Below are 57,671 nucleotides of genomic sequence, written 5' to 3' on the forward strand. Positions count from 1 at the left end.
TCACATGGCAGACGTCAAGCTTTCACGCCCGGCCCAAGGACAGCACATTGTTGTGCCCAGTACCCCTGATGCTCGCATGATTCTGGATTTTTCAGCGGATCAGGTGAATATTGACCGGCCCGAAGGTTCCAATAGCCTGTTTTTTCAGTTTGGCGACGGCGCATCAATAGAATTGCAGAATTTTTATACGGCATACAATAAAGAAGAAATGCCGGAGTTTCAGATCGACGGGCAGATAATCGCAGGTACGGATTTTTTTCAGGCATTCGGGCCTGATCTGCTCCCCGCTGCCGGCCCTGCGGCCAGTGCCGAGCGCGGCGCGCGCTATAGCGAGTATGCCAATATGAACCTTGCTGAAGGCACGTGGCATCTCAACGAGCTTGATTACCGTCTGGCTTTTGACGGTCGGCAGTCAACCGACGAGTGGCAGCATGGCGTTATTGACAACCTCGCCCCCACGTTCAGCACCGGCGGCGCGCCCATCACGCTCGGGCTTACAGAAACCGGCTGGGACGGCAAAAGCCCCGCCAGCCCCGCTCCTAGCGTCACGGGCAGCTTTACCGTGCAAGACCCCGATGGCGACAGCCTCACCGCGACCGTCGCCATTGGCGGCAAGACTGTGGTTGTCAGCCTTGCTGGTCCGACGACCGTTGAGAGCGACTACGGCTCCCTGGTCATCACGCCCAAGGGCGGCGGCTCCAACGTTACTTTTAATTTCGAGTATACGCTCAAGGAAGAGCCGTACAGCAAGACAGACCAGCTGGCGCAAGGCGAGCAGGTCACCGACGGCATCGTCATAACGGTCAACGACGGTATGGGGCATACGGTCACTCAGCCCATCAACGTGGTCATCACGGGCAGCAACGACGCGCCGGATATCACGGGCGTGAGCAACGTGCTGACCTTCAAGGAAGGCGGCGTGTACGCCGACGGCAAGCCCTTGAGCAATACGCCTCTCAATGCTGATGAAAATACGGCTGTTGCCGGAACCGCCACGCTGTCCGGCCTTATCACGGCCCATGACCCGGACCACGGCGCGCAACTCTACTTCGGCCTTACGGATGCCAACGGCAACCTGCTGGACATGACCAACGTCAATGCCAATGGCAGCCTCAAGGGCGTTTTTGTCATCGGTACGGTGAACAATCCCGACAACAGCACGTCTGCCGTCACGGTGACGGGCATCAGCGAGCACGACGGCAAGACGACCATCCATACCGATTACGGCGACCTTGTGTTGGAAAAGACCGGCGATGAGAGCGCCACCTATACTTTTAGCCTGACCAATACCACGGGCGAAGGCGCGACAAACAAGCTGGCCGAAGGCCAGACCGTGAAACTCAATTTTGAACCCTACGTGCGTGACGAACACGGCGTTGTGGACAGCAGCGTGAGCACCCTGCGCGACGGCACGGTTGTCGGCAATACCATCAATGTCGTCATTGAGGGTACCAACGACGCGCCCATCATCACTCAGAATTTCTGGTCCCCGTCCGATCCCGCCGATGCGGACAATACCACCCATTCCGTCACCGTGAGCGAAGCCGCTGACGACATTGCCCACAGCACCGTCAGCGGTACCTTTGTGGCCTCCGATGTGGACAACGGCGACCATCTGACCTACGGCCTGGTTCGCAACGACGGTTCCGGCGATCTTTTTATGCACAACACGGTCTATGTGGTGCTGAACAGTGACGGCAAGACCTTCACAACCACTGCCGAGGCTTCCACAGACGCCACGAAGAATAATTATGTGGGTGAATTTCACCTGATTTCTGCCGTGGCCCCGGCCAGTGGGGTGAACTACGAATTTACTCTGTATAACGAGTCGCCTGCCGTGCAGGGCATGCAGAAAGGCGACAGCCAGAACGTGTCCGTGGTGCTGACCGCGCGCGACAGTTTTGGGGCCTATGTGCAAGAGAGCATCAGTGTCACCGTCAAGGGAGCTAATGACACGCCTGTCATCACCAAGGCTCCTCTGCTGACCGACGTCGACCTGAATGTGGTGGAAGAGGGCGTCAAGGCTGTGGCCGGCAAAGAGCCCAATACCTACTTTGCCGGCACGTCCGAGGACGTTGACCCGAAGCACAGCTTCACCGTGACGGATGTGGACAATAACGACAAGCAAACCGTCAGCATCACCGTGACGGACCGTGACGGCAACCCCGTCTCCCTGCCTGTCACGGACGACGGCAAGGGCAACTATACCGTGACCACGCCCGAGGGCACATTTACCCTGGAGGCGGGCAAGCCCAATGTCGGCGATTCCGGCAGCAGCCAGACCTATACCTACTCCTACGTCATTGACAATGACGCTGCCGACAACCTCGATGAGGGTGAAAAGCGCAAATATATCTTCACGGTCACCATTGAGGACAGCAAGGGGGCATCTGACAGTCAGACCATCGGTCTGACTGTCACGGGCACCAACGACAAGCCTGTACTGACCATCACCCCCACCTCTGGCGACAAAGGCGAGTTGACGGAAGACGTGACCACCACATCCTCGGGCAAATGGGCCGTGACCGATCCCGACCAGGACGGCAACAAACAGACCATCTCCGTCTCCGGCATGGGCAAGGCCGCCAGCGGCGACATGGATACGAAGGCCCGTACAGGCGATCCGGTGGTGGTTACAACGGACTACGGCAAGCTCACCCTGAAGCCCGACGGAACCTATACCTACGAGCTGGACGAGAACAAGAACAACCTCGTCGTGCAGGGCTTGGGGGCCGGCCAGAGCCATACGGAAACCTTCAACGTTACCACAACAGACAAGCACGGAGCGCACGACAACCATACCATTACCGTGACCATCAATGGCAGCAACGATAAGCCTGTTATTGACAACAGTTCGATCACATCCGTCTCCGTTGTGGAGGCCGGCGTGCAGGGCAGCCGTAACCCTGCGTCTCCCAATGCGGACTATTGCGGTACGGAGATTGCCACGGGCCGGATTGTGGCCACAGACGTGGACGATAATGATAAGGGCAAGCTGAATTTCAGCGTGGCGGATGATGGCAAAGGCAAATACGGTACCCTGACCCTTGATGCGACGACGGGCGAGTACAAATATAAACTGGACAATGACAATGACAAGGCCAACAGCCTCAATGAAGGGCAGAAGGTTACGGAAACCTTCACCGTGACGGTCAATGACGCCCACGGCGGCTCGGCCTCGCAGGAAATCACCGTGAACATCACGGGCGCCAACGACAGGCCCGCGCTCTCCCTTTCACCGCCCAGCGCCATTCTTAAAGAGGGCAGCGACGCTACCTCTACCGGCAAGTTCGAAGTGGTGGACCCCGACCAAGACGGCGCATTCAAGGAGTTTACCAACGGAAAGGCCAACCAGATATACAGCATTGCTTCCGGCAGCGACGTTACGACGGGTACGGGCGTTGTCACCTACACCACCGAGTACGGCACCCTGACCGTCAACCCCAACGGCACCTATGAGTATGTGCTGAACAACGATTCCCACAAGGTGAAGAACCTCGGCGCCACCGAGAAGCATGTGGAGACCTTCAACGTCAAGGTCACAGACCTGCACGGTTCCTTTGACACGGAAACCGTCGAGTTCACCATCCAGGGCACCAACAATGCGCCCAGTATTAGTGGCAAGACCAGCGGCGCTCTGACGGTCAAGGAAGCGGGCGTGACTTCCGGCACGGAGACCACCATTCCCCACTACGCCAACCAGGTGGAAAACGGCACGACCACGGCCACGGGTTCCTTCACCGTGAAGGATATGGACACTCACGACACCCTTACGGCCACCCTGACCAGCAACTCCACCACCATCACGGTTCCGGACATGAGCGGTGCGGGCGTATGGACCGTCGACGATGCCTATGGCACCCTTACGATCACTGGCGTCCGCAGCGTCAGTGCCACCGATGGTTCGGAATCCATCACCTACACCTACACGTACGAAATTGACCAGACCAAGGCGAATGCTCTGGCTGAAGACAAACCCGAAACCCTGGATTACCACATCTCCGTCACGGATGGGAGGAGTGACCCCGTAACGCACGATATCAAGATCACCGTGCAGGGCACCAACGACGCCCCTACGGTCACCGCCGAGACCCTGACGCTGAAGGACGACGGATGCCAGGACGGCGGCAATACCGACATGCCTTCCGGCACAGGGGTTCCTGCGGCCCACGGCACCAGCTATGTGGCCTCGGTCGAGGGCGCGTTGAAGGGAGTGGATTCCGACCAAGGAGCCTCGTTGACGTACGGCCTTGTCAACACCACTTCCGGCACAGGTGCCTACAAGCACCTGGGTACGGATTCTGGCGAGCTTTCCAAGGGTACCGTGGCCGGCACCTTTGTTAAGGATGGTGCGACCCAGACCACGGCCATCAGCGCGGAAATGGACGCGAGTACCGGTGCATATCCCGGCACCGGGGTTGTTGCCACTGTTATCAGCGTCTATGCCGAGGGGAAGCCGCACACAGCCGACAATCTGTACGGCACGCTGTATCTCAACGAAGCTACTGGCAAATACACCTTTACCCTGGCTACGGGCAGCAGCGTGGTTAACGCCCTTGGTTCCGGTGAAACGCTCACCCTGAACTTCCAGGCCGTGGCTGTAGATGAACACAGCGCTTCTTCCAACGCAATCACCGTACCCATCGTCATTTACGGCACCAACGACAAACCGTCATTGGTGCTGCCGGATGAAGCATCGCGGACGGTGCAGGAAGACGTTACTACTTCGGTCAGCGGCAACGTGGGTAATGAAGATGCTGACGTTAACGACACCCATACCTATAGCATCCGCAATACCAATGCCGATGTTCTGACACTTAAGGGTGAGCACGGTACTCTTGTCATCACCAAGAGCGGTGCATACACATATTATTTGAACAATGATGACAAAAGCGTGCAGAGTCTGGATGCCGCTTCCACCCCTCTTCAGGACACATTCACCATCCGTGTCACGGATAATTACGGCGCTTGGGACGAAAAGCCGTTGACAATTTTCATCAAGGGCAGCAACGACGCGCCGGTGTTTTCCACTTCTTCCGTTGTGGATGAGGTGAAAGAGGCGGGCCAGGGCGATCCTTATGGCAATGTCAACAACAGCGGTAGCCCCACAACGACTGGAACGATAGCCGCCACGGATGTTGATGCTGGCGAGCACCTCACCTACTCTTTCAAAGTAGGCTCGGGGAATTCTGCGACCTATCCCACCACCATTACTACGCAATATGGGACAGTAGCGATTGATCCGACGACGGGCGTATATACCTATACGCTGAACGACAATGATGTGGTGAATATGCTCCAGGCTGGGCAAACCGTAGCTGATACGTTTACGGTTGTTGCCAAGGACCCCACGGGTCTTTCAGCAGAACAGAAATTGATTGTCAATGTGATCGGTACCAACGACAGGCCGATCATTAATGCTGTCGATAACCTGACCCTTAAGGAAGACAGTGGGGAATACACGAAAACGGGTTCGGTCTCCGCAACGGATATTGACCTGCCTGAGGGCAAGAGCCTCAGCTACAGCCTGGTGGAGCATGCATCAGGTCGGCTGGTTCAGACCGAGCAGCTTAGCGGCAAATACGGGTATCTGGAGCTTGATCAGAATACCGGCACCTACACGTATCATTTGGATAACACAAAAATTCAGAATCTCGGCGTGGGGGAGTCCATTGTTGAACGCTTTGACGTGCGAGTGACGGACAATCTTGGTGCATATTCCGATAGCGTCATAACCGTGACTATAAATGGGGCGGACGACAAGCCTTCCATCACTTCCGCCTCAAGCAATATGACGGAAGACACCACCAAGGTGACCGGTAGCGTTGAGTGGCGTGATACGGATACGTCCGATACGCTGCACAACGTAAGCCTTAATCAGGCCCCTAAAAATACCTACGTGGATGACGCTGGTCATGCACACGAGGTTATCAAGGGGACGTATGGCGATCTGGATCTTGATGCCAGTACGGGCAGCTATACTTACACCCTGACAACCAGCAAGGTGCAGTACCTGAATGAAGGGCAAAGCCTGCGGGAGAACTTCCCCATCACGTTGACCACCGGAAACAGTACCGGTTCCAGTTCCATTGTCGGGGGAATAGCCATAACCATCAACGGATCTGATGATGCGCCGTATTTTACCGACTCTGGTTTCAAGAGTTTTGACGGCACGTGGAATGGAGGCGACGTTGGCGGCAATGTTTTGGGGTTGTGGGGCAGCGCATCCACCTCCGGTCAAGTCTACGCCGCCGACGTAGACAACCATTATTATGGAGAGTCCGCAGGCCCCGGCCAAACGGAGACAAAACACAGCGAACTGACCTTTCATTTCGCGGGGAACACCCAGACCTACAAGGGCGAATATGGTTCTATCACCCTCGATCCCAATACTGGCAAATATGTCTATATGTTGGATGTCGGCTGCGAAAAATACGTTAATCTCCATATTTGGGATACGAAGTCCGAAACGTTCACTGTATTCGTGACGGATTCTCAGGGTAAGACCGATTCTATGGTCATAAAATTTAATGTGGTTGGTTCTTGGGAAGCTCCCGGAAGCGGTATCACCTCTCCCTATAAATTGGCAGCTGATCCTTTGGGAGTTGCGGAAGATAACGGCACGATAGACCCCGCCGGTTATCACGCCGATGGGGTCACGAGTAGCGGAACAGTATCCGCCAAACCTTCAGGTTTGACGGATTTTGGCACCTACTTCTTTTTCCGTAGTCGGGACGGCGGCGAAACCAATAGCGCCGATAACCAGTACCAGACCGCTTTCGGCAAGTATGGTTCCCTGATACTTGACCGTGAAACCGGCAAATATACCTACGTGTTGAATAACAACAGCGCCACGGTGCAAAGCCTGGGAGTCAGTGACCATCCGGTTGAAAGTTTTACTGTCTACGATGCCCGCGGCGATCTCACGGTCATCAAGGTTACCGTTAACGGAACCAATGACCAGCCGTTGATAACCGAGATCGACTCGTCCTTGTCGGTAACGCAAGGCAATGCCGGCAGCGAGGTTTCCACTGTGGGGCACGTGCTCGGCACTGACGTTGACACCGCCGACATGGAACATCTCAAATACTTCCTGGTCGACAAGGACGGCAAATCGGTTGCAAGCCTTGATACCACTTATGGCAAAATGATTATTAATCAGAATACTGGCAAATATACCTATACGCTGACGACAACAACGGACATCAACGCCGACCAAAGTCTGACCGATACGATAACCGTACGGGTTGACGACGGGCATGGCCTGTCCAACAGTACTGTGGAGCAAAAGGTTGCTGTGCTTATTACAGGCACAAACAATGCGCCCACATTGACGACCACAGGCCTTAGTGTGGTGGAAGACACAAAGGTTGTTGACGGAGCCGTCGCTTCTGTCGCCGACGATACTAAAGGATGGCATTTTGGCGTGGGCAATAGTAGTACCACCCCCAGCAGCGATATTCTGGCCTCGGGGAAGTACGGTACACTGACTATTGACGCAACAACAGGCAGCTATTCCTATCGGCTCGACAACGCTCTTGATGCCGTGCAAAAACTGAAAAGTGGGGAAGCGCTTACAGATGAACTTTTTATAACTGTGACGGATAAACATGGAGCTTCCACTGTAGAGAGCGTTTTGATAACCATCAATGGCACGAGCGATGACCCCAAACTGTCTGTGGACACACCGATCCTCAAGGTAACGGAAGCGGCGGACTCAAAACGCGCCAGCGGTACCGCTGCCGCCATTGATGTCGATCACGGCAGCACGTTCACATACAGCGCGAAGACCGAAGACGGCAGCTCTGTCAGCGAAATCAAAAACGACTATGGGTCGTTTACTGTTGACGCCTCGACTGGCGAATATTTCTTTATTCTCAATAATGACAGTGAGGCAGTGCGGCTCCTGAACGTTGGCAATGTGAAAGAATTGAGCTTTACTATCATGGTGAAGGCTGATACCGGCACCTTTGCCGAGCAGGTAGTAAAGGTGACCATTGCGGGAACCAATACCGCTCCTGAGGTGAAAACAACTGAAGGTTCAGTGACGGAAGACACAACCCTCACCGCTACCGGTTTTGTCAATATTGTTGATTCGGACGATGCTACTGGTTTTCGTTACAGCTTTGAGGACGGTTCACTGCGCAAGGTTACGGATTATGGCACTGTGACGCTGGATTCCAATTCAGGAAAATACACATATACCCTGAACAACAATTCTTTAGTTGTTCAACAGATGGGTGCGGCAACAGAACATAAAGAAGACTTTGCCATAAAGGTAACAGATCCTCACGGGGCTACTGGCACAGGTCAGTTGAGCATTGTTGTTCATGGGACCAACGACGCCCCGGTGATTACAGCCTCGTCCTATGATGCGGAGCATAAGGGCGGAACATTCGCGTTCAGTGATGCGGATAATGGGGATATCCATACCCTGTCGGTCAACATCGGCGGAGTTTCTGCAATCGCCGTGAAAGACAGCGCTAGCGATGCATACATTGCGCATACCCAGATCGGCGATTTCGCATTTACTCGCAACGGCACAGATACATCTGGTTCTGGTCAGCAGTGGAGTTATACCTTTGCGGCAGATGTAACCCTTGCCGCCAGCATGCGGGTGGGAACACACGAGGATTATAGCATCAGTTTTGGCGTCAACGACGGATATCTTCACGACCCTGTGCTGGGAACGAGCCTCAATGTATCAGTCAACGGCACCAACGCGGCCCCTGTGGCGGTGGATGTGGATAATGGGCTGCTGTTCGGACACGTGTCGGCCACAAACAAAGAGAGTTTCGATACGCTGACCTTCCAGGCGGATAAAAGTGGAAGCCACCATGGCGACATGCAGATGTCCACCGACGGCAACTATGAGTATGCGCTGGGTACGACAGAAAGCGATCTTGGCGCTTTCCAGAAAGCCTATGACGATTCTTTTGATGGACATGTGTATGACCACTTTGCTTTCTCGGTAACCGATGGGCATGAAATCTCCGGTGAGTCCAGTCACTTGGGTAGATTGAGCATTGATCTGCACAGCGGCGCGAAATTGGACGCATCCGGCGGGCTGTTGCTCTTCGCCCAGGAGAACTCCACCACGCATAACTATGAGGCCGCAGGCGGTGCTGGCAACGACATCCTGATTGGCGGCAGTCATGACGATTTTCTCTATGGCGGCGCAGGGGATGACATCCTCTACGGCGGTGCCTGCAATGATCACTTGTACGGCGGCGACGGCAATGATCATCTGTACGGCGGCGCAGGCAATGATTTTCTGGACGGCGGCGCTGGCGTTAATCACCTGTACGGCGGCGACGGCAACGATGTATTTGTCTTCCATCCCAACGACGTTATCGTTGGCGGTTCGATCGACAGCAACGGGAATTTGGTGGACAACAACATCGACATTCTGCTGGTCAGCAACGATGATCGCGGAGACCTGTCTATTGACGACCTCTTTACGCACACAAAAGGCATTGAAGTTGTTGTTACCGGTACTGGTGTGGACAGTCTGACGGATATGCATGCTCTGCTTGCTAAGGGAATGACAATCGAGAACAATCAGTTAGTTCTTGACCATGACGAGTGGCATGTGGGCAAATCTGCAAGCGACGGTGCCCCCTATGAGTGGACAAATACGGCTGGCGACCTTACCGTGACCGTGCATCACACCGACAACGAAGAAATGGTCAAAAACACCATGGTGACGCTCACCTCATAGTTCACAACTGAATGAAGCGTTTTGAGGCCCGCCCGCAGTATGGCATGCAGGCGGGCCTCATATCGTTTATACTGGCGGCCCTCCATCAAAGGCCTGTTGTCGCGGCAAGCTTTTGACTTTCCGATTCGTGCGGGCAGTGCCCGTGTGAAAAAAAACAAAAATACACAAAAGCCCGCGCCCTTTGACAGGGCGCGGGCTTTTGTCTGTTCAGCGTGGTGAGCTTGGCTGCCGAGCATGTATTATACGAGCCGCGCGACTCTATCTGCCAGACCTACAGCCCCAGATCGCGCAAAAGATTGTCCACGGCCATAAGGCCCATGCTTTCCGTGGCTCCGGCAGTGGAGGAGGAGCAGTGCGAGCCCATCACAAGGTTGTCCAGCGCATACCAGGCCGGATCAGCCGGGGGCTCCTGCTCGAACACGTCAAGCCCCGCGCCGTAAATGCTGCCAGCCTGAAGGGCCGCCAGCAGGGCGGCTTCGTCAATAAGCCCGCCGCGAGCGGTATTGATGATGACCGCCGTTTTCTTCATAGTGGCGATGCGTCCGGCATTGATGCAGTTGCGGGTTTCGTCCGTCAGCACCGTGTGCAGGGTGATGAAGTCCGCCTCGCGGCAGATGCGGTCCACATCCGCGCGCTCGACGCCCTCGCCCTTGGCCCAGGCTTCGTCCCAGGCAATGTCGTGGGCCAGAATCTTCATGCCGAAGCCCTGGGCGCGTTTGACCACGCAGCGGCCAATGGCTCCAAGGCCGATGATGCCCAGGGTTTTGCCGTAAAGGTCGATGCTGGTGATCTTGCCCCAATCTTTCTCACGGCAGCGGCGGTCAATAAGCCCGGCCTTGCGCGCCACCATCAGCATGAGGGTCAGGGCGTAGTCGGCCACGGCGTTGCTGTTGGCCCCAACCGTGCGCGACACCGCGATGCCGCGCTGCTTGCAGGCTTCAAGGTCAATATTGTCCAGCCCGACGCCATATTTGGCGATGGCCTTGAGTTCCGGCGCGGCGGCCAGCACAGAGGCGTCCATAGGGTCAACGCCCAAAATGACGCCCTGGCACGAGGCCAGTTTTTCACGCATCTGGTCGGCGGAAAGGATGCCGCCCGTGTCGTTGCGCACGACCTCAAGCCCGGCCTGCGCCAGACGGTCGAACAGTTCGGGATTGGTTTTGCCAAAAGAGCGGGGAGTAACAAGAATTTTCACTGTGATACCTCTTGGGGGCGGAGTGGGCCGCGCGGATAAACATCCGGAGCGGCTGGCGTACAGGCTTACCCCAAGAGCGGAAATTGTCAACGCGGCTCTGTGCCGCCAGAACAAATGCGGGTCACGGGCACGGGGCACAAAATTCTCCCCGTGGCTCCGTGGCCCGCATGCTGGCGCGTCAGCGGCGATCAGACTTCAATATTGATCTTGCCGCCAATGCCCTGAGCCGCCAAACCGGCATCCTTGCTCATGCGCATCTGCATTTCCTGCCCCTTGTTGATGCTGCCGTTGATCACAGCGGCAGACATGCTGGCCTGAAAATCCAGAGCTTCACGACTGATGGAAACACTCATGCCCATCTGTACGTCATTCATGGCATGCTCCTTTGCAGCGGGAACGTGCCCTGCCGCAACAGTCTTATCGGCTGGTCGGCGAAAAACTTAGCCCGGCGTCCGCCGCGCTGCGCAGTGTAGCCGCCGTGCCGCCACCGTGCCGCGCCGACTGCCGCCGCCGCCGCGCCGCATGGCAACGGTGTTGCTTGAGCATGCCGTTCAGTATACAAGGGAAGCACAGATTAAAGAGCCTCTTGGAAACGCGCTGGTATTTCGTCTGGCAAGGCGCGATCTTTTTTTGAAGCAGGAGTGGACTCTTTCGTCCTCGACTGTTTCAAAAAAAGTGAAGCAAGTCCGCCAAACGGAATACATCAGCGTTTCCCTAGGAAAGAAAAACACAGGATGCTACTATGAGTGAAATGCGTGACCTCAAGGCTACGACCATGCCTCTGCTGGATAGCGTGGTTGAGCGCCTTTGCCACCCCTCCTCACTGGACGCGGTGTGGCATCGTCCGGCTCAGGGCGCGGCCATGCCTTCGCTGAAGGACCTTACCGAAATTATGGAACGCCTGCGGGCGGCCATTTTTCCGGGGTATTTCGGTTCCGCGCGGGTATGGCGCGAGTCCATGCGCTACCACCTTTCGGCCAATCTCGATACCATTTACCGCATGCTGTGCGAACAGATAGTGCGCGGGTTCTGCTTTGGCTGTGCGGGCGAGAACAATCCCTGCACGTCCTGCGAGTCGGATGGCGAAAAAGCCGCCGGAGCCTTTATGGATCGCCTGCCGGAGATTCGCCGCCTGCTGGCCAGTGACGCCAAGGCCGCCTATGAGGGCGACCCCGCCGCCACAAGTCCCGGCGAGGCCATTTTCTGCTATCCGTCCATGCAGGCCATGCTGCACCACCGCATCGCCCACGAGCTGTATGCCCTCAAGGTTCCGGTGATTCCGCGCATCATTTCAGAAATGTCGCACTCGGCAACAGGCATTGATCTGCACCCCGGCGCGAGCATTGGCGAGGAATTTTTCATCGACCACGGCACGGGCGTGGTTATTGGCGAAACCTGCATTATCGGGCGCAACTGCCGTCTGTACCAGGGCGTTACCCTGGGGGCTTTGTCCTTTCCCAAAAACGCGGACGGCACCCTGACCAAGGGCATACCGAGGCATCCCATACTCTGCGATAACGTCACGGTGTATGCCGGGGCCACCATTCTTGGACGCGTGACCATAGGCAAGGGCGCTGTCATTGGCGGCAATGTGTGGATCACCCAGGATGTGCCCGACGGCGCGCGCATTCTGCAGGAACGCCCGCGTGTCTGATGCGGATTTGCGGCGGCCTGCCCGCCGGTTTTCGCTGCGCCCTTTGCCGGTGGCCCTGCTGCTGGCCCTGCTGGCGTCTCTGTTGTTTTCCGGCTGCGGGCAGGGCGTGCGCGTGCAGCCCAAGGGGCAGGTGCAAACGAGCATAGGCGTGGGCCGTTAGGGAAATACTGATTTATTCGCGTTTGGCGTTGTTGCTTCGCCTTTTTTGAGCGGGGGCAGGGCGGAAGAGTCCAGCTCCCGCTCAAAAAGGCTTGCGCCTGGCCAAACACGAAAACTCAGCATTTCCAGGTATTGCTTGCAAGATTATGGGAGCCATTTAAGCAGCGGTTCCTTAGGGCTCATTAATCAGTTTTTTCCAAAATACTTCCACAACTCCCCGGCAGCGCACGGCAGCCGGGGAGTCTTCATTTTTTCAGGCGCGGCGCAGATAAAAGGAAGCACAGATTAACGGACCTCCTGGAAACGCGCAGTTATTTCGTTTGGCAAGGCGCGAACTTTTTTTGAAGCAGGAGTGGACTCTTCCGTCCTCGACTGTTTCAAAAAAAGTGAGGCAACGCCGCCAAACGGAATAACTGCGCGTTTCCAAAAGTCTGTGGACATGACAGGCCATATGTGGCATGCTCCCGCCTTCATTACGCAGGCGGAAACATGCCTGCACATTCGTTTCATATCCATACAGTTTGTCTCGTCCATACGCCCCTGCCCCGTCCGGTGCTTGCTGCCTGAATCGCAAAGGCAGCATTCTGCCATTGAAAACGGCGCATTCTGCGGGCGGCATTTGTTTTTTTTGTTTTTTTCTGGGCGGGCTTTAGAGCAATCCAGGTGGTACACGCTCTTATGTCCGAACCCCGTCTGGCGTCGCACAGCAAGGAGGAAACGCCATGAGTGTGCTGGAAAAACTGTTCAATCCCGCCGCGCGAGGCAGCACGGTCAAAAGGGAAATGCTGGCCGGTCTCACCAGCTTCATGGCCATGTGCTACCTCATCTTTGTGGTGCCCGGCATGCTGGCCGACGCGGGCATGCCCAGGGATTCCGCCGTGGCGTCCACCATATGGGTGACCATTCTCGCGACCTTTGTCATGGGCGTATGGGCCAAGTTTCCCGTGGGCGTCGCTCCGGGGCTGGGCATCACGGCCTTTTTCGCCTACTACGTCTGCGGCCCTGCGGGCTATTCCTGGCAGACGGGCCTCGGAGCCGTGTTCATATCGGGCATTGTCTTTCTGCTGCTCACTGTCACGCGCATCCGCCAGCTCATCATCAATGCCGTGCCTATGGATCTCAAATTCGCCATCGTGGTGGGCATCGGGGCCTTCATCGCCTTTATCGGCATGAAAAGCTGCGGCATCATCGCGGCAGATCCGGCCACCTTTGTGACCCTGGGCAACCTTGGCAACCCCAAGACCCTGCTTTCCGTGGCGGGCATTTTTCTTATCGGCGGCCTGATGTCGCTGCGCGTGCGCGGGGCCATGATCATCGGCATTCTGGTCATCACCGTGGCGGGCATCGTCCTTGGCGTGTCGCCCCTGCCGCAGGGACCGATTTTTTCCGCCAGCCTGCCCATGCCCACCGAGACTTTCCTGCAGATGGATATCAAGGGCGCGCTGCACCACGGGCTTGTTTCCATCATCTTTACCCTGACCATGGTCGATCTTTTCGACAACATGGGCGTGCTCATCGGCCTCTCGCAGAAGGCGGGCTTCATTCGTGAGGACGGCCACATCGAGAATCTGGACAAAGCCCTTATCACCGACTCTATGGCCACCATGGCCAGCGCCGTCATGGGCGCGACCACCGCCACCAGCTACCTTGAAAGCGCGGCTGGCGTGGCCGAAGGCGGACGCACGGGCCTCACCGCCGTCACCATTGCCGCCCTGTTCTTTCTGGCGCTCTTTTTCTCCCCCCTGGTGGGCATGGTGCCCGCCTACGCCACAGCGCCCGTGCTCATCATCGTGGGCGCCATGATGATGCAGGAAGTGGGACGCATCTGCTTCAAGGACTTTACCGTGGCCCTGCCCGCCTTTTTGACCATCATCAGCATGCCCCTGACCTTCAACATCGCCACGGGCTTCGGCTTCGGCTTTGTGAGCTGGGTGGGCATCAAGGCCCTGGCCGGGCGCTTCAAGGATCTCAACCTGGTCATGGTCTGCATCGCCCTGTGCTTTGTGATCAACTTTGCCCTGCGCCTGCCATAGACAGTGTCGTCACGAGCGCCTTTTCAGGCATCTCTTCGTCGAACTTCGCCTTTTATTCCGGTCGAGTACCATCAGAGTACACTCCCTACATAAAAGGCTAGTTCTCCCTGATATGACTGAAAATTCATCTCGTGACTACACTGTCTAGGCTCGAGCGGCCCGCGCATATATCAGGAAACGCTGATGTATTCCGTTTGGCGGACTTGCTTCACTTTTTTTGAAACAGTCGAGGACGGAAGAGTCCACTCCTGCTTCAAAAAAAGCTCGCACCTTGCCAAACGAAATACCAGCGCGTTTCCAAAAGGCTCTTTGGAGCAGGTTAACTTTGAAATGCTTCACATTTCAAAGTTTTCATTCAGCCGAAAAATGCGATTTTCGGCTGAATCCACGCCACGTTGTGGCGCGCTGTACTTTCGTACAGCGTTAGAGCAGTTACACTTTTTCAAAGTTAAAATGCTCTAATCGGTGCTTCCTTAGCGTCCAGCGCATATGTTCAAGACCCCGGATACTCCGGGGTCTTGTTTTTTGAGCGGGTGGGCGTAATGAATAGATATTCCAGAGTAAGTTCAGTTTGACCCCGCCTTGCCTTTGGGCGCGCATAAGTGCATACTTTGCAGCCTGCATATAATTGGGCCCAAGAGCCAAAAAGAATAAGGAACAGCACCCTATGACCACGCTTTTGAGATCTGCGCCTCCCAAAAAGCCCCTGTGGCGCGAATATGGCGAAGCCCTTTTAGTGGCCTTGCTGCTTGCTCTCGTAATTCGTACATTTGTCGTGCAAGCATTTAAGATACCTTCTGAATCCATGCTGCAAACCCTGCTTGTGGGCGATCACCTGCTGGCCAGCAAATTTTCCTATGGCGTCAAGGTGCCCTTTACCAATTACTACGTCTACAAGGGCAGTGATCCGCAGCGCGGCGAAATCATCATTTTTGAATACCCCAACGACCCCAGCGTAGACTACATCAAGCGCATTGTGGGCGTGCCCGGCGATATTATCGAGGTGCGCAACAAGCAGTTGTACCGCAATGGCGAGGCCGTCAAGGAAAGCTATATCCGCTTTACCCAGCCCGACCGCATAGAGCCGGTGCGCGACAATTTCGGCCCGGTGACGGTGCCCGAAGGCAAGTATTTCGTCATGGGCGACAATCGCGACAATTCGCTGGATTCGCGCTTCTGGGGTTTTGTGGGCCGCAACGCCATCCGCGCCAAGGCCTGGCGCATCTACTGGTCGTGGGGCGGGCTTGGCGACATGCGCTGGGACCGTATGGGCAAAAAGGTGGAATAGATTTTTCAAGGTGTAGCCCCGGCGTTCGCGCGAGCGGACGCCCACCGCTACGGCGGTTGAAGCCTTGCAAGGAGGCCCGGTGGTTGTCCGGCTGAACAGCGGCGGCGTGGAAGGCGTGGACGCCTATCCCGTGGAACTGGAAGTGGACTTCGTGCGCCAGGGCCTGCCGGGCTTCACCATGGTGGGCCTGGCCGAAACGGCGGTGCGCGAGGCCAAGGACAGGGTGTTTGCGGCCCTGAGGGCTGCCGATTTCAAGCTGCCGCCTGCGCGGATCACCGTCAATCTGGCTCCGGCCTGGCGGCGCAAAAGCGGGGCCAGCTATGACCTTCCTCTTGCCGTTGGTCTGCTGGCCGCCTCTGGCGCCATTCCCGCCGGGAATCTGCAACAGTTCTTCATGGCCGGGGAGCTCTCCCTGAGCGGCGAGCTGCGCCCTGTGAGCGGCGTTCTGCCACTGGCCCTGCTGGCCCGCCAGCGCGGGGCCGCAGGCATTATCGTGCCACCGGGCAATGGGGCGGAAGCCGCCGTTGTACGCGGCCTTTGCGTCCATACTCCCCGCAATATCGCGCAGTGCGCGGCCTTTCTGGCCGGGAGGGAACCTCTTGAGCCTCTGCCCGAACCGGAAATGGACGAACTGCCGCCCTTGGGCCACGGCCTTGATTTTGCCGAAGTCAAAGGGCAGGAGGCCGCCAAGCGCGCGCTGGAAATAGCCGCGGCTGGCGGGCACAACGTCTTGCTGCTCGGCCCTCCCGGCAGCGGCAAGACCATGCTCGCGCAGCGCCTGCCCACCATTCTGCCGCCACTGGACTTTGAGGAGTCGCTTGAAGTCACCAAGATTTACAGCGTGGCCGGCAAGCTGATCGACCATGAGGGGCTGGTGCGCCAGAGGCCGTTTCGCGCGCCGCACCACACCATTTCGGACGTGGCCCTGGTGGGCGGGGGAACCTACCCGCGCCCCGGCGAGGTCAGCCTTGCCCACAGGGGCGTGCTTTTTCTCGATGAACTGCCGGAATTTCAGAAGAGCGCGCTGGAATCGCTGCGCCAGCCGCTGGAAGGCGGCGTTGTGCACATTGCCAGATCCGCGCACAGCGTGATTTTTCCCGCTGCCTGCATGCTGGTGGCGGCCATGAATCCCTGTCCCTGCGGCTATCACGGCGATCCCACGCATGAGTGCAGTTGCCGCCCCGACCAGCGTGCCCGCTATCAGGCGCGCGTGTCCGGCCCCATGCTGGATCGCATCGACGTGCATGTGGAAGTTCCTGCCGTGCCCTATGCGGATCTGCGCCAGGGCCGCGCCGGTGAAGGCTCGGCCGCCATGCGTGAAAGGGTGCTCGCGGCCCGCGCGGTGCAGAGGCAGCGTTATGGCGCTGACGGCCCGCACTGTAACGCGGAGCTTTCAGGCGCGCTGCTGGACGAGCATTGCGCGCTCGACGCCGCAGGCCATGATTTGATGGAAGCGGCCGTGAACCGCCTTGCCCTGTCGGCCCGCGCCTGCGCGCGGGTGCTGCGCATGGCCCGCACCATTGCGGATATGGAGGGGCGGCAGCGCATAGACACCGCCCATCTGGCCGAGGCTGTTTCCCTGCGGGTTCTGGACAGGGGATAGCCTGTTTTTTGCGCGCCATGCCAAACGGCCCTTTACATTCCGGCAGAATGAGTTTTGTTCTGCCGGAATGCAAAGGGCCGTTTTTCTGTTTTTACACAAAATTTCTTGTCGCAGCAGCCACCAGGAGATTAAAGGGCGGTAAAGATTTTAGGGGGAGGGGGCGTGGGGGAGGAGACCCTTTTGCAAAAGGGTCCCTCCCCCGCAAAGTATTTAACAAAACAACGCACGTTTCCAAGAGGCTCTTTAATCAGTGCTTCCTTAAATATGACCAGGCTGTGCGTCAGCTTGCGCTGTCCGCGGCGCGCCTTGCGGCCTGATCCGAGGTGCGTTTTTGTTTGACGCCAGCCTTGGCGGCTTCTTTCTTTTTAGGCTGAGTTTTGGTCTTGGCTGTCTGCTTGGCTTTGCTGACCTGGGCCTTTTTGCTCTTGCCGAGCTTTTTGACGGGGGCGTCGTCGGCGCTGGCATAGGTGAGCCAGGCTTCACGGGCTGTTTTGTGTATATCGGGTCTGTACTGGTTGGGTGGCAGGCAGTCCAGCGCCGCTACGACCGAAGCCGCGCGATTGTCGCAAACCTGGAACCCGGCGTCCAGCAGGCGAAAGGCCTCAACCCCGCGCGTGCGGGAGTCCGGCGCGCCCAGGATGACAGCCAGCAGGCGTCTGGAACCGTGGCTGGCAGTAAAGATGATGTTGTAGCCGGAAGCATTGACCCATCCGGTTTTGAGGCCGTCGGCGCCGGGGTACTGGCCGAGCAGAGGATTCTTGTTCCAGGTGACTCGGCCCTTGTGGTTTATGAAGTGGGTATTGTGAAAGCGCAGGGCCTCGGGGTAGGTCTGCAGGTAGGCGCGGGCCAGGGTCAGCATGTCGCGGGCGGTGGTGTACTGCCCGGCAATGGGCAGCCCGTGGGGATTGCGGAACTGGCTGTCGTGCATGCCGAGGGCCTGGGCCTTGGCGTTCATCATGGTCACGAATGCCGGGGTGGAGCCCCCCACAAATTCCGCCACGGCCGCGCTGGCGTCGTTGCCGGAAGACACGGCCATGCCCATGAGCAACTGCTCAAGGGTCACGTTGTCCTTTTCACTGAGGCCCATGCGTGAACCGCCCGTGCGCGCGGCAGCGCGGCTGACGATGACGGGGCTGTCAAGACTGACCGTCCCCTGGCGGATCTGGTCCATGGCCAGGAACATTGAAAGCACCTTTGTCAGCGAAGCCGGGGCAATGTGCTGATCGGCGTTCTGCTCAAAAAGTATGGCGTCGTGGTCCAGGTCGTACAGGATGGCCGAGCAGGTTTCAAGGGAGCCGTGCGGGGGGATGGCCGGGGCGCTGAGGGCCACGCCTGGGCGCAGCAGCGCCATGCACAGGACAATGAAAAAAAGCGGCAGGCTGGACGAAAGCGCGCTGTACTTCAGGCGACGGAAGAAGCAGATCATGGGCAATCCTTGGGCTGTGGCGCAGGCAACGGACTCTCAGGTAAGCGGGCAAGACGAAATCGGCCTTGTCCGCTGGCTAGAGCAATTTAACTTTTAAATTGCTCTGACGGCTGCGTGAGCAGACGTTCGCTACGGCGGCGTAAGCGCAGCTTGTCTGCGCGGTTAAACGCCGAAGTGAGCGTGCCTTAACCTTTGAGAATGTACATTCTCAAAGGTTACTCTGCTCTAGTACGTAAAGAACATGTGTGAAGTTTTGAAAATACCTCAGTCATTGGGCGCTGCAAAGCAATTTTTTTCGGCCAGGGCGGGGGAACCGGGTTGACGTTGCGGAGCTTGCCGCAGCGAGGCCCGGCTTTTTTCCGTTTTTGCCCATCCGGAAGATGCGGCTTTTCGCAGGCGTATCCGACGGGGCCGATTCTGGATTTTGTATAGATAATTGCTAAACAGTGTTGCTCCTGGTGATGTACTAAAGTTGGGCGTGCATGGCAATAGGGCGGAGCATATGGACAAATCCGCTTTTTGCGCGATGTGGTTTTGCGCAACGCGCGTGCTTGCGGCTGACCTGCGGTAGCGGGGCAAGGCGCGGGCCGTGATGGCGGGTGTGTGCAATGCCCGCGCAGGTACTTTGCCGGACTTATTTATGCTGTGTTTTTAGAGCTGGTTACTAATGAAAAGTGTTAACCGCTCTAGGTTGTTGCGCATCGCGTCGGGGCCTGGCATACCCTTTGAAATCAGGGGTTCCCCATGAGGATCTGTGCATAAAACGCGGAAGAGCGCGCCGTGTGGGCGCGCTCTTCGCGTATGGGCTAAAAGACGAAAATTTGCGGGTTTAAAGTATGCAACCTTTTTCAAAGGTACGCAGTAAATTTAGTAAAGGTTTTGGGGGGTGGGGGCGTGGGGGAGGGGACCCTTTTTTAGATCATGTAACCTTTTTTAAAGGTTACATGATCTAACGCTGCACGAGAGTGCAGCGCGCCACAACGTGGCGTGGATTCTGCCGAGCTTTAGCCGTTGCGACGAAGGAAGCTACGGATGCTTCAAGCGTTGTGACGCAGGAAACTACGCTTGCTTCAGCCGTTGTGACGCAGGAAACTACGGATAAAGACAGCATGAGTAACTATACATCTTGTTCTGCGTAATCGCTGTCGCCATTCGTAAGGCTCGCAGACTCGCCAACGACTGCCGCGAAGACAGCATACGTAACGACACGGCTTGTCCCATACAATCGCTGTCGCCATTCGTAAGGCTCGTAGACTCGCCAACGACTGCCGCAAAGACAGCAATTGGTTAATAGAGCGACCAGCCTGCTGATGGTTGTCGCAAATCGCATTTTCGGCAGAATGACTACTTTGAAATGTGAAGCATTTCAAAGTTAATCTGGTCCAAGGAGGGTCCCTCCCCCACAAAGCATTTCCCTCTTCCCACCCACAAAGCGCTTCATAGTGGCGTTGTGCTAGTCGCCGCCGTCCATGCGAAAGTCCACGCGGATCTTGAACAGCTTGGTGGCGGGCAGGTTGAGAATGGGTATGCCCGTGCATTGGGTTATGCCGTCCAGGGTGGCCTGCGCTTCTTCGCGCGAGGGGCTGATAAGCGTGAACCAGATGTTGTAGTCGTGTTCGCGCAGGTAGTTGTGGGTCACGCCGGGCTTGGCGTTAACGTCGGCCACAAAGGTTTCCATCTTGTCCTGCGGCACTTTGGCGGCGCACAGGGTGGACACGAAGCCGAGCTTGGCCGACTGGAAGTTGGCTCCGAGCCGCCGGATGATCTTGCTGGCCTTGAGGGCGCGTACCCTGTCGAAGGCCTCCTGCTCAGCAATGCCCAAGCGCTGGCCCAGTTCGGCGTAGGGCCGGGGGCACAGGGGAAAGTCCGTCTGGATGATGTCAAGCAGCTGTCTGTCCAGGCTGTCCATGTGGGCAGAATTCTTCAGGGCAGAATCCTTGTGCGTGGCCGAGGGCTTTGCGGTGTGGGCTTGGGTGGTCATGACTTTTCCTTTTTGCGCGTCCTGGCCGGAATATAGGTGCACAGCGGTTCTTCGCCCATGTGGTCGCCGTCCATGCTGTGCGCCCGCGCGCGGCAGCCGCCGCAGACCTTGTGGAACTCGCATTCGCCACATTTGCCCGTATAGCAGGACTGGTCGCGGAACTGCAAAAAGTACTTGCTCTCGCGCCATATCTGGGGAAAGGGCGTTTCGCGCACATTGCCGCAGTTGAGTTCAAGATAGCCGCAGGGCTGCACCTGACCCACATGGCTGATGAAGCAAAAGCCGATGCCGCCAAGACAGCCGCGCGTGACGGCGTCCATGCCGAAGTTGTCGGGCGTGACGCTGATGCCTTCTTCCTTGGCGCGCTGGCGCATGATGCGGTAGTAGTGCGGCGCGCAGGTGGCCTTGAGATGCATCTTGGTGGTCTTGCGGAAGTCGTACAGCCAGTGCAGCACGTCTTCATATTCCTCGGCGGTGATGACCTGATCGGCAAGGCCGGCAGCACGGCCCATGGGCACCAGCAAAAAGATATGCCAGGCAGCCGCGCCGATGCGCTCGCACAGTTCGAATATTTTTTTGAAGCTAGTGAGGTTGTTGCGCGTGACCGTGGTGTTGATCTGAAAGGGCACGCCCGCGGCCTTGAGGTACTCGATGCCGCGCATGGAGGCGTCGAACGCGCCGGGCACGCCACGGAACAGGTCATGACTGGCCGCGTCCGCGCCGTCAATGGAAATGGAGCAGCGGTTGACGCCAGCTTCCTTGATTTTTTGCGCGGTTTCCGGGGTGATCAGGGTGCCGTTGGGCGAAAAGGCGCAGGGCAGGCCCTTGCTGTGGGCATAGGCCACAAGCTCGTACACGTCGGGCCGCATCATGGGATCGCCGCCCGTAAAGATGATGATGGGATTGCCCACCTGCGGGAAGGTGTCGATAAGCGCCTTGGCCTCCGCCGTGGAAAGCTCGCCGGGGTAGGGTTCCGGGTGGGCTTCGGCGCGGCAGTGCTGACAGGCGAGATTACAGGAGCGCGTGACTTCCCAGGCGATGAGGCGGCAGGCCGGGCTGCCATCTTCAAGGGTGCGCAGGGGGGCGCTCATGCCCGCCTGGCCGCCCGGATGTCCCCCAGCCTGTGCCGGATGTCCGCCGGGATGTCCCCCAGGATGCCCGTTAGCCTGTGCCGGGTGGCCGCCGGGGTGGCCGGGATGCCCGCCAGCGTGCTCGCCAGCCTGGCCGGGATGGCCGCTGATGGGGTTGCCCGCGCTGCCGGGCATGCCGCCGGGATGGCCCCCGGCGTGGTGCGAGTGGTTGCTCATTATTTTTCAGCCTTACCGTGCCAGTTTTTGCGCCAGCAGGGTTTCGGTAAAGTAGGTGATGATGGTGTCCGCGCCCGCGCGTTTGAGGCCCATGAGGGATTCAAGCATGACGGCGCGTTCGTCCACCCAGCCGTTGATGCCAGCGGCGCGTATCATCGAGTATTCGCCGCTGACCTGATAGGCGCACAAGGGCACGTCCACATGATCGCGCACAAGGCGTATGATGTCGGCGTACGGCCCGGCAGGCTTGACGATGAGGGCGTCCGCGCCTTCATCGAGGTCGGCATAGGCTTCGCGCAGGGCTTCGCGGGCATTGGCCGGGTCCATCTGGTAGGACTTGCGGTCGCCGCTCGCGGGCGCGCTTTCGGCGGCCTCGCGGAAGGGCCCGTAATAGGCGGACGCGTATTTGACCGCGTAGGACATGAGGGGCGTTGCCGTGAAGCCCGCGTCGTCCAGGGCTTCGCGGATGGCGGCCACGCGGCCGTCCATCATGTCGGAGGGGGCCACCATGTCGGCCCCGGCCCGCACATGGCTCACCGCCGTCTGCGCCAGCAGGGGTAGGGTGGCGTCATTGCGCACCACGCCTTCGGGCGTCAGGATGCCGCAGTGCCCGTGACTCATGTATTCGCACAGGCACACGTCGGTAATGACAAAAAGCTTGGGCCAGCGTTTTTTGAGCAGGCGGATTGCTTCCTGCACAATGCCGTCGTCGGCGTAGGCTCCGCAGGCTTTTGCGTCCTTGACGGCGGGAATGCCGAAAAGAATGACGGAATGCAGGCCCGTATCCACGGCCCGCTCCACCTGTTTTTCCAACTCGCCGAGGCTCAGCTGGAACTGGCCGGGCATGGAGCCTATTTCTTTGCGGAAGTTGCGGTCTTCGGTCTCAACCACAAAATAGGGCTGGATAAGGTCTTCCACAAGCAGGGGCGCGGTTTCGCGCACCAGGGTGCGGAGTTCGGGAGTGGAACGTAAACGGCGGCCGCGATGGAATGCTGTCATGACTGTTGTCCTTTGTGCTGGCCTTTGTTGCGCCAGCCTGTAGGGATATGTGCTGCGGCGCGGCTTTTGGGCGTGGCGCGTCGTATCGTATTTTTTCGGAAAGTCCAGGTGCGGCCCCAAAGCCGCAGGCAGACCTCCTGCACGGAAAAACAAAGCAGGGGCCTGTTATGGGCTGCGTTGCCGTTGTCCTGAGCCAGCGTCGCACGCCGCAACTGGCGTAAGGGCATAAAAGCCATATCTGCAGAAAAACAGGCGGCGCGCCTGCACGGAGCGTAGGCGTCTACGTACCCGGGGCGCGCCGCCAAGTTCCCTACGGTCAGCAAAGTGCGTCGCGCAGGCTACTTGATGCCGATTTCTTCGTCAGTCAGGTAACAGGCCGGGTCCGGAGCCCAGATGTCGTCATAATAGGCTTCGGCGCGGGCGCGGAAGTTGCCGCCACAGATGTTCAGGAACTGGCACTTGGCGCAGCGCCCCGTGACGTGGGCCTTCTTGTCCTTGAGCTTGTGCAGAAGTTCGATGGAGGGGTCGTCCCAAATCTGCGAGAAGGGGCGCTCCAGCACGTTGCCAAACACATGGTTGCGCCAGAACTGGTCCGCGTGCACCTTGCCGTCCCAGGAAATACAGCCTATGCCCCGGCCGGAACTGTTGCCCTCGTTGTACTGAAGCAGTTCAAACACTTCTTCGGCGCGCTTGGGGTTCTCGCGCTTGAGGCGCATCCACACGTAGGGGCCGTCGGCGTGGTTGTCCACGGTGAGGATTTCCTTGCCCTTGCCCGCGTCGAACAGGGCGCGGGTTTCGTCCATGATGAGATCCAGCACCTGGCGGGTTTCCGCGTGATCCAGGTCTTCCTTGATCAGCTCCGAGCCACGGCCGGAGTAGACAAGGTGGTAAAAACAGGCGCGGGGAATTTCCATATCCTTGAGCAGGCGGAAGATGCCGGGGATTTCGCCGGCATTGCGCTTGTTGATGGTGAGGCGCAGCCCCACTTTGAGGCCCTCGGCCTGACAGTTGGTGATGCCCTCCAGCGCCTTGCGAAAAGCGCCGGGCACGGCGCGGAATTTGTCGTGTATTTCTTCCATGCCGTCCAGGGAGATGCCCACGTACGAAAGGCCCACGGCCTTGAGTTCGCGCGCTTTTTCCTTGGTGATGAGGGTGCCGTTGGTGGAAATGACCGCGCGCATGCCACGGGAGGTGGCATGGCTGGCCAGTTCCACGAGGTCCTTGCGCACCAGGGGTTCGCCGCCGGAAAAAAGCATGACGGGCGCGCCGTAGGCGGCCAGATCATCGATCATTGTCTTGGCCTGATCGGTGCTGATGTCGTCCGATCCGTCAACCTCGATGGCGTGGGCGTAGCAGTGCACGCACTTGAGGTTGCAACGCTGGGTCATGTTCCAGACCACCACGGGTTTTTTATCCTTGGAAAACTGCAACAGGTGCGAAGGCAGCTTGCCGGATTCACGGCCATAACGCAGCGCGTCCGAAGGCTCCACCTGGTCGCAGTACAACTTGGAAATGCCAATCATCACACGATCCTTATTGTTCTATGCATTTTTTCAGTATGGCAAAGGCCTCGTCCAGACCTTCGGGCTGAGTGCCGCCCGCCTGGGCCAGATCCGGCCTGCCGCCGCCAGCGCCGCCGCAGGGTGCGGCCACAGGCTTGATAAGGGCGGGCGCCGTAAATCTGCCGTGCAGATCCTTGGAGACATAAATAAGCATGCCCACCTTGCCTTCTTCCACCGTGGCGAGGCAGGCCACCGCATTTTCAGAAAGGCGCGAGCGTACGTCGTCCATAACTTCACGCAGGGCCTTGACGGGCACATTGTCCAGCCGGGCGGCCAACAGGCGCACGCCGTTGACGTCCTGGGCACGGGCGGCCAGTTCCGCGCCGGAAGCCGGAGCGGCCGAGGCTTTTTCCGAGGCTTTGCGCAGCTTTTTCACCTCGGCGTACAGGGCCTGCACGCGCTCGGCAAGCTGGCCGGGCCTGGCCTTGAGCAGGGCGGAAAGACCGTCCAGCTCGGCGCGCTGCTCCACGGCATGCCCGTAGGCGTTCCAGCCTGTGACGGCCTCAATGCGGCGGGTGCCGGCGGCAACGCCGCTTTCGCTCACAATGAGAAAGCCCCCGGCTTCGCCCGTGCGGGACAGATGCGTTCCGCCGCACAGTTCTACGGACTCAGGGTCGCACGTTTCAGCGCCTGAAACTGTGAGCACGCGCACAGTTTCACCATATTTTTCATTAAACAGCGCCATGGCTCCGGAGGCCACGGCATCGGCCATGGCCATTTCTTTGGCGGAAACTTCAAGATCGGCCATAATGGCGGCGTTGACCTGACGTTCAACAGCGGCAAGCTCTTCGGGGGTCAGGGCCGCGATATGGGAAAAGTCGAAGCGCAGGCGGCTGCCGTCCACCAGAGAACCGGCCTGCTTGACGTGCGTGCCCAGCACCCGGCGCAGGGCCGCGTGCAGCAGATGGGTGCAGGTATGGTTGCGGGCAGTGGCCTTGCGTTCATCGGGATCGACCGCCAGGCGCACTTCCTTGCCCTGCAGCAGTTCGCCCCTGGTGATCTCCACTTCATGCACCAGCAACTGGGGAGTGGGCTTGTGGGTGGTGACGACCCTGGCCTCGCCGGAGGTGGCGCTCATGAGGCCCGTGTCGCCCGCCTGACCGCCGCCCTCGCCATAGAAGGGCGTGGCCTCGGTAACGGCGTAGCCGCTCTCGCCCTCGCCAAGCACGTCCACGGGCTGGCCGGAGGCATTGAGCAGCACGGTGACGACGCTTTGGGCCGTCAAGCCGTCATAGCCCACAAAGCGGCTTTGCGCGCCGCCGTCCGCAAGGGCTTTAAAGGGATTGTCCCCATTGTCGCCCTGGCCGAGCAGCCCGCCTTTTTTCTGGTGTTCGCGGGCGCGCTGGCGCTGCTCCTGCATGTATTTTTCAAAGCCCTGGGCATCGGCGCTGAAGCCGCGCTTTTCGGCCACGTCGGTCACGATGTCCAGCGGGAAGCCGTACGTGTCGTACAGCTTGAAGCAGAAATCGCCGGGAATGAGGCTCTTGCCCTGCGCCTTGAGGGAGGCCAGTTCTTCGTCAAGCAGATCCAGGCCCTTCTTGAGCGTCAGGGAGAAGCGCTGTTCTTCCTCGAACACGGCGCGGTCGATGAAGTCGGCGCTTTCCACCAGTTCGGGATAGGCGTCGCCCATAACTTCGGTGACCTTGCGGGCCACCTTGTGCATAAAGGGTTCGTTGACGCCCATGAGGGTGGCGAAGCGCAGGGCGCGGCGGATGAGGCGGCGCAGCACGTAGCCCCTGTTTTCGTTGGAGGGCAGCACACCGCCCGCAATAAGGAAGGCGGCGGCGCGGCTGTGGTCGGCGATGACGCGCAGGGCCGTGTCCACATCGTTGGTGTCCGGGGCGCTGAAACTGTATTTCACGCCGGCAAGACCGGCCGCGAACTGGATGATGTCCTGGAACAGGTCGCAGTCAAAGTTGGAGCGTTTGCCCTGGGCAACGGCGGCCATGCGCTCAAGACCCATGCCCGTGTCGATGTTGGGATTGGCCAGAAGGGTGCGGGCGCCGTCGGCGCTCTGGTCGAACTGGGTGAACACGAGGTTCCAGATTTCAAGAAAGCGGTCGCAGTCGCACACGCCGATGCCGCAGTCGGGGCCGCAGGACATGTCTTCGCCCTGGTCCACGTAAATTTCGGAACAGGGGCCGCAGGGGCCGGTATCGCCCATGGTCCAGAAGTTGTCCTTCTCGCCCATGCGCACGATGCGTTCGGCGGGCAGCTGGGCAATCTCGGCCCAGAGATCTGCGGCGTCATCGTCTTCACGAAAGACCGTGACCCACAGTTTGTCCTTGGAGAGTCCCAGTTCCTTGGTCACGAACTCCCATGCCCAGGTGATGGCTTCGCGCTTGAAATAGTCGCCAAAGGAAAAGTTGCCGAGCATCTCGAAAAACGTGTGGTGGCGCGCGGTGCGGCCCACGTTTTCAAGGTCGTTGTGTTTGCCCGAAACGCGCAGGCATTTCTGGCAGGTGGTTGCGCGTGAGTAGGAGCGCTTTTCTTCGCCAAGAAAGAGTTTTTTGAACTGCACCATGCCGGAGTTGGCAAAAAGCAGCGAAGGATCGTTGGGCGGAATAATAGGCCCGGAAGCAACGATTTCATGCTGGTGACGGTGAAAAAACTCAAGGTAGCGGCGGCGTATTTCTTTAGCGGTGAGCATAGGGGCTCCTGGTGAAGGCTGCTCGGTGTGACCCCCGCCGTACAGTGGGGGGGCGTGTTCTTGCCGTAACGGGTCACGGTCACGGACGCTCAGCCCGCAGCGGCGCGGTCTGACATGCCGGACTGTAGAGCATTTTCTCTTTGAAATTGCTCTGGCGACTGTGTGAGCAGTCGCCCGCTGCGAAGGCGTAAACGCAATTGATTTGTGCGGTTAAGCGCCGAAGCGAGCGTGTATTCACTTTTGAAATGTGAAGCATTTCAAAAGTGTTCTGCTCTGGAAGAGCAGGGTAACATTGAAAATGTCTGTTGCTCTGCGCGGATTTCTGTAAAATTCGCGCCACGAAATACTTGTAGGGCGAACGTGCTTCGTCGATGCGACGAAGCACGTTGCGGACGAAGACATTGAAGCTTCGCCCATGCGACAAAAGCTGAACCGTGTGCCTGGGGAAACAGCGCCTGAAAACAGTGTGTGTCGCAACACAACGTCATCTCTGCGACCGTGGCCGCCGTGCGCAGGCCCCTTTGGCGACAATCGCCGCAAATTAGCGGATGAAGACTGGGACGCTTCGTCCGCCCGGTGAGCATTACAGCGTTAAATGTTCTAGGGAAGCACTGATTAAAGAGCCTCCCGGAAACGCGCAGGTATTTCCTTTGGCAAGGCGCGCTCCTTTTTTGAAGCAGGAGTGGACTCTTCCGTCCTCGACTGTTTCAAAAAAAGTGAAGCACGTCCGCCAAACGGAATACATCCGCGTTTCCTTAATCGTCAGCGGAGACGGGGTCCAGCCCCTCATCCTGATCTTCTACGGTGGGTGTGAATTCTTTGGGGTGCAAGCCCAAAAATTCCACAACCTTGGCTTCTATCTGGTTGCGCAGGTCGATGTTTTCGTCCAGCAGGGCGCGCACTTTTTCACGGCCCTGGCCCAGCTTTTCAGAGCCAAAGGCGAACCATGAACCGCTCTGGTCGATGATTTTGGCCTCAATGCCAAGATCAAGCAGTTCGCCAGAGCGCGAGATGCCCTGGCCGTAAAGAATGTCGAAAATCGCGCTGCGGAAGGGCGGCGCAACCTTGTTTTTGACCACCTTGACCCTGGTGCGGGAGCCGAAGGATTCTTCCTTGTCCTTGAGGGTCTGTATGCGGCGGATGTCCAGGCGCACGGACGAGTAGAACTTCAGCGCGTTGCCGCCCGTGGTGGTCTCGGGGCTGCCATAGCCCGTGACGCCGATCTTCATGCGTATCTGGTTGATGAAGATGACCGAGGTGCGCGACTTGTGGATGGTGCCCGTGAGGCGGCGCATGGCGTGCGACATGAGTCGGGCATGCCCGCCCACCTGGGTTTCGCCCATATCGCCTTCAAGCTCGGCCTGCGGGATGAGGGCGGCCACAGAGTCCACCACCACAAGGTCCACCGCGCCGGAGCGCACCAGCATGTCGGCAATATCCAGGGCCTGTTCGCCGTAGTCTGGCTGCGAGATGAGCAGTTCGTCAGTATTGACGCCAAGGCGCTTGGCATAGGTCACGTCCAGCGCGTGTTCGGCGTCAACAAAGGCGCAGGTGCCGCCCATGCGCTGGCACTCGGCAATGATATGCAGGGTAAGGGTGGTTTTGCCCGAAGATTCGGGGCCGAAAATTTCCGATATGCGCCCACGCGGTATGCCGCCCACGCCCAGGGCCAGGTCAAGGCCGATGGAACCAGTGGGGATAACAGGTATATTCACGTGAGCGTCGTCAGAAAGCTTCATGACAGCGCCCTTGCCGTATTTGCGTTCAATGGTGGCAAGGGCGGTGCCCAGGGCTTCCGCGCGCGCGTCTTCAGGGCTCAGGGCCGGTTTTTTGGCCATAGCTTTTATGCTCCGGGTAAAGATATCTTCAAGCACATCATTATAGCAAAGGCCCGGACGCAAGGCAAATGCCCTTGCGCCAGCGGCCCGGTATGCCGTCCCGCTGCGGCGCGCCATGGAAACATTTAACACCTGAAACGCTCATGTACGGCAGGCAAAAGCCGGCCTACTCGCATTTCGTGGCAAGGATTTTAGAAAAATCCTTGCAGAGCAGGTAACTTATTTCATTCGTAAACTGCTCTCGCGCGCGTGTCGCAAGCGTGGAGAAATGTATCCGCAACCGTGGCGTGCTCTGGTGGATGCGTATTGTTAACTATAATTCTTGATAATGCGTCTGGCAAGAAATTTCCCCTACCCGCCTCTTGCGCAGAGCGGCTTGTCTGGCATACAAGCGCGGTCATGAGCAATCAGCCAGACATCATCGTGCTTTTTTCCGGCGGCCTGGACAGCATCCTGGCGGCCAAGGTATTGGAACAACAGGGACTTGCCGTCCGCTGCATCCATTTTATCACGCCCTTTTTCGGCTCTGCCAAGGCCGTGCCCTACTGGCGCAAGATCTATGGACTGGACATCGTGAGCCAGGACGTGGGCGAAGAATTTGCGCAAATGCTGCGCCAGCGGCCGGAGCATGGCTTCGGCAAGGTCATGAACCCCTGCGTGGACTGCAAGATACTGCTGTTGCGCAAGGCGCGTCTCTATATGGAGTCAGTGGGGGCCAAGGGGCTCGCCACGGGCGAGGTGTTGGGGCAGCGGCCCATGTCGCAACGACGCGACACGCTGCACCTTATCATGCGCGATGCCGGAGTCAGCGGTATCTTGCTGCGGCCCCTCTGCGCCGCGCATTTGCCGGTGACGCAAATGGAAGAAAGCGGCCTTGTGGACCGCACCCGCCTGTTGAGCTTTTCTGGCCGGGGTCGCCGCGATCAGCTTGATCTGGCGGCGGAACTGGGCGTTACGGAGATCCCCACCCCCGGCGGCGGTTGCCGCCTGACGGAAAAAGAAAACGCCCGCCGGTACTGGACCGTCCTCACCTTGCTGCCCCAGGCTGGCGACAGGGACTTTACCCTGGCCAATCTTGGCCGCCAGTTCTGGCATCACGAAGGCGAGAACCATTACTGGCTCTGCATCGGCCGCAACAGCGCGGACAACGACAAGCTGGCCGCAGCCATGCAGCCTGACGACATGCTGCTGCGCCTGCGCGACCTGGCCGGGCCCATGGCTCTGGCCCGCAGCGGCGCGGACTGGCCCCGCCACGTGCTTGAGAGCGCTGCGGCCCACGCGGCCTCCTATGCGCCCAAGGCCGTGGCAGCTGGCGGCCCTGTGGCTGTGCGTGCGCGGCAGGGGCAGGCCGAGGGCGACGCGGCCTTTGAGATGGACGTGACGCCGCAACGAGTGGGAGAGGCCTGGGGCGAAGCGCTCTGGGACGATGTGAAGGCTGTTATCAGGGCCGAAGCCAGGGAACGCCTTGCCGCGACACTGCATGGCAAACACAAGCCCGGCCCGGAAGATGCGGAATAAGCTGCCGCCATACTGCGAAAGGCGTCAATAAAGGTATAGGGTCTGCTTTACAAAGATAGGGCTTGAAGATATATGTATCCATTGCGTTAATAGTTTGTGTTTACGCCCCCAGCGGCGTCCGCCGGAGGATTACATGGATCATAAGGACTTGGAATATTTTCGCAAACTTCTTTCAGAGATGCTTGAAGAAGCCCAGCAAAAGGGCGACAGCACCATTGAAGAACTTACCGACAGCAATGAAGTTTTTGCTGACCCTGCCGACAGGGCCACAGCAGAGTCTGATCGCGCCTTTACCCTGCGCATCCGTGACCGGGAGCGCCGCCTTATACGCAAAATCCAGGCAGCGCTGACGCGTATCGATGACGGAACGTATGGCATCTGCGAGGATTGCGGCGACGACATCAGTATTCCGCGACTCAAGGCCCGTCCTGTGACGCGGCTGTGCATCAACTGCAAAGCCAAGCAGGAAGAGGACGAACACCTGAGAGGCGACTGAGGCGCTGCCCGCAGCGGCCCGTGGTCGCCAGCGGATCATGTCGCCGCCCGTTTTGTGCCGGACGGCTCCCACCCAGCTTCGCAGCCGGGGCCGGGGCTCAGCCGGGCCAGCCGAGGCCAGAGATTCAGCCGGGAACCCCGGATGACCGATGGAACTGCCGCCGGGGTTCTTCAAAAAAACCTGGCAATGCGCGCGGCTGCACGTCTGGCAAAACCGGGTTTTACATACACGGCCACAGAAGCAGGAGCAATTTTTGCGCCTTCCTGATTCAGCCATGCCGTTTTCGCCCGGAGGGCCGCGCCTGTAACGAGGGCGCGGCCCGGGCTTATTATATGGGGCACTGCGCTGTTCTTGACGCCCCGCTCTTGCACCGCGCCCCGGCGACACGGGATGCGCGCAAATTGGTCTTCAGCACTGAAGGCATAAGCTTTCCCGCCCTCAGGCGGGTTTTTTCATACCTATGGACGCACATCTTTTTCGCCGCCTTTGTGAAGACCTGACGCCCCAGCTTACCGGGGCGCGGATTGAAAAATTGCAGGAACCGGCTCCGGGGCTACTGGCGCTCACCTGGTATGGCGGCGGTCGCAAGCGCCAGCTGTGCCTGCGGTACGCCCGCAAGGAGCCTTTCTGCTTTTTGAGCGCCAGCCGCATCACAGCGGGCAAAGCGCCTTCGGCCCAGATCATGCGCCTGAGAAAATACGCGTCCGGTCGGCGCATAGCGTCCTGTGTGGTCAGGTTTTGCGATCGGCAGCTCTGGCTGCTGCTGGCCGGAGGCGACAGCGCGCTGATGGCGGATTCGGGCGGCAAAGGTTCTGCCGCTGAAGCGTCGCGGCTCGCCTGGCTTTTGCTGGATCTGCGGGAAGGGCCGTCCCTGCATTTTTTGTCCGAAGACGAAGCGCCGGAAGAGGAAGCCCCCGACTGGCCCGGGCCGGACACTTTGGCCCAGGCCCTGCAGGACTGGCGCGCGTGGTCCGTACTCACTCCGGCCCTGCGGCGCACCCTGACCTGCCTGGAAGAGCCTGAGCAATGGGCCCTGGTGGAAGACTTGCGGGCTGGCGGCGGCGACGTGTTCTGTTACGGTCCGGCACTGCCGGAAGCGGCAGAGATTTCGGTGGATGGCGCAGACGGCCAGTTCACGGGTGGGCAGTTTCCGGGCTGGCAGCTTCCGGGCGGGCAGTTCCCCGACGCCCAGTTTTCGGGCATGGCCCCTGCCGTGGATGCGGCGGCTCCCGCCAGTTCCGGACTTTTCGCTGGCCGCGCCTCTAGCTCCATACGGGCCATCCATTCCATTCGGGCCGTCAGCGCATGGCCCTTGCCGCCGCAGCAGCGCGCGGCCCTGCTGACAGATGATGAACGGGCGTCCGGCCTTGTACTGCGTGAAGAGTGCGGCGCGGATGTGTTGGGCCTCACGGAAAAAGCCGGGCAGGACATGGTGCTGGCGCGGCTCGCTGGCGAGCAGGCAAGGGAGGCGGCCCTGCCGCTGGACAGGCGCGGGCGCAAGCTCGCAAAGCTGCTGGACAAGTTGCGTGAAGAAGAGCGCCGCCTCACGGGCATGACCGAAGCGCAGGCCGACGCGCTGGCGCTTCAGGAAAACCTGTGGCAATGGCCTGCGGAATACCGGGCGCTCAGCGTTACGGTGGCTGCGGGCGCGCACGGCCCTGCTCGCGAAATACGTCTGGACCCACGGCGCAACGTGCGCGAGGAAATGGCGCGGCTTTTTCATACGGCCCGTCGCGGCTGGCGCGGTCTGGAGCATCTGGTGCAGCGACGCGGGGCGCTGGAGCAGGAAATGGCGGCCATAGCCCGCGCCCGGCGCGACAGCCTACTTGGCGCAGGCAGTACCCAGACAGGTGGCGGCCAGACCCTTTCGGGCCAGGCAATCTCTGGCCAAACAACCTCTGGCAAGGCAGGCAGCGGCAAGGCGGGCGGGGCCGGACCCCTCGCTGGCGCAGCTGCGGGCATGCCCACGGCTTTGCCCAAGAATGTGCAGCTTTTCATCAGCTCGGACGGCTTTGCCCTGTTGCGCGGGCGTGACGCCAAGGGCAATCTTGCGGCCCGCAAACTGGCTGCCCCCCACGATATCTGGCTGCATGCCGAAAACGGGCCGGGCTCGCACGTCATCATACGGCGCACCCACGGCGGTCAGGACGTGCCTGTCAGCACGCTGGACGAGGCCGGATCCCTGGCGGCCAGCAAAAGCTGGCAAAAGGATGCGGCCCGCGCCCGCATCCAGTACGCCGAGGTGCGTCACGTCAAGCCCATGCGCAATGCCCTGGCGGGCACCGTGCGCATAGACAAGGTGCTGGCCTCGCGCGAAGTGCCTGTGGACGCCACCCTGGAGGAAAAACTGCTGCCGGAGTAGAGCGGGCGGCAGCAGCGTGAGCGTTATATCTCCTGCCCTGCTGGCATCAGGCCTGCTGGCGTCAAATTGGCTTCAACGCTCCGGCGTCACGCGCTGGGTATTATCGGTACAGCGTATTTTCGGTGAAAAGCCCATGGCAGGGTACTCCTCAAAGATATTGCCAGCATTGGCGGCAAGATGCAGAGCCAGGTTGCGCGCTTGATGGCAACGCTCCACTTCCATCAGCGTGGCGCTTCCCCCCGTTTTTTTCAAGGACGACCTTTGAGAACGAATTGAAGCTATCCCTGTTTATTCCATATAAAATTTCCTCCTGGCATTGGCGTTGCTGCTGCTTTATTGCGAGCTGCAAAGGCATTTTTTGGCACTTGAAGAACTTACTTTTTTGTTTTAGCTAGTTAATAACGTGAACCGATAAGTAATGCCTTTTGATACGCGTCTTTTCGATGAACTCCTTCCAACATCATTTCTATTCAATATAATCAGCTGGTTAAGTCGTTAAATATGCTTCTGTGAGAATCCACAAGGATTACGCCATTCACTTGTCATATGATCAGCCTGAAGAGCAGTTGCGCCGGTGTTTGCCACCGTGATATTCTAAAAAATGAAATGAAAACATTGGCCTAGAGATAACATTTTTGCACATCCTCAACAGGAGTGAATATCTGATGAAAAAATGCAGCATCCTTCTTCTTGCGGTAACCATGCTGGTTGCTTCGGCATTTTCAGCAATGGCGGCTGAAAAACTCATTGTCTATACTTCAATGAAGGAATCCATCATTGGGGCCCTCAAGGAAGGATTCACAAAAAAGCACCCTGACATCGCCATGGACTATCAGTCAGCGGGCGCTGGCAAACTTATGGCCAAGGTGGCCACTGAGCGTCAGTCCGGCAAGATTATGGCCGACGTTATCTGGACAAGCGAAGTGCCGGACTTTTTTAACATGCGCGCCGAAGGGATTCTTGAAAAATACGAATCCCCCGAACTGAAATTCCTCATCAATCCCTTTTCCGATTACGACGGCACCTTTACGGCCGTCAGGCTTGGAACCCTCGGTATCGCCTACAATACCCGCTATGTGAAACAGGCCCCCACACAGTGGAGCGACGTCATCAAGCCCGAATACAAAAAGGCTTTTGGCATTGCCAATCCCGCCCTGTCCGGCACAGCCTACATGAGCATTCAACTGCTCGTGGACAAGTTCGGCTGGGAGTATATTGAAAAAATCAGCAAAAATGGCGGCCGGATAGGCAAGGGTTCCGGCCAGGTTGTGGACGATACCGCTTCTGGCGACCTTCTTGCCTGCATAGGCGTCGATTACATCGTCAATGATAAAATCAAAAAAGGGGCAAGCCTTGCCCTGGCGTACCCCCCTGAAATGCTGGTAATTCCCAGCCCCGTGGCCATCTTCAAGGGCACGCCCAACTTTGAGGCCGCCAAGAAGTTTGTGGACTATCTTCTCTCCGAGGAAGGGCAGAAGATTTTGGCGGAGCAGGGCACATTGCCCGTGCGCAAGGGCATCACCCCGCCCAAGGAATATAACCTTCCCACCAGTGAAGAAGCCTTTGCGCGTGGCATCAAGATTGACTACCAGAAGGTGCTGACTGAAAAAGAAGCCAGCATTAAAAAATTCACCGATATAATGATGTCCAAATAGCGCCAACACCGCAAACTGCAGGAGCTGTATAGGCCGCGTCGGCGTTGTAAAACAACGTCGGCGCGGCGCAGGCCTGTTTTTCTTCAAAAAGTGATGGGGTTCAGCTTTTTTCAAAGTGTGGACACAAGCAGGGATCAGTATGGCAGAAATAGTTCTTGATAATATTGCCAAATCATATGGCGAACATGCGGTCTTGCAAAACCTTTCGCTCACCGTGAAGGATGGGGAGTGCTTTACTCTCATTGGCCCTTCCGGGTGCGGCAAAACGGTGCTTTTGCGCATTATCGCCGGATTCGAGTCGCTTGATCAGGGCAGCATGTCCATCGGTTCCGACGTTGTCGCCGATGCCGGCACGGGCGATTCTTTGCCTCCGGAGCGGCGCAGTCTTGGGGTTGTTTTTCAGGACTATGCCGTGTGGCCGCACATGACGGTACGCCAGAATGTCGGGTATCCCCTCAAGATTGCAAAACGTCCCCCGGCAGAAGCTGCCAGGCTGGTGCAAAAGAGCATTGATGACGTCAATCTTTCCGGCATGGAAGACCGCCTGCCCTCGCAACTGTCCGGTGGTCAGCAGCAGCGGGTGGCTTTGGCGCGCGCCCTGGTGGCGGAACCGACCCTGCTGCTTCTGGATGAGCCGCTCAACAACCTTGATGCGAATCTGCGCGAAGAAATGCGCTTTGAAATCAAGCGACTGCAAAAAAACCTTGGCGTTACCATCCTTTATGTCACGCACGATCAGGAGATTGCCCTCGCCATTTCAGACCGGATGGCTGTTATGGATGAACACGGCGTCATCCGGCAAATAGGAACGCCGACGCAGCTTTTTTCCGAACCGGCCGATGACTTTGTGTTCTCCTTTCTTGGCATGAGCAATTTTTTGCACGTTCAGGCGGCAAACGGCGTGGTGCGCTTTCAGGGGTACGGTTTTACGATGCCTTCGGGGGCCGACCATGCCGGCCAGGGCCGTATAGGCTTTCGGCCGTCTGACGTTGTGTTGCGCCGCAGTGGCGAGGGCATCAAGGCTACCGTACATCGAGCCAGTTTTCTTGGAGCCATCACGGACTATCAGCTTGAGGTGGATGGCCAGCACGTGCGCACGGCAGTGGATACGCATCAAGCCCTGGCCAATGATTTGTTGCTCAAAGAGGGTGAGGAGTGCGTTTTTACCCTGCGGAATTTCCATTGGTTCAAGTAGCACTTCTGACTTTGCTTTCCACGTATCCCAATGTAAAGGCGTCAGCCCTGCCTGGTTACAATCTCCGGTGGTTACGGCGTAAACTTTTCGGGCATGCTGCGCATCAAATCGGATAAAACTATGCAAGCAGTCAAACAACAGCGCACATTCGGCGTGGCGGAAATCATTCTGCTTTTGTCCATTGCCATCCTCCTGATCGTGGTTGTGGTGCCGGTAGCACTCATCTTTTTTAACGCCTTTTTTGTTGATGGCCAGTTCAACCTTGCTGACCTGGTCAAAACACTGAGCGAAGGCGAAACCTATCAGGCCTTGCTGAACTCGCTGTTCATCGCCAGTGGCGTGACCCTGTGCGCCACGGCTGTGGGCACCTTTTTCGCATGGCTCGTAACGCGAACGGACATTCCCTATAAAGGCTTTATGAAGGGCATGTTTCTTGTGCCCTTTATGCTGCCCTCATTTATCGGCGCTCTTGCCTGGAAGATGCTGCTTTCGCCCCGCGCTGGCTACATCAACCGCTTGTGGCGGGACGTCACCGGTGCAGAAGATGCCTTGTTCAATATCTTTTCTTTTGGCGGCATTATCGCCATTGAAACAATGTATCTTTTCCCCTTTGTCTTTATTCAGGTCTGTGGCGCACTGGAACGCATGGACCCCACGCTGGAAGAATCCGCACGGATTTCCGGGGCCGGGCTCTTTACCATTACCCGCAAAATAACGCTGCCCCTGGTGATGCCCAGCATCCTTTCCGGCGCATTGCTGATCATGCTGTATTCCATGGCGCATTTTGGCACGGTGGCTGTTCTTGGGATTGAAGTGGGCATCTACAATATCCCGACGCTGATCTATGAGCGCATTCACCAGAGCGCGGGCAGCTTTGATTCCATCCGCACAGGGACGGTGCTGGCATCGGTTCTTGTCGTCACGGCGGCGCTCATTATCTGGTTGCAGCGGAAAATTCTTGGCTCAGGCAAATACCAGATCATTGCAGGCAAGAGTTTTCGCCCCATGGAGCTTAAGCTGCGGGGCCTGCGCACGCCGCTGTTTGTTTTTTGCCTGCTCTATATCGGGCTGACCATCGTGCTGCCCACAGTGACCATCTTTCTGGTTGGCGGGCTCAAAACCTACGGAATCCCCATTACATGGGAGAATCTGTCGCTGGATAACTACAAGTACGTTCTTTTTGAATGGGACCAGACCCAGCAGGCCATCAAAAACAGTATCGGCCTTGGCCTTGGCGCGGCAACCATAACCATGTTTTCTGGCGTGATGATTTCTTATGTCATCGTCAAGATGAAGGTGCGGGGCAAGGGGATTCTGGAATTCCTCGGGATGCTGCCGTTTTCGGTGCCTGGCTCGGTTATCGCGCTTGGCGTTATCCTGGCCTGGAGCGGGCGTTTTGGCATCAACCTTTACAACACGATCTGGATTATCCTCATCGCCTACATCGCCAGATATATGGCCTTCTCGCTCAAGGCAAACTCCGCAGCCCTGGAGCAGGTGCACGATTCTCTGGTAGAGGCGGCGCGGGCTTGCGGGGCATCCATGTGGCAGGCATTGCGTGATATTGTGCTTCCTCTGGTTCGTCCCGGCATGGTGGCTGCGTTCTTTCTTATCTTTCTGCCAGCGCTGCGTGAACTGACGGTTTCCGTCATGCTGTACGGCACAACCAGCAGAACCATAGGCGTGGCCATCTACACGCTCAACGAAGATGGCGAAACCGTCACTTCCGCGGCGCTGGCTGGCATCGCCCTGATTTTGATAGTGACCGGGCAAACGATTATCAACCACTTTGCCAAAACCAAGCAGGCCTGATCATGTCAGTAACTCTTACAAACGTAACCAAGTATTTTGGCAAGGTTAAAGCTGTTTCATCTCTCAATTTCAAGATTGGCGATGGAGAATGCTTTTCTATGCTTGGGCCTTCGGGCTGCGGAAAAACAACCACATTGCGCATGGTCGCGGGCTTTGAAGACCTTGATGAGGGTGAGATCAGCGTCAATGACGTGCTGTTGTCCTCGAGCAAGAAGAAATATTATCTCCCGCCCGAAAAACGTAATTTCGGGATGGTTTTTCAGGCATTTGCCGTGTGGCCACATATGAGTGTCTTTGAAAACGTGGCCTTTCCCTTGCGCATCAAGAAGATCAGTTCGCACGAAATTGCCAAGCGAACCACGCAGGCCCTGGAGCACACAAGCCTGCTTGATGTTGCCTCCAAAAGCCCTGCGGATCTTTCTGGCGGCGGCAAGCAGCGTGTTGCCCTAGCGCGGGCTTTGGCCATCAATCCTTCGGTCATGCTGCTGGACGAGCCCCTTTCGAGTCTTGACCCCCACCTGCGCGAAGAGATGCGCTTTGAGATAAAGGAGCTGCAAAAAATTTACGGCTTCTCCATCATGTATGTGACGCATGACCAGTCGGAAGCCATGGCCCTTTCAGACCGTATCCTGATTATGAAAAATGGTGTGGTACAGCAGATAGCCTCGCCACTTGAAGTGTACACAAAACCGGCAAACCGCTTTGTGTTCAGCTTTATTGGTCTTTCAAATTTCACCAACATGAATGTGACTGAAAACGCCATGGTCTTGGACGGCATAGCTGTTCCCTTTGCTGAAGGGCACGCGCCGTCGAGTGAAATCATACGTGCAGGACAGGGTACAGTGGCCAGCCGCCCCAATGAAATAGACTTTACAGACCACGGCGGGATTCCCGGAACAGTGATTCGGCGCACCTTTTTGGGGGAAGTCATCGACTATCAGATTGTGGTCGGCGATCAGGAAGTGCGCGTGCAGAAGGGGCGTTACGCCAGCGGGCCGCAAGAGGGCGAGACCTGCCATCTACGCTTTCTTAACCCGCTGTGGTTCCCTTTGGAAAAATAGCCTGATTTGTCCGTCGGGATGGAAAAAACCGGGCAAAAGAGCCTGTCTGGCAAAAGAACCGTTTTGGCAATAGAAGAGCCAAAATGGAGACGCGGCCAGGCAAATCCTGTCAGACAAATTTAGCTGACACATTCTGGCAGACTCTGAATCACCACAGGTTGTTTGTGAACCTGTTCAAGGCCGCACTACGCGGCCTTTATTTTTTCAGGACAACATAGGCGAGGGCGCCGAAGGCCAGGCCCCAGAAGGGTGCGCCCAGGCCAAGAAATTCCATGCCGGACGCTGTCGCCAGAAAGGCGATGATTCCCGCGTCCATGTTGTCGCTGTCCTTGAAGACGCCGTAAAGCCCCGTTGCAAACGCGCTCATGAGGGCAAGGCCAGCCAGAACGGCGATGAACACGGCGGGCAGCGCCGCGAAAAGCGACGTCAGCGCCGTGCCGGACAAGCCCACAAGTATGTAGAGGCCGCCGCAGACCATGCCCGCAATATAGCGGCGCGCGGGGTCTTCGTGCGACTCTTTCCCCGTGCAGATGGCGGCGGTGAGGGACGAAAGGTTGATGGCGTGGGAGCCAAAGGGTGCCAGCAGCAGGGACGTGATGCCCGTCACGGTCATGATGCCGTTGGAAACCACCGGATAACCCGAGGCATGCAGCACGGCCATGCCCGATATATACTGGCCTGTCAGCGTTACCAGGGCCAGCGGCAGCCCTATGCTGACGATGACGGCAACTGACCACTCCGGCGCGGTGAACACGGGCTTTGCCAGGGCAAAGTGCACAGTGTCCACGTGCAGCATTCCTGTCAGGGCGGCGACGATTGTGCCGCACACCAGAACTGCGGCAATGGCATATCGGGGGCATACTCTGCGGAACAGCATGAAACAGAGCAGCATGGACAGGCCAAGCAGCGGCGACGCCGCAACCGACGTGAAGACCTTTGCCCCGAAGCTGAACAGGATTCCGGCGAACATGCCCGAACTGACGGCAATGGGTATGCGCCGCATGATGACGTCCAGGGAGCCTGTCAGGCCGATGACGGTGATGATGACGGCGCTGGCGATGTACGCGCCCACGGCCTGCGCAAAGGGCACGCCCGGCAGCATGGTGATGAGCAGGGCCGCGCCCGGGGTTGACCAGGCCGTGATGACGGGTATGCGCATCCTCCAGCTGAGCAGCAGACCTGAAAGGCCGCTGCCGATGGACACAGCCCATATCCATGATGTGGTCAGTTCGTCGGAAAGCCCCGCTAGCCTGGCCGCCTGAAAAATAAGCACAGCCGAACCCGCGTAGGACACGATAACCGCCAGCATGCCCGCCACGGCAGCAGTGGTGGAAAAGTCCCTGTATGATCGTCTCATCTCTGGTTCTCCCGGCGCGGGCTGATGCCTGCATGGTGAGCGCATTTTGGGTGTGTAAATCGGGTCTGTAAATATGCGCTTGTGGGGGCGCTGTCCAGAAAGCCTGATGGCAGATATTTTTTCAGGAATACTTTGCGGGGGAGTGGGAATGCTTGTGGAGGGAATGCTTGTGGAGGGGATGCATGTGGGAGGATGCATGTGGAGCATGCTTTGTGGGGGAGGGACCCTTTTGAAAAAGGGTCTCCTCCCCCACGCCCCCACCCCCTAAAACTTTTATTATAGTATCAGAAGAGGCACATGCGCCGCGCGTCGTTGCCTTCTGCGCGGTATCGGGGAGTGAACCGCTCCATGTTGGACAGATGCGGCGCGGCCCGCCCCTGGCGGCGTATCCGGCAAAAAAAGGCCGCCCTTTTCAGGGCGGCCTTCAATATATGGCGACCGGAGCGCTTCAGATGTCTGCTCCGGCACAGCGGGACGCTGCGGCGGCGTGGAAATTATTTTTCCAGCACTTCCACAGTGGCCATGGCGATTTGCAGTTCTTCGTTGGTGGGGATGATGAGCACGGGCACGGCGCTGTCCGGCGTGGAGATGGTGCGCGCGCCGGGTTTGCGGGTGTTGTTTTCCTTGGCGTCGATCTTGATGCCCATGTGTTCGAGACCGGCGCACACGTCGGCGCGCACGATGTTGTCATTTTCGCCGATGCCGGCGGTAAAGACCAGGGCGTCCACCTTGCCGTCGAGCAGGAAGTAGTAGGAACCAAGGATCTTCTTGATGCTGCGCGTCAGCATGTGCAGGGCCAGGGCGGCGCGCTCGTTGCCCTTGTCCACTTCGGCGTGCACGTCGCGCATGTCGGTGAAGCCGCACAGGCCCAGCAGGCCGGACTTCTTGTTCATGAGCGTGTCCATCTGCTCGGAGGTAAGGCCTTTCTTTTCCATCACAAAAGGCACAATGGCAGGGTCAATGCTGCCGCAGCGCGTGCCCATGATGAGGCCTTCCAGAGGGGTAAGACCCATGCTGGTGTCGAAGCACTTGCCGTTTTTCACGCAGCTCATGGACGAACCGTTGCCAAGATGCATGGTGATGGAGCGCAGTTCATTGAGGGGCTTGCCAAGATACTTGGCCGTCGCGCCAGCGATATACTTGTGCGACGTGCCGTGGAAGCCGTAGCGGCGGATGCGCAGGTCTTCATACAGCTCGTAGGGCAGAGCGTACATGAAGGCTTCCTTGGGCATGCCCATGCCGAACTCGGTGTCGAACACGCCCACATTGGGCACGCCGGGAAAGAGCTTTTCAGCGACTTCGATGCCCATGAGGTTGGCGGGGTTGTGCAGGGGGCCAAGCACCGCGCATTCGCGCACGATTTCTTTCACGCGCTCGTCCACAAGCACGGGGTCGCTGACGGCTTCGCCGCCGTGCAGCACACGGTGGCCGATGCCGGCGATCTCGCTCTTGTCCTTGATAACGCCTTTTTCAGCGTCGGTAAGGAGGGAGATGACCAGTTCCATGGCCTGCACGTGGGTGGGAAAATGCGCCGTGCGGACAATCTTTTCTTCCTTGTCCGTGTCAGGGGCGATCTTGTGGGTCAGGCGGCCTTCGTCCTGTCCGATGCGTTCGGCAAGACCGGAGCAGAGGACGGCGTGGGTATCCATTTCCAGCAGTTGGTACTTGCAGGACGAGGAGCCCGCGTTGATGACCAGAATTTTCATGTGTCTTCCTTTTCTTGTTGGCAGCGCCAGGGGCGGACGGCCCACCCCCGGCAGTAACACGGTTGGCGGCTACTGGCCCGTCGCCTTTTTTTCGGCGGCGGCCTGAACAGCCGTTATGGCCACAGTATTTACAATGTCGGGCACGGTGCAACCGCGCGACAGGTCATTCACAGGCTTGTTGAGGCCCTGAAGCACGGGGCCGATGGCCACCGCGCCAGCCGCGCGCTGTACGGCCTTGTAGGTATTGTTGCCCGTGTTGAGATCCGGGAAGATGAAAACGGTCGCCTTGCCGGCCACCTTGCTGTCGGGCATCTTGGTCTTGGCCACGCTGGGATCGATGGCGGCGTCGTACTGCAGGGGCCCTTCCAGCGCGAGCTCGGGGGCTATTTCCTTGGCGATGCGGGTGGCTTCCACCACTATGTCCACATCCGCGCCCTTGCCGGACGTGCCGGTGGAGTACGAAAGCATGGCCACGCGGGGCTCTATGCCGAAAACCGCAGCCGTGTGGGCCGAAGCAATGGCGATTTCAGCCAGTTGCTGCGCCGTGGGATTGGGGTTGACGGCGCAGTCGCCAAAGACCAGCACGCGGTCCTTGAGGCACATGAGAAAGACCGAGGACACAACGGAGAAGTTGGGCTTGGTCTTCACAAACTCGAAGGCCGGGCGGATGGTGTGGGCCGTGGTGTTGATCGCGCCGGACACCATGCCGTCGGCATCGTCGAGCTTGACCATCATGGTGGCGTAATAGGTGGCGTCCGCCATGGTGTCGCGGGCCTGTTCGGGCGTGATGCCCTTTTTCTTGCGCAGTTCGTAGTAGGTGTTGACGTATTCTTCAAACTTTTCGGATTTGACGGGATCGATAAGGGTGGCCTTGTCGATGTCCAGACCAAGAATTTTGGCCCTGGCGCGTATTTCGTCCACATCGCCCAGCAGGGTGATGTGGGCCACGTCGCGGCGCAGCAGGATGTCGGTGGCTTGGAGGATGCGTTCTTCAGTGCCTTCGGCCAGGACGATGCGCATCCTGTTGGCCTTGGCGCGTTCGATAAGTTCGAACTCGAACATCATCGGGGTGATGCGCGCGCTGCGTTTGCTCACAATGCGGCTGGCGATTTCCTTGCCATTGACGTGCTGCTCAAAGAGGCCCAGCACGGTGTTGATCTTGCGCACATTGCCGGGCTCGATGGGAGCGATAAGCTCCTGCAGAGCCAGCATGGTATTGTAGGTGTGGCCCTTGGTCAGCAGAATGGGCAGGGGTGAGGCCGTCCAGCCTTCAATAAATTTGCAGACTTCCTCGGCCGGGCGGATGCCGCCGGTGAGCAGCACGCCCGCGATGTCCGGCGTGGAGGAGGTGAGGCGCGAGGCAATGGCGGCAAGCAGCACGTCGGCGCGGTCGCCGGGGGTCACGATAAGCTGATCCTTGGCGATGTAGGGCAGCACGTTGTTCACGTGCATGGCCGCGATGAGGTAGTCGTCCACCAGAGCGTCCAGGCGGTTTTCGCCAAACAGCACTTCAGCGTCCAGGCCCTTTCTCACGTCGCCCATGGTGGGCTGGCCGATGGTGGGCTCGTTGGGCACGGCGTAGATGAGGGCCTTGCGCTCGTCAGTGCTGAAATGGCCGCGCAGTTCGTCAAGCTCGGTCTGGGTGAGGTTGCGGCGGTTGATGATGGTGGCCACCACATCCAGTGAAAAAGGCGCAAGGCTGTCCATGGTGATCTGGAGAGACTCGCGGATGTCTTCTGCCGTGGCTTTTTGCCCGCTGGTCACAAGCATGACGGGCGTGCCCAGGTTGGCGGCTATTTCGGCATTGAGGTCGAACTCGAAAACCGGGTCCTTGGCCAGAAAGTCCGTTCCCACGCAAAGAACAAAATCAAAAGTTTCCAGCAGTTTTTTATACTTCTGGATAATGTTCTCGATGAGCAGGTTGCGCGAACCCTGGTTGATGATCTGGCGCGCTTCACGCTGGGTGTAGGCGAAGGTGTCGGCATAATCCATCTTGAGTTTGAAGTACTCTAGCATCAGATGGATGTCCGGGTCACGATCGTCCCATACCGGTTCATTGATGATGGGGCGGAAGAACGCCACGTTGCGCATGCTGCGGCTGAGCAGCTGCATGGCTCCCAGGGCAATGGCGCTCTTGCCCGTCATGGGCCCGGTGGCTGTGATATAGAGTCCGTTATACATATGCTTCCCCTGATTGTGCCGGGCAGGCTGGCAGGATGACGCGAAAAGGGGCGCAGGCCATAACCTGCGCCCCGGCCTATTGTTCTATGTCATGACCGCGTCCGCTGCCTGGAATCCATAGCGGAGCCTGGTGGCGGACGCGGTAGTCATTCGTCAGATCCCTACTTGCTTTCGCTGGCGATTTCGCTGGCGTCGGGGTAGGGCAGATCAGCCAGCTGCTTCAGCATGGCGTAGCGTTCGGCGTAGGCGGCAGCCAGATCCGCGCGCAGGGCCTTTGAAGCTTCCGGATCGGTCTTTTCCAGCGAGGCAAAGCGGGTTTCGCCGCCCAGGAATTCCTGGATGTCCGCGCTGGGGGCCTTGCAGTCGAGCTGGAAGGGATTTTTCTTTTCCTTGGCCAGTTCGGGGTTGTAGCGGTACAGGGGCCAGTAGCCGGTCTGCACGGCCATCTTGGCTTCTTCCTGGCTCTTGCCCATGCCCTTGCGCAGGCCCTGGTTGATGCAGGGAGCGTAAGCGATGATGAGCGAGGGGCCCTTGTAGGCTTCTGCTTCGCGGAAGGCCTTGAGGGTCTGCTGCTTGTCCGCGCCCATAGAGATGGAAGCCACGTACACATAGCCATAGGTCATGGCCATGCGGCCAAGGTCCTTTTTGCCGGTGCGCTTGCCGGCGGCGGCGAACTGCGCCACAGCGCCAAGCGGGGTGGCCTTGGAGGACTGACCGCCGGTGTTGGAGTACACTTCGGTATCCATCAGCAGGACGTTGATGTCGTCGCCGGTGGCCAGCACGTGGTCCAGGCCGCCGTAACCGATGTCATAGCCCCAGCCGTCGCCGCCGAAGACCCACACGCTCTTCTTGGTGAAGAGGTCGTCCATGTGCCAGATCTCGTGGGCAAGGTGGCTTTCGAAGGAATCAAGGTTGGCAATGACCATGTCGCCGTACTTGCGGGAGCCTTCGGCGTCGTCCTTGTTGGCCAGCCAGCCTTCCATGGCTTCCTTGAGTTCGGGGCTGATGCCTTCTTCCTTCAGGGCTTCTTCAATCTTCATGGCCAGCAGGTTGCGGCGCTGTTCGTAGGCAAGGCCCATGCCGCAGCCGTATTCGGCGGCGTCTTCAAACAGGGAGTTGCCCCAGGCCGGGCCAAAGCCTTCCTTGTTGGTGCAGTAAGGCGTGGTGGGCGAAGAAGCACCCCAGATGGAGGAGCAGCCCGTGGCGTTGGCGACGATCATGCGTTCGCCGAAGAGCTGGGTGAGCACCTTGACATAGGGGGTTTCGCCGCAACCGGCGCACGCGCCGGAGAACTCGTGCAGGGGCTGCTGCAGCTGCGAACCCTTGACGGTGTCGCGAGCCAGCAGTTTGTCCTTGAGGGTCACGTGGGTTTCGGCAAACTCGAGGTTGACCTTCTGGTCGTCCATCTGGGTTTCCAGCGGCTTCATGACCAGGGCCTTGTTTTTGGCGGGGCACACGTCGGCGCAGGAGCCGCAGCCCAGGCAGTCTTCAGGATAGACCTGAATGCGGAACTGCATGCCCTTGAGTTCCTTGCCCATGGCGTCCTTGGTCGCAAAGCTGGCCGGGGCGCCTTCCAGTTCTTCAGGGGTGGCAAGCACGGGGCGGATGGCCGCGTGGGGGCACACAAAGGAACACTGGCAGCACTGGATGCAGTTTTCGACCTGCCATTCGGGAATGGCAATGGCCACGCCGCGCTTTTCGCAGGCGGCGGTGCCGAGGGGCATGAAACCGGCCGGGTCCATGGCGGACACGGGCAGCTTGTCGCCCTGCTGGGCAAGAATGGGACGCACAACGCCGCGGATGTAGTCATCGTCGTTGCAGTGGCATACTTCAGCGCCTTCGGTGGCGGTGGCCCAGCTGGCGGGGTACTTGATTTCTTCCAGGGCGTCCATGCCCTTGTCCACGGCGGCGATGTTCATGTTGACGATCTTGTCGCCCTTGCTGCCGTAGGTTTTCTTGATGGATTCCTTAAGCAGGGCCACGGCCTTTTCGAAGTCGAGCACGTTGGCCAGCTTGAAGAAGGCGGTCTGCATGATCATGTTGATGCGGCCGCCAAGGCCCACTTCCTGGGCGACCTTCACGGCGTCCACGTTGTAGAACTTGAGCTTCTTGCGGGCGATGGTGCGCTTCATTTCGGCGGGCAGGTGCTTTTCGAGGTCAGCCAGCGACCAGTTGGAGTTCAGCACAAAGGTGCCGCCTTCCTTGATGCCTTCAAGAATGTCGTACTGGGTCACATAGGCCGCCTTGTGACAGGCAACGTAGTCGGCCTTGGTGATGAGGTAGGACGACGTGATGGGGGCGGAGCCGAAGCGCAAATGCGACACGGTGAAGCCGCCGGACTTCTTGGAGTCATAGGCAAAGTAGGCCTGGGCGTAGAGGTCGGTGTTGTCGCCGATGATCTTGATGGCCTGCTTGTTGGCGCCCACGGTGCCGTCGGCGCCGAGGCCGAAGAACTTGCACTGCACGGTACCGGCGGGCACGGTGTCGATTTCCTCGTCCACGTCAAGGGAGAGATTGGTGACGTCGTCGGTGATGCCCACGGTGAAGTGATTTTTGGGCTGCAGGGCCAGCATGTTGTCATACACGGCCTTGGCCATGCCGGGGGTGAAGTCCTTGGAACCCAGGCCGTAGCGGCCGCCCACGATGGTGGGGGCTTCGCCCTTTTCGAGGAAGGCGGTGCAGATGTCCTGGTACAGGGGATCGCCCAAAGCGCCGCTTTCCTTGGTGCGGTCAAGCACGGTGATGCAGGCGGTGGTGGCGGGCAGGGCGCGCAGCAAGTGCTCGGTGGAGAAGGGACGGAACAGGCGCACCTTCACAAGACCGACGCGCTGGCCCTGGTTGTTCAGGTAGTTGACCGTTTCTTCCGCCACTTCACAGGACGAGCCCATGGAGACGATGATGCGGTCGGCTTCGGGGTGGCCCACGTAGTCGAACAGGCGGTATTTGCGGCCCGTGATGGATTCAACCTTCTTCATGTTTTCAATGACGATGCCGGGCACGGCGTCGTAGAAGAGGTTGGCAGCTTCACGGTTCTGGAAGTAAATGTCGGGGTTCTGGGCAGTGCCGCGAATGTGGGGGTGCTCGGGGTTCATGGCTGTGGAGCGGAACTCGGCCACCTTGTCCCAGTTCACCAGGCTACGGATGTCTTCGTAGTCGATGGTTTCAATCTTCTGCACTTCGTGCGAGGTGCGGAAGCCGTCAAAGAAGTGGCAGAAGGGCAGGCTCGAGTCGATGGCCGACAGGTGGGCCACCAGAGCCAGGTCCATACATTCCTGCACGGAAGCGGAGGCGAGAAAGCAGAAGCCCGTCTGACGGGCGGCCATGACGTCCTGATGGTCGCCAAAGATGGACAGGGCGTGGGAGGCCAGGGCGCGGGCCGACACGTGAAAAACGCCGGGGAGCAGTTCGCCGGCGAGTTTGTACATGTTGGGGATCATGAGCAGCAGGCCCTGAGAAGCCGTGTAGGTAGAGGTCAGCGCGCCAGCGGAAAGCATGCCGTGCACAGCGCCGGCGGCCCCTGCTTCGGACTGCATTTCACGGACGATCACTTTCTGGCCGAAGAGGTTCTTCATGCCCTTGGCGGCCATCTGGTCCATGACTTCGCCCATGACGGACGAGGGCGTGATGGGATAGATCGCCGCCGTTTCCGACAGAGCGTAGGCAATATGCGTTGTCGCGTTATTGCCATCCATGGTTTTCATATGAGCCATCTGTTCCTCCTTGGCGCCCTGGGGCGCGCAATATTTTTTCCAATTTCTGCGTGGCCGGTGCGGCCCGGGGTAAAGCCCGCAATGCATAGACCTGTGCGGGGTGAGATTTGCTTTGGGAACATTCGGGGGTTTCTGAAATCACGCGTTTGTTCAAATTTATCGCATCAAATCATGGTCGTCCATAAAAGATTATGGACGTCAAGAAAGCGGCGAAAAAGGCACAGTTGTCGTTGCAATGTGTCCATACCACAGAGTTGGTTGTTTGAACAGTTAAATAGGGTGTCAGGGAAATTTTTTTTGGGTTCCTCTGGAGGGATTTTTTGTCTGATATTCCCGGTATATCCCGTAATCCTGGCAGCCAGGCCCTTTTTTTTGACGAAAAAAAATCAAAAAAATGCCGCCGCCGTTGGCACGTCCGGCAGGGTGAAGGCCCGACGAAGCCGTCCGTCTGGTTTGTCATTGAACCGTAACATAAATTTTTGCCCTTTGCAGCCCCCCGCTCTCATCATTTTACGACTGCTGCCGATACAAGGAGTAATACCCAAAAATAGTGGGGTTATTCTGCCATTCGGGCTTTGGCCGCATCGCATGACGGAGCGCCCGCGAGTCCCGCGAAGCGCGCAATTAGCCGAGATCCGGGAGTTTGAGAGCTTGACAACCAAAAGTCCTCCCATTAGGTATCATTTCACAAAGTACAAATAATAACTGATGCGCTTTGTGATAGGGCTGAAGGCAGGTTCACTGCGGTGATTTCAAACTTGCCATACGACTTTTGCGTCCGGAATTTCGGGAGACAGCATAGTGCTGTCCAGATTTTTGGCAATGTGTGCAAAGTTGAATTGATTGCCCATGATTATACATAGTTACTATATAGAGAGGCACCATGTTTTGGAAAAACCTTTCAATAGGAAAAAAATTGTGTTTTGGCTTTGGCATCAGCCTGGTGGGCATAATCTGCTTTGCCGTGGTTGCATGGAATGCCTCCAATGAAGTCATGACCATGGCCGACAGCGCGCTGCAAAAGCAGGGCAATGCCCTGGTTTTCGCCATGCGCGAGGCCGATCATCTGCACTGGAAGGAGCGGGTCGGCAATTTTGTGGCCATGCCGCCTGCGGACGGCAAGCTCAATGTGCAGAAAGACGGCCATAAATGCCTTTTCGGCCAGTGGTTTTACAATGGCGGGCGGGAAGAGGTGGAGGCCATTTTGCCGAGCACGTCCACCTATTTCAAGCAGATGGAAGCCGCCCACCTGGATCTGCACAAGAGCGCCGCAGAAATTGAGCGCATGGTGCAGGAAGGTGACCTTGAAAGGGCCCGGCAGTATTTCAATACCATTACACTGGGCAAATCGGCGGCGGTCGTGGAGACGCTCGCGCAGTTGCGCACCATGATGCTGCACGCCGCCGATGAGGACAAGGAAAGCTACAAGCATATCATGGCCCGTGAAAGATACGTGGTTGCCGTCCTGCTGCTGGCCGTGCTGGGTTGTATGGTGATTTCCGGCGTGGCCATTACGCGCTCCATCCGCAATCCTTTGCGCGGGCTTGTGGACAAGTCCGCCGAGGTGGTGGCGGGCAATATGGACGTGGATCTGCGCCTGCCGCGCAGGGATGAAATAGGCGCGCTGTCGAGCGCGCTGGGCTCCTTGCTGGACAGTCTGAAGCTCAAGCTGACCGAAAACCAGAAAAAGTCTGAAGAGGCTCAGGCCAGTGCCGACCATGCCCAGAGCTCCCTCAAGGATGCGGAGGAAAAAGAGACCCGCATTGCCGCCCTGCTGGAAAATATGAACACCATAGCCGCTCAGGCCGACACCATTGCCGGGGACCTGGCCGAGCATTCCATCATCCTGGCCGATCGGGTGGAGACTGTCTACAAGGGCAGCGAAGACCAGCACAACCTCATGCGCGGCAGCCTTGACGATCTGGAGCAGCTTGCCGCGGCGGCCACTGAAATTGCCGTCAATGCGGAGCATTCGGCCCACGGAGCGCGCAGTTCAAAGGAGTATGCCGGAAGCGGCGTGGATGTGGTGACCCGTTGCGCCCAGGCCATCAGTCGGGTCAACGACCTCGCGTCCAAACAGAACGGGCAGATAACCGAACTGGGCGAGATGGCTCAGGGCATTACCGGCATCATGAGCGTTATTACCGACATTGCCGACCAGACCAACCTGCTGGCGCTGAACGCCGCCATTGAGGCGGCCCGTGCGGGTGAGGCCGGGCGGGGCTTTTCGGTTGTTGCTGATGAAGTGCGGAAGCTGGCGGAAAAAACGGTTGCCGCCACGCAGGCCGTGGGGGCCAAGATCACCGGCATTCAGGAATCCATCCATGCCAGCGTGGCCTTTATGGGGCAGACCAGCGAGGCCGTGCACGAGTCCAATGACCTTGCGCAGCAGTCGGGTGAGGCGCTTACGCAGATTCTGGATCTGGCCGCCTCCAATGTGGACAGCGCCGCAGGCATGGCCGTGGCCGCGCAGCAGCAGAACGACACTGTGGCGCATGTGACGCAGGGCATGAAGAACGTGCAGGACATTGCCGAGGCCACCCGCACGTCCATGGGCGAAGCCGACCACCAGGTGCGGGCCGTAGCCAAGATGGCCACCGAGTTGCGGGAGCTTATCGACAGGTTGAAAAACCGGAATTAGGGAAGCGCGCCGTTATTCCGTTTGGCGGCGTTGCGTGACTTTTCTTGAAACAGTCGAGGACGGAAGGGTCCCCACCTGCTTCAAAAAAAGATAGCGCCTTGCCAAACAAAATAACGGCGCGTTTCCAGAAGGTTCTTTGCTCAGTGCTTCCTTGGAGCAATTTCACTAGCGATGCTGTCGCCATCCGGCTGCCGCTTGAAATTGATCCGGCGGCAGCGTGAGCGGACGGCCGCCAAAAAGACGTAAGCGCAGCTTCATCCTTCAGCCCTTCGGAGCAATGGATGAAGCTGCGCTTGTTTGCGCTGTCGGGCGCGGTGGTCGCGCCTTGCCGTTTTGCGCTGCCGGGCGCTGATGCAACTCTGGAAGACGCGTCCCCTGCCCCCGCGTGTACAGCAATAAAGGTTTTAGGGGGTGGGGGCGTGGGGGAGGAGACCTTTTTGCAAAAGGGTCCCTCCCCCACAAAGTATTTCAAGTTGCCATTTCATTCGCAACCGGCTCTATTGTTGCGGTTTTGCGGCTCCAGCGGCCTTGCTGGTGGCGTGAATGGCGGTTCCGATTTCACGGGCCAGCGTTTCCGTAAACAGGGTAGGCGCTCCGGCGTCCATGCGTATCTGTCCCGGCAACAGCAGGGCTATGCGCATCTGGCTGTTGGAAAGGGCGTTGCGGCTGGATATGTTCTTGAGCTTGGCCTTGCTTTCCCTCTGCGCGCTGGGAACGCGCCGCTGCACCAGCAATACGTCGGCCATTACCGTTGTGGCTCCAGTGCCCTTGAGGGTGGATGGCGTGTCGTAGCCTGCGGCTACAGTCTGCCGCAGGTGGGCGGGGTCCGTGTTTCCGGCGGACAGCACCGTGATCTGCACGATGTTTCCGGCCTCGCTGGGATTGCCCACAATGGTGAATCCGCTGCGTTGCAGCCAGGATTCTGCCTGGGCGCGCAGCCCGAAAACGCGGTCGGTGTTGTCGCGCACGTTTACGTAGACAGTGTCCGCAATTGTATCATCGTCCAGTGCTTCTTCCAGCTTGCCGGAACGCAGCACTTCCAGTTTGTCCGGGTCAGCGGCCTGACGCACGCAGGCTGCAAGCGGCACAAGGCTCACGCAAAGCAGCAGCGCAATAAAACTCATTTTTTTCAGAGTCATAAAGAAAACCTCGATCCTTGCCGCCACAAACGCGGCTGGTATTGAAGGCGAAAGCGTGGGGCCTTCGCCATGCATGTCCCCAAACATGCATTTTTTGGGCCTGTGAACACGTCCGCAACGACATTTCTTTGTGGCCAGGCCGACATCCGTTGGGCGGGTCTGCTGCAAATCCATGAAGTACGGTATGTTTTATGACGAAAGATCCTGTGCCCGTGGGCAAAGATGTCTCGCTGTGTTAGGGGTTGGGCAATTTTCGGAATGTCCGTACTTTCGCCATTGGTTTTTCAGGGCTGCAACGCGCGGGTTTTACCCTACGGCAGCGTGAATATTTCGGAGTGTTCTTCGTCCGGCAGGGGGGTGGCCGGTATCGGCGTGCGCAAAATAGTGGCGCGCCGGTTGCGGCATTCCGACAGGCTGGCCTGTCATGTCGTTACTATCTTGTCAGGGCTTCACAGCCTTGACGATTTCGTTGCTCAGCTTGTCTTCCAGGGCAGGGAGGATGGCGTCGCGCCCCATATTTTCACCCTCGGCGCTCACAGCCACCGTATGCATGGCGTCCGGCTGCTTGCCCTTTTTGCCCACGCCCACCTGGGCGCGCATGCCCCACATATTGCTTGTGCCGCCGTCAAGCATGCTGACTCCAAGGCCCAGCAGCAGGCCGCCGCCCACGCCCCAGGCCGCGCCGCGCCCCCCGCCTGCGGAGCCGCCCACAAGCGCGCCAAGCATGGCCCCCGTGCCTGCGTGGCCCAGGGTTCGTCCCGGGCTGGCGGGTGTGCTGCGGGAGCCCAGCGGGGTCACGTCTTCCACCACCACGCGCAGGTTCAGGTCAGCCTCCTTGGCCGTCTCGGCGGGCACAAGCTCACGCTCGCTCTGAAGGTAGGCCGTGAGCATGGATTGAAGGTCGGCATTGAAACTGGCGCTGCCGCCGCTCACGTCCACAAAGACGCTTTGCCCCGGTTTGGCCTTGATTGTGGGCAGAGGATCGGGGCTGGCCTGGGCCTGGCTGGCGCGCGGGTCAGCAGGCGAGCCGGGCGGAAAACCCGAGTCTTCGGTATTGCCGCTGTTCTGGTGGGAGGCACAGCCCGCCGCCATGAACAGCATGGTAAGACACAGTGCCGCCGTGAGGCGGTAGAGTATTGGACTTATATGCATATAGCCCTCATTTTGGCTGAAATCTTCTACAAGATTACCGCAAGTTGCACATGCCTGTCCAGTTGGGCGTATGTTTGTCATACGAATGGCAGGTATGTGGCATCTCCCCAATAAGTAAAAGTTTTTACTGCCGTGCGGCGGCGCCGGTCACGCTTTGCGCTCTGCACGCGGCCGGGCCGCAGCCGGGGCGCGGGAACAGGCCGGTCAGCACTGTTCCGATGATGCGCACTTGACGCCTGTGGGTTTTATCGTATCTTGCCGTTACATAAAAGGCGCGTCAGACACTACCGGCGCAGCCGGAAAGCAGTCGAGGACAGCATGGGCAAACAGTTGATAATAGTGGAATCTCCGGCCAAAGTTAAGACCATCAAAAAGTTTCTAGGGCCGTCATACATGGTGCAGGCCAGTGTGGGCCATGTACGCGATTTGCCCGCCAAGGCCCTCGGAGTAAACGAAGAGGACAACTTCGCGCCCCAGTATGAAGTCATAGACAACAAAAAAAATGTGGTCAGCGAACTGCGCGCCGCCGCCGCCAAGGCCGACACTGTTTACCTTGCCCCTGACCCCGACCGCGAGGGCGAGGCCATTGCGTGGCATGTGGCCGAGCTCATCCGCGACAAGGCCAAGGACATCAAGCGCATCCAGTTCAACGAAATTACAGCCAAGGCCGTCAAAGAAGCGTTAGCGCACCCGCGCGACCTCAATGAAGACCTTTTTGACGCCCAGCAGGCCAGGCGCATTCTGGACAGGCTGGTGGGCTACAAGATTTCTCCCCTGCTGTGGAAGACCATCAAGCGGGGCATATCCGCCGGGCGGGTGCAGTCGGTGGCGCTGCGCCTCATCGCCGAACGCGAGGAAGAGCGCGAGGTGTTCAAGCCGGAGGAATACTGGCTGTTCAAGGTGCTGCTTTCGGGCGACACGCCGCCGCCCTTCAAGGCCGATCTCGCCAAGATCAAGGGCAAAAAAGCGGTCATCGCCAACGCCGAAGAGGCGCAGGCGCTGGAAGACGCCCTCAAGGGTCAGCCCTTTGTGGTTGAGAGCGTGGAACAGAAGGAGCGCGAGCGCGCGCCGCAGCCGCCCTTCATAACCTCCACCTTGCAGCAGGCGGCCAACCAGAGGCTTTCCTACACGGCCAAGCGCACCATGAATATCGCCCAGCGCCTCTATGAAGGCGTGGAGCTTGGCGACCGTGGCCTGACGGCCCTCATTACCTATATGCGTACGGACTCGACGCGCATCGCCGACGAAGCGCGCGACGCGGCCAAGGATTTTATCGCCGCGCACTTCGGCAAGGACTATCTGCCCAAGCGCGCCCGCGTGTACAAGGCCAAGGGCAGCGCCCAGGACGCCCACGAAGCCGTCCGCCCCGTGGACGTGACCATCACTCCCGACGAGGTGAAGCAGCATTTGCCGCCGGATCAGTACAATCTGTACCGGCTCATCTGGTCGCGGTTTGTGGCTTCGCAGATGGCCGGGGCGCGCTTTCACGACACCACAGCCACCATTGCCTGCGCCCACAGCCAGTGGCGCGCCAAGGGCGAGCGCATGCTTTTCCCCGGTTTTCTGGCGGCCCTGCCGCGCGCCGGAGAAGACGCCGACGCCGAACTGCCCCCTCTTGAGGCCGGGCAGACGCTCAAGCTGGACAAGCTGGACAAGGAGCAGAAGTTCACCCAGCCCCCGCCGCGTTACAGCGAAGCAAGCCTTGTGCGCGAGCTGGAAGAACGGGGCATCGGGCGACCCTCCACCTACGCGGCCATCATTTCCACCCTTCAGGACAGAGAGTACGTCAGCCTGGTGGAAAGGCACTTTGTGCCCACGGATCTTGGCCGGGTGGTCTGCAGTCAATTGACCGAACACTTTGGCAGGCTCATGGATGTGGGCTTTACCGCCCAGATGGAAGAGGGCCTCGACAAGGTGGCCGAGGGCAAGGCCCACTGGGTGGATCTTTTGCGCGCCTTTTCCGATGATTTTAATCCCACGCTGGCGGCGGCCGCCAAAAACATGCAGAGCGTCAAGGGCGGCATCCCCGCTGATCTGCCCTGTCCGGAATGCGGCAAGCCGCTGATGATCAAATTCGGCAAGGCAGGAGCTTTTCTTGCCTGTTCCGGCTATCCCGGCTGCAGCTACACCAGCAATTTTTCCCGTAACGAAGATGGCCGGGTCGAGGCCGTGGCCGCCGAAAAACCGCAGTATGAAAAAGTGGGGCAGTGCCCCCAGTGCGGGCGCGATCTTGTCATCAAAAAATCCCGCACGGGCAGCAGTTTTATCGCCTGTACCGGCTACCCCGAATGCAAGTATGCGGCCCCGCTGTCCACGGGCGTGCCCTGCCCGCGCTGCCAGAAAGGCCAGCTGGTGGAAAAAAGCACCAAGCGCGGAAAGCTGTTTTACTCGTGCGACCAGTATCCCCAGTGTGATTTCGCCTTGTGGGACAGGCCCGTGCCAGGCCCCTGCCCGCGCTGTAACTCGCCATACCTTGTTGAAAAAAAGGGCCGGGCCGGCACCAAGATCATGTGCCCGGTCAAGGGGTGCGGCTACGTCAAGGAGGACGGAGATGAGCAAAGCTGATGCATCAGATACGGTGAGCGCTTCCGCGTCTTCAGCGACCTCCGCTCCTTCAGGCGGCATGGCCGCGCCCTGGCCGGAAACTCTGGAGGCCCGCGTGGCCCAACTGCTTGCCGCTGGGGAAAGCGTGACACTGCTGACGGTCATCAGCCGCACAGGCTCGGCCCCGCGCGACGCGGGCACCCGCGCGCTGTATACGCAAAACGGCCCCGAAGGCACCGTGGGCGGCGGCCTGCTGGAGGCCCGCGCCATGGAGGCTGCGGCCCAGAGCCTGTTTATGGGCACGTCCAGCCAGGTCTCCTGCGACATGAGCGGCTTCACCCCTGACAGCGACATGATCTGCGGCGGCGGCATGGACGTGCTGTGCGAAGTTCTGACGCCAAACAAGGCCCCCCTGTTTGCGCTTGCCGCCCAGGCCCTGCGCGCCGGGGTAGGGGGCGTGTGGGTTGTGGACGTGAACCGCGAGCCGCCCCTGCGCCGTCTGTATCTCGACTGCCTGCCCGAAAACGTTGGCCCTGCCACGGATTCGGCCCTGCCGCTGGACGCCAGCCTGGACATAGCCCCGGTGCGCGCCCTGCTGGCGCAGCGCAAGGGCAGGCCCGGCCTGGTCACGTCGGACGCGTGCCGCATCTATGTTGAACCGCTGGCAGCGCCGCCGGTGCTGCTCCTCTGCGGCGGGGGGCATGTGTCCCTTGAGGTGGCGCGTCTGGCCCATGTCTGCGGCTTTATTGTGGACGTGGTGGATGACAGGCCCGAGTTTTCCAATCCGCAACGTTTCCCCATGGCGCGGCATTGCCATGTGCTGCCAGACTATGAAAATCTGGTGGAAGCCTGCGGCATCGGGCGGCACCATTATGTGGCCGTCATCACGCGCGGGCACGGATTTGACCGCGAAACCCTGACTCAGGCCCTGACCAGCCATGCCCAGTATATCGGCATGATAGGCAGCAAAACCAAGCGCGACCAGATCTATGCCATCCTGCGAGGCCAGGGCGTGCCCGACTCTGAACTTGCCGCTGTGTGCTGCCCCATAGGGCTGACCATTGAAGCTGAAACCCCACAGCAGATAGCCGTGTCCATTGTGGCCGAACTGTTGGCCGTGCAGGCCGGGACGCTGAAACGCCTGCGGTTTGAAGAATAGGGCGTGACCGGTACGCCGCAACACTTCGGCCGGCAGGCTGGAACGCCTGCGGGTTGAAGCCTGGGCGCGGGCGGCGTGCTGAAACCTTTGCGGTTTGAGCAGAGGCGCGCGCCGTGTCGCCGTTCTGCTGGCTTCTTGTTGCTGCCAGGGGTTGTTGTCACGCGGCGGGCTGTCCGCACGTCCCCCGCACTCGCGCTGGCCTCTTTCTTGACATTTGCGGCGGCTCACGACACTGTGACCGGACGGCGCATGGCGCATGAACGTATCAATCCGCCATGTCTATTGTTCCTTAGAGCATTTTGCTTTTGAAACACTCCTTGTTTCAACGCGCCATTCTGGTGAAGAACGTGGTTTTCGCCAGAATCCACGCCACGTTGTGGCGCGTGGTACTTTCGTACAGCGTTCGAGCAGTTACACTTTTTCAAAGGTAAAATGCTCTAGTGAAATTGCGCTAAGAACAACGAACCGTGCATAGCCTGCGCGCGCACCATGGCCAAAACCTCGACAGCGCGGCCATGCAGGCGCTTTTTCAGGATTCCCGGAACAGCAATCAAGCACAACCCTCCG

Annotated in this window: 32 protein-coding genes; 16 read left to right on the forward strand and 16 right to left on the reverse strand. The window is 58.7% G+C overall.

Annotation, left to right across the window (positions count from 1 at the left end; translation table 11 throughout):
* Positions 1-4 precede the first annotated feature (4 nt).
* Positions 5-9,721 (forward strand): VCBS domain-containing protein, encoded by a 9,717-nt coding sequence (locus DESU86_RS08030; RefSeq protein ID WP_179980575.1) that lies wholly within the window; start codon positions 5-7, stop codon positions 9,719-9,721.
* Positions 9,722-9,992: 271 nt separating this feature from the next.
* Here DESU86_RS08030 and DESU86_RS08035 read toward each other — a convergent pair whose 3' ends face one another.
* On the reverse strand, positions 9,993-10,916 hold the full coding sequence (locus DESU86_RS08035; RefSeq protein ID WP_179980576.1) for a phosphoglycerate dehydrogenase: 924 nt from the start codon (positions 10,914-10,916) through the stop codon (positions 9,993-9,995).
* Positions 10,917-11,104: 188 nt separating this feature from the next.
* Positions 11,105-11,290 carry a hypothetical protein gene (locus DESU86_RS08040; RefSeq protein WP_179980577.1) on the reverse strand — a complete coding sequence of 62 codons (186 nt, stop codon included), beginning with the start codon at positions 11,288-11,290 and terminating at the stop codon, positions 11,105-11,107.
* Positions 11,291-11,658: 368 nt separating this feature from the next.
* Between DESU86_RS08040 and epsC the strand changes: the two genes are divergently transcribed.
* The 5 genes from epsC to DESU86_RS08065 all read left to right on the forward strand — a co-directional run bounded on the left by epsC (position 11,659) and on the right by DESU86_RS08065 (position 17,653).
* Positions 11,659-12,570, forward strand: a complete 912-nt coding sequence (gene epsC / locus DESU86_RS08045) for a serine O-acetyltransferase EpsC (RefSeq protein WP_179980578.1) — start codon at positions 11,659-11,661, stop codon at positions 12,568-12,570.
* Positions 12,563-12,730 (forward strand): hypothetical protein, encoded by a 168-nt coding sequence (locus DESU86_RS08050; RefSeq protein WP_179980579.1) that lies wholly within the window; start codon positions 12,563-12,565, stop codon positions 12,728-12,730. The genes epsC and DESU86_RS08050 overlap by 8 nt, the downstream gene beginning before the upstream one ends.
* Before the next feature lie 721 nt (positions 12,731-13,451).
* On the forward strand, positions 13,452-14,762 hold the full coding sequence (locus DESU86_RS08055) for an NCS2 family permease (protein WP_179980580.1): 1,311 nt from the start codon (positions 13,452-13,454) through the stop codon (positions 14,760-14,762).
* A 667-nt stretch (positions 14,763-15,429) separates the two neighbouring features.
* The gene (gene lepB, locus DESU86_RS08060) at positions 15,430-16,050 is read left to right on the forward strand and encodes a signal peptidase I (RefSeq protein ID WP_179980581.1); all 621 of its coding nucleotides are present in this window, start codon (positions 15,430-15,432) and stop codon (positions 16,048-16,050) included.
* Between the two features lie 79 nt (positions 16,051-16,129).
* Positions 16,130-17,653: a YifB family Mg chelatase-like AAA ATPase gene (locus tag DESU86_RS08065; protein ID WP_179980582.1), complete on the forward strand. Its 1,524-nt coding sequence runs from the start codon at positions 16,130-16,132 to the stop codon at positions 17,651-17,653.
* Between the two features lie 280 nt (positions 17,654-17,933).
* On the opposite strand, the gene DESU86_RS08070 is transcribed toward DESU86_RS08065, so the two are convergent.
* From DESU86_RS08070 to recA, 7 genes are all read right to left on the reverse strand, one after another.
* Complete coding sequence (locus DESU86_RS08070) at positions 17,934-19,079, reverse strand: D-alanyl-D-alanine carboxypeptidase family protein (RefSeq protein ID WP_179980583.1); 1,146 nt, start codon at positions 19,077-19,079, stop codon at positions 17,934-17,936.
* Positions 19,080-20,532: 1,453 nt separating this feature from the next.
* Positions 20,533-20,988, reverse strand: a complete 456-nt coding sequence (ahbA, locus tag DESU86_RS08075; RefSeq protein ID WP_179981764.1) for a siroheme decarboxylase subunit alpha — start codon at positions 20,986-20,988, stop codon at positions 20,533-20,535.
* 68 nt (positions 20,989-21,056) lie between these two features.
* Entirely contained in the window at positions 21,057-22,151 is a 1,095-nt protein-coding gene (gene ahbD, locus DESU86_RS08080) for a heme b synthase (RefSeq protein WP_232088416.1), read from the reverse strand.
* Between the two features lie 228 nt (positions 22,152-22,379).
* The gene (gene hemB / locus DESU86_RS08085; protein ID WP_179980584.1) at positions 22,380-23,366 is read right to left on the reverse strand and encodes a porphobilinogen synthase; all 987 of its coding nucleotides are present in this window, start codon (positions 23,364-23,366) and stop codon (positions 22,380-22,382) included.
* Between the two features lie 338 nt (positions 23,367-23,704).
* The gene (ahbC, locus tag DESU86_RS08090) at positions 23,705-24,889 is read right to left on the reverse strand and encodes a 12,18-didecarboxysiroheme deacetylase (RefSeq protein ID WP_179980585.1); all 1,185 of its coding nucleotides are present in this window, start codon (positions 24,887-24,889) and stop codon (positions 23,705-23,707) included.
* 10 nt (positions 24,890-24,899) lie between these two features.
* Positions 24,900-27,578, reverse strand: a complete 2,679-nt coding sequence (gene alaS, locus DESU86_RS08095) for an alanine--tRNA ligase (RefSeq protein WP_179980586.1) — start codon at positions 27,576-27,578, stop codon at positions 24,900-24,902.
* A gap of 755 nt (positions 27,579-28,333) precedes the next feature.
* Positions 28,334-29,416: a recombinase RecA gene (gene recA, locus DESU86_RS08100; RefSeq protein WP_179980587.1), complete on the reverse strand. Its 1,083-nt coding sequence runs from the start codon at positions 29,414-29,416 to the stop codon at positions 28,334-28,336.
* Between the two features lie 399 nt (positions 29,417-29,815).
* On the opposite strand from recA, the gene DESU86_RS08105 reads away from it, so the two are divergent.
* From DESU86_RS08105 to DESU86_RS08115, 3 genes are all read left to right on the forward strand, one after another.
* Positions 29,816-30,934, forward strand: coding sequence for a tRNA(5-methylaminomethyl-2-thiouridylate) methyltransferase (locus DESU86_RS08105; protein ID WP_179980588.1), 1,119 nt, complete (start codon positions 29,816-29,818; stop codon positions 30,932-30,934).
* Positions 30,935-31,067: 133 nt separating this feature from the next.
* Positions 31,068-31,430 carry an RNA polymerase-binding protein DksA gene (gene dksA, locus DESU86_RS08110; RefSeq protein WP_179980589.1) on the forward strand — a complete coding sequence of 121 codons (363 nt, stop codon included), beginning with the start codon at positions 31,068-31,070 and terminating at the stop codon, positions 31,428-31,430.
* Between the two features lie 460 nt (positions 31,431-31,890).
* Entirely contained in the window at positions 31,891-33,792 is a 1,902-nt protein-coding gene (locus tag DESU86_RS08115; protein WP_179980590.1) for an NFACT RNA binding domain-containing protein, read from the forward strand.
* Positions 33,793-33,864: 72 nt separating this feature from the next.
* Here DESU86_RS08115 and DESU86_RS08120 read toward each other — a convergent pair whose 3' ends face one another.
* Positions 33,865-34,014 (reverse strand): hypothetical protein, encoded by a 150-nt coding sequence (locus DESU86_RS08120; protein ID WP_179980591.1) that lies wholly within the window; start codon positions 34,012-34,014, stop codon positions 33,865-33,867.
* A gap of 443 nt (positions 34,015-34,457) precedes the next feature.
* Here DESU86_RS08120 and DESU86_RS08125 point away from each other — a divergent pair, with 443 nt between their 5' ends.
* The 4 genes from DESU86_RS08125 to DESU86_RS08140 all read left to right on the forward strand — a co-directional run bounded on the left by DESU86_RS08125 (position 34,458) and on the right by DESU86_RS08140 (position 39,515).
* Positions 34,458-35,447, forward strand: coding sequence for an ABC transporter substrate-binding protein (locus tag DESU86_RS08125; RefSeq protein ID WP_179980592.1), 990 nt, complete (start codon positions 34,458-34,460; stop codon positions 35,445-35,447).
* 139 nt (positions 35,448-35,586) lie between these two features.
* Entirely contained in the window at positions 35,587-36,642 is a 1,056-nt protein-coding gene (locus DESU86_RS08130) for an ABC transporter ATP-binding protein (protein ID WP_179980593.1), read from the forward strand.
* 120 nt (positions 36,643-36,762) lie between these two features.
* Positions 36,763-38,454, forward strand: coding sequence for an ABC transporter permease (locus tag DESU86_RS08135; protein WP_179980594.1), 1,692 nt, complete (start codon positions 36,763-36,765; stop codon positions 38,452-38,454).
* Positions 38,455-38,456: 2 nt separating this feature from the next.
* Positions 38,457-39,515: an ABC transporter ATP-binding protein gene (locus tag DESU86_RS08140; RefSeq protein ID WP_232088299.1), complete on the forward strand. Its 1,059-nt coding sequence runs from the start codon at positions 38,457-38,459 to the stop codon at positions 39,513-39,515.
* 196 nt (positions 39,516-39,711) lie between these two features.
* Here the strand turns inward: DESU86_RS08140 and DESU86_RS08145 are convergent, their stop codons facing one another.
* From DESU86_RS08145 to nifJ, 4 genes are all read right to left on the reverse strand, one after another.
* A complete protein-coding gene (locus DESU86_RS08145; RefSeq protein ID WP_179980595.1) occupies positions 39,712-40,872 on the reverse strand; it encodes a benzoate/H(+) symporter BenE family transporter in 1,161 nt (386 codons plus the stop codon).
* Between the two features lie 494 nt (positions 40,873-41,366).
* Entirely contained in the window at positions 41,367-42,578 is a 1,212-nt protein-coding gene (locus DESU86_RS08150) for an acetate kinase (RefSeq protein ID WP_179980596.1), read from the reverse strand.
* 69 nt (positions 42,579-42,647) lie between these two features.
* Positions 42,648-44,759, reverse strand: coding sequence for a phosphate acetyltransferase (gene pta, locus DESU86_RS08155; RefSeq protein ID WP_179980597.1), 2,112 nt, complete (start codon positions 44,757-44,759; stop codon positions 42,648-42,650).
* A 161-nt stretch (positions 44,760-44,920) separates the two neighbouring features.
* Positions 44,921-48,469 (reverse strand): pyruvate:ferredoxin (flavodoxin) oxidoreductase, encoded by a 3,549-nt coding sequence (nifJ, locus tag DESU86_RS08160; protein WP_179980598.1) that lies wholly within the window; start codon positions 48,467-48,469, stop codon positions 44,921-44,923.
* A 916-nt stretch (positions 48,470-49,385) separates the two neighbouring features.
* Between nifJ and DESU86_RS08165 the strand changes: the two genes are divergently transcribed.
* The gene (locus DESU86_RS08165; protein ID WP_179980599.1) at positions 49,386-51,110 is read left to right on the forward strand and encodes a methyl-accepting chemotaxis protein; all 1,725 of its coding nucleotides are present in this window, start codon (positions 49,386-49,388) and stop codon (positions 51,108-51,110) included.
* 497 nt (positions 51,111-51,607) lie between these two features.
* Here the strand turns inward: DESU86_RS08165 and traT are convergent, their stop codons facing one another.
* Positions 51,608-52,249, reverse strand: a complete 642-nt coding sequence (traT, locus tag DESU86_RS08170; RefSeq protein WP_179980600.1) for a complement resistance protein TraT — start codon at positions 52,247-52,249, stop codon at positions 51,608-51,610.
* A gap of 441 nt (positions 52,250-52,690) precedes the next feature.
* Positions 52,691-53,401, reverse strand: a complete 711-nt coding sequence (locus DESU86_RS08175) for a hypothetical protein (protein ID WP_179980601.1) — start codon at positions 53,399-53,401, stop codon at positions 52,691-52,693.
* Between the two features lie 318 nt (positions 53,402-53,719).
* Here DESU86_RS08175 and topA point away from each other — a divergent pair, with 318 nt between their 5' ends.
* Both topA and DESU86_RS08185 read left to right on the forward strand, forming a co-directional pair.
* Complete coding sequence (topA, locus tag DESU86_RS08180) at positions 53,720-55,966, forward strand: type I DNA topoisomerase (RefSeq protein ID WP_179980602.1); 2,247 nt, start codon at positions 53,720-53,722, stop codon at positions 55,964-55,966.
* On the forward strand, positions 55,953-57,104 hold the full coding sequence (locus DESU86_RS08185) for an XdhC family protein (protein ID WP_179980603.1): 1,152 nt from the start codon (positions 55,953-55,955) through the stop codon (positions 57,102-57,104). The genes topA and DESU86_RS08185 overlap by 14 nt, the downstream gene beginning before the upstream one ends.
* Positions 57,105-57,671 lie beyond the last annotated feature (567 nt).

Source organism: Desulfovibrio sp. 86 (assembly GCF_902702915.1).
Taxonomy (GTDB): Bacteria; Desulfobacterota; Desulfovibrionia; order Desulfovibrionales; family Desulfovibrionaceae; genus Desulfovibrio.

Coding starts and splice junctions, on each gene's coding strand:
- DESU86_RS08030 (WP_179980575.1), top strand. CDS start 5: ATGGCAGACGTCAAGCTTTCACGCCCGGCCCAAGGACAGCACATTGTT.
- DESU86_RS08040 (WP_179980577.1), bottom strand. CDS start 11,290: ATGAATGACGTACAGATGGGCATGAGTGTTTCCATCAGTCGTGAAGCT.
- epsC (WP_179980578.1), top strand. CDS start 11,659: ATGAGTGAAATGCGTGACCTCAAGGCTACGACCATGCCTCTGCTGGAT.
- DESU86_RS08055 (WP_179980580.1), top strand. CDS start 13,452: ATGAGTGTGCTGGAAAAACTGTTCAATCCCGCCGCGCGAGGCAGCACG.
- lepB (WP_179980581.1), top strand. CDS start 15,430: ATGACCACGCTTTTGAGATCTGCGCCTCCCAAAAAGCCCCTGTGGCGC.
- DESU86_RS08070 (WP_179980583.1), bottom strand. CDS start 19,079: ATGATCTGCTTCTTCCGTCGCCTGAAGTACAGCGCGCTTTCGTCCAGC.
- ahbA (WP_179981764.1), bottom strand. CDS start 20,988: ATGGACAGCCTGGACAGACAGCTGCTTGACATCATCCAGACGGACTTT.
- ahbD (WP_232088416.1), bottom strand. CDS start 22,151: ATGAGCGCCCCCCTGCGCACCCTTGAAGATGGCAGCCCGGCCTGCCGC.
- hemB (WP_179980584.1), bottom strand. CDS start 23,366: ATGACAGCATTCCATCGCGGCCGCCGTTTACGTTCCACTCCCGAACTC.
- ahbC (WP_179980585.1), bottom strand. CDS start 24,889: ATGATTGGCATTTCCAAGTTGTACTGCGACCAGGTGGAGCCTTCGGAC.
- alaS (WP_179980586.1), bottom strand. CDS start 27,578: ATGCTCACCGCTAAAGAAATACGCCGCCGCTACCTTGAGTTTTTTCAC.
- recA (WP_179980587.1), bottom strand. CDS start 29,416: ATGGCCAAAAAACCGGCCCTGAGCCCTGAAGACGCGCGCGCGGAAGCC.
- DESU86_RS08105 (WP_179980588.1), top strand. CDS start 29,816: ATGAGCAATCAGCCAGACATCATCGTGCTTTTTTCCGGCGGCCTGGAC.
- dksA (WP_179980589.1), top strand. CDS start 31,068: ATGGATCATAAGGACTTGGAATATTTTCGCAAACTTCTTTCAGAGATG.
- DESU86_RS08115 (WP_179980590.1), top strand. CDS start 31,891: ATGGACGCACATCTTTTTCGCCGCCTTTGTGAAGACCTGACGCCCCAG.
- DESU86_RS08120 (WP_179980591.1), bottom strand. CDS start 34,014: ATGGAAGTGGAGCGTTGCCATCAAGCGCGCAACCTGGCTCTGCATCTT.
- DESU86_RS08125 (WP_179980592.1), top strand. CDS start 34,458: ATGAAAAAATGCAGCATCCTTCTTCTTGCGGTAACCATGCTGGTTGCT.
- DESU86_RS08130 (WP_179980593.1), top strand. CDS start 35,587: ATGGCAGAAATAGTTCTTGATAATATTGCCAAATCATATGGCGAACAT.
- DESU86_RS08135 (WP_179980594.1), top strand. CDS start 36,763: ATGCAAGCAGTCAAACAACAGCGCACATTCGGCGTGGCGGAAATCATT.
- DESU86_RS08140 (WP_232088299.1), top strand. CDS start 38,457: ATGTCAGTAACTCTTACAAACGTAACCAAGTATTTTGGCAAGGTTAAA.
- DESU86_RS08145 (WP_179980595.1), bottom strand. CDS start 40,872: ATGAGACGATCATACAGGGACTTTTCCACCACTGCTGCCGTGGCGGGC.
- DESU86_RS08150 (WP_179980596.1), bottom strand. CDS start 42,578: ATGAAAATTCTGGTCATCAACGCGGGCTCCTCGTCCTGCAAGTACCAA.
- pta (WP_179980597.1), bottom strand. CDS start 44,759: ATGTATAACGGACTCTATATCACAGCCACCGGGCCCATGACGGGCAAG.
- nifJ (WP_179980598.1), bottom strand. CDS start 48,469: ATGGCTCATATGAAAACCATGGATGGCAATAACGCGACAACGCATATT.
- traT (WP_179980600.1), bottom strand. CDS start 52,249: ATGACTCTGAAAAAAATGAGTTTTATTGCGCTGCTGCTTTGCGTGAGC.
- DESU86_RS08175 (WP_179980601.1), bottom strand. CDS start 53,401: ATGCATATAAGTCCAATACTCTACCGCCTCACGGCGGCACTGTGTCTT.
- topA (WP_179980602.1), top strand. CDS start 53,720: ATGGGCAAACAGTTGATAATAGTGGAATCTCCGGCCAAAGTTAAGACC.
- DESU86_RS08185 (WP_179980603.1), top strand. CDS start 55,953: ATGAGCAAAGCTGATGCATCAGATACGGTGAGCGCTTCCGCGTCTTCA.